Origin of the sequence: Faecalibacterium prausnitzii (assembly GCF_003287495.1) — a bacterium.
GTDB classification, from domain to species: domain Bacteria; phylum Bacillota; class Clostridia; order Oscillospirales; family Ruminococcaceae; genus Faecalibacterium; species Faecalibacterium prausnitzii_I.
In genome coordinates, this window is the sequence record NZ_PRLE01000005.1 from 1 (window position 1) to 55,425 (window position 55,425).

Consider the following 55,425-nt stretch of genomic DNA (forward strand, 5'->3'; position numbering starts at 1 on the left):
GCGCGTTGAAATCGTGCCAGCGGTTTCCAGTTGGGAGAACAGGTCGGTGTAGCTGGCGGTTGGCTTTTTGAAGTGGATGTTCCATGCAGTGCGCTGGGGGATAATGTCGGGGTTCCGATAGCTGTCCTTTTCGCGCTCATTGTGCTGCTGGGTGTTGCCAACGGCCTTGTCCGAAACGGCGAGATTCCGGACACTGGTGCGGTCAACGCCATCGTTTCTTGCCAAAGGGCATCCCTCCTTTCGGGGTTCAGAGGAAGGTGACGAGAACGGAGATGCACTTCCCCGGAAGTGTAATAACCCACTATGACACTTTCATCCCTATGGTCTGCAAAGTGTAGTGGGCTCTCCGAGGGGGAACGTCTCCTGCGGGAGAGTTACAATCAAGTTCGCACAATGCGAACTTGATTGCTCCGTACGCATCCGAAAAAATCGCGTACGGACTTCAAATAACCTGTACGGTCTGTACGACGTACGGAAATTTGAAATATAAACGATAACACGTCTTAATTCGCTTCAATTCGCCGTACAGGTGCGTACAAGTACAGACCGTACAGGTTGTACGAACTTCTTCCGTAAAAAAATGCACTTTTTACGGACAGGGGTGGACAAGCGGTTCGATGCCGACAAAACCCCGCACCCTGCGGCCGCCGGGCAGATAGATGTTGTTGGTGGCTTCAAGGTTATAGCGGCGGTCGTTCTGGCGCAGTTCTGCGCTGAAACGGATCGCCGATACGCTGTGGCAGGCGTTGTCCTCGCACCACTGCTTGTAAATGTCGTAGAACTCCTTGGAACTGATGGAGTAGTCCGCCTTGAAACGGAAGTAGCCCTCGGACTCCATGAAGTCGATGACATTGTTGCTGCTGCGCTTGATGGTGTCCACATTGGCGGCGGCTCGTTCGCTGACCGTGAAGCGGAAATCGTTCTGCACCAGCCGGTGCAGCCCTTCCAGACACCACAGCAGGATGCCTTCCAACTCGGCGCACCGTTGCCAAAGCAGAGGAACCGGGCGTAAATATCCCGCTGGTAGCTCTGGACACCCTTGCGCTCCAAGTCCAGCTTGGCTTCGGCGGTCACAATGGTCTTAATATAATTCGTCTTGGGCAGGGCGTTCATGTCCATGTCATCGTCGATCATCAGCAGGCGGCGTTCCAAATCGGCACGGGCAAAACGATTGTTCTCGACTTTCTGGACGCTGCCGTTGCTGGCGGCATCTCCCATGAGCCGCTTGAGCACCAGCCCGATGCGGGACTTGCCCTCGCCGCCCTTGCCAACGATGAGCATCATCTTCTGCCCCTTGGTGCTGGGGATGAGGCAGTAGCCCAGATATTCCTGCAAGGTGGGGATGTCAGCATCGTCCAGCAGCTCGTGCAGAAAGGTCAGCCAGCGGTCAGGGCTGGCGGCTTTGGGGTCGTACTTTACAGACAGACGGTTCTGACAGAACAGACGACTCTCCTGAAAAGAGCCGTCCGGCAGATGGTACACGCCGTTCTGGAGGTGGATGCAGTCCTGTTCGATGGGAAACGGGTCGGAAAAGGCCAGCAGCTTGATGGTCTCCAGAATGTTGGTGACCTTTTTGGACAGGCCGGAGGTGACATATTCCTCGATGTTCTCCAAGATGCGCTGCTTGATCTCGCTTTCGTCCTCTACCGGGGCGTCCAGCGTGTACAGCGTACCGTTGACGCATTTCAGCGGCCACTGTTCCAGAAAGGCACGGCCAAACTGGACTTCATCGATCTTCTTGCCGTTGTACCAGTCCGGCCATAAGGGGTTGCGGGAAATGTTTTTCTTCATGTGGTGGTTCTCCTTTAAAAAAGTAAAGTGGTGATTATCATAATGATAAGCGCCACTTTAGGTGAATGAATCGTCAGGCGCACTTTGCCAGAGCAAGGCGGTCGGTGCGCTCCTCCAGCATCAGCAGGTACGACCCGGACAGCAGCCGTGCGGCGGCAGCGGCCTTCTGCTGGGGCGTTCCAAATGCAACGCAGTCCGTCAGGTGCTCGATGGTCTCGGTCGTGTGGAGGGCTTCTTCAAACCGTGGGTCATGCGGTTCCTCCGGGGTGGCGGGCTTGTAGCGCTCCTGCCAGTCGTGCAGCAGGTCGAGATAGTCGGTCAGCACCCGCAGGCAGTAGGCGATGTCTGCCCACTGCTCATCTGTCAGGCCACGCTTGGGCGGCAGCAGGGCGATGGCATTGGCGGGCGGCTTATCCGGGTCAAGCCCGAAGTCGTGTATCAGCTTCTCGGCGGCTTGCCGGGGGTTCAGGTCGAACAGTTTGGCGGTGAGGTCGATGGCATCTCCGTTGGCCCCACAGCCAAAACAGTAATAATAGGTGTCGTTCAGCTTCATGCTGGGGTCGCTGTCAGAATGGAACGGACAGCACACCATGCCATGGCGGTCGGGCTCCATGCCGTACATCTCTCCCACCTGCCGAACGGTGATGGCGGACTTGATCTTTTGATATAAACTCAAAATTTCTCCTTTGGTCAAAGGTTTTGGCACGGATCGTTTTGATCCCTGCCACGTTCAAAGTCACCGGGGTCCCCCAAATGGGAACTTCGGTGAAGCCGGTCTCCCTTGCTGCCTCCCGACAGGAAATCTTTTTGGACTCTGTGTCGGCCCTATGCAGGGCGCTCGCTCCCCCGATGGGAGGTCTTGGCGGTCTGGGCAGTTCGGACGGTCATTCTGTTGTCAAGGTTCGGTTATATGATTCGGGAGGGCTTTTACGGGAAGCCCTTAATATGTTCGCTGCTGGGGAGTGATATGTTTTCCTTCTGTCTATAGGATAGCACCTCCATGGCTGCTGTGCCGTATATCCATAATGTCGGAAAACAGGTGCAGAAACTGCAAAATTCCACGCTTATGGACAGGAACCGCCGGAAGTGGTATACTGTGCAAAAAACATCGGAGGTGCGACCATGAACATCAAGCTGACACTGGGAGAACGGCTCAAAGACCTGCGTGTGGAGCGGAGTCTGAAGCTGGAAACGCTGGCAGAGCAGACGGGTCTGTCCAAATCGGCATTGTCGAAATACGAGAGTGACGATGTGACCGACCTCAGCATTTATGCGGTGACAACGCTGGCTGAGTTCTATGGCGTGACCACGGACTACCTGTTGGGCGTGACGGAAAACAAAAAACGCCCAGATGCAGTCCTTTCGGACTTGCATCTGAGCGATGGCGCAGTGGACGTATTAAGGAATGGGAATTTCAATCATCGGCTGCTGTGTGAACTTTTGGAACATCCCGATTTTTCCCGGTGGATGACCGACCTTGAGATCTGTGTGGACGGTCTGGTCAGTGACCGCATCCGGGATATGAATGCCATGGTGGAAGCCACCCGGCAGGAACTGGAAAAGCGATACCATGCCGATGCAGAGGACCTGACCATGCGGACGCTGAAGGCGGCGCAGATCAACGAGGACGAATATTTCGGGCAGATCCTCTATGATGAGCTGGCGGCGATCCTGAAGCAGATCAAAGCGGCACATGGGACCGATAAGACCACGTCGGACGGCGCAGCGGTCGAGCAAGCGAGGAAGCAGCTTGAAAATGCACAGAAGTTTGAAGGTTCTCCGTTGGAAAAGAAGATGAATGTCCTGATGGGACAGATCGGCATCGACTATTCCAAGCTGACGAAAGAAGAACAGATGACCTTGCTGCGAGTGTTCAATAAATCCTCTATGTTAAAGCACCGCACAAAGGCCGGGATGCGGGGCAAATACAGACGCTGATTATTTACCTTGCGGCTTATAGGGAAAAACGCTGCTGCGGCAGGAAGGAGAACGTACACCATTGGTTCCTCTGCAAGCCTGCGCTGGGTGGGCAGAAACCATTAGCTGCCATCCCCATCCGCGCATCCTTCTGCCGCAGAATAGGTGCTTGCCGGAGCTGCTCGCAGTCCCTTTTCCGCATCAGCCGGAACCAAGGTGTAACACACTAGACTTTGCAAACAAAGTCGTGTGTCACGAAACCCCGGCACGGTTTCTTTGGATTCTTCCGGCTATTGCGTTGCTTCCCGGTTTCAGACAATAGAAGATGCGGGCGTCAACTCGTACACATGATCGAACTGGGCTTTACGTTCGTCGCTCAGGTGATGGCTAATCAGGATCAGGGTCAGGTCAGGGTTGGACAGCAGGCTCTTCTCCACGATGTCGGCGTTCTTCTGGTCCAGGGCGCTGGTGCCCTCATCCACCAGCAGGATGCTGCGGTTATGGATCAGAGCACGGGCGATGGCCACGCGCTGCTTCTGGCCGCCCGAGAGGGCGTTGCCTTCCTCGCCCACCGGCGTATCCAGACCCTTGGGCATATTGGCAAGGTCGCCTGCCAGGGCGCTGTCACGCAGTGCCTTTTCCATCTGCTCGTCGGTAAAGTGCTCACCCAGGGTAATGTTCTCACGGATGGTGGTATTGAACAGGAACACATTCTGTTCGATGTAGCTCATTTTCTGCTGGAGCTGCTCGGGCGTGTAATCCCGCACGTCTCTCTCGTCATAAAGGACCTTGCCCTGGTAGCCGGGCAGCCAGCCCAGAAGAATCTTCAGCAGGGTGCTCTTGCCGCAGCCGGAGGGACCGGTGAGGGCGTATTTGCCGCCTTTCTTGAATTCCGCGTTCATGTGGACCAGGATCGGCTTCTTTTCATCGTAGCCGAAAGAGACATCCTTGACCGTAATGCCTTCCTGCAGGGTAGGCAGACCGAAATCAGGAAGCTGCGCCTCGCCGGCATGGATGGTAATCTTATCGAAATAGGGCTTGCTGGCCGAGAAGGACACTGCAAGTTTGGACACCTGGTTCAGTCCATTATACACGCCGGCGCAGATGGTACCGGTGCCCATAAAGGTGGCCAGAGGAATCATATCATTGAGGATCAGGACACCCAGCAGGATGACAACGGCCACTTGGCAGACGGCGCTGACATAGGCCAGACCACAGCCGATGCCGTCCTTGTTGATGGTCAGTTTGTACTTGGCCTGCTCCATGCTGTCGCTGGCTGCATCGACTCCGCTGGTAAACCGTTCATCCTTGCCAAAGAAGCGAAGCACATCGTAACCTGCCAGCAGATCCTTGATTTTACTGACGCTGTCAGCCTGGCTGGCGGCACAGGCTGTGCCAACGGTTCCCAACCGTTTGCTGAACAGACGAGGAACGAAGATCATAACCAATGCGATGACCAGAGAAATCACCAGAAGCAGCCAATGAATGGATGCCAGTGCAACGATGCCGAACACCACCTGTGCCGCAGAACCCATGATGGTGAAAAACGGAGTCCAGGCCATCTGCTCAATCTGGTTCACGTCGTTGGTAAACTGGGAGAGGTACTCGCCGCTCTCCTGCTTATGATACTCCTGATGGGTCTTGTGCAACAGGCCCGCTGCCATATCCCGGCGCAGAGCGTTGTTCATCCGGCGCACGGCCCGGCCCTGGAAGAAGGTCTCAGCAATCAGGCAAAGGACCACGGCCAGCCAGGTCAGCAGAAGAAGAATGATCCGAATGGTGAAAGCCCGCAGATCACCGTCCAGCAGTCCCTGGGTGATCTGAATCTGTACCAGACTGGTGCAGACCTGCAAACCATAGGCAACAACCATACAGATGGAGGCCGCTGTAACAGTGGGCCAGCACTTTTTGAGATAATACTTCATGATTTCCACCTCTTCTGTGATCGTTCCATCTGTCTCTATGAACAGTGGATTGTGTGCTTTGCTCTTTCTGATTCAAATTGTAGCACACAGGATGAGGAATAAACATATCGTTTTGCGTTAGTTAACTGATTACACACATTCTGATTTTCTATAGAGGCAAACTGTCTTTCCATCAATAATTTCAGACTTTTTGCACTGCATATTCATGCAGCGCAAAACATTCCGGCAGCTACGACACTCGGGCTTCAGATCAGAAAAGCTCCACCGGCAGTTAACCTCCGGGTCGATCACAATACCTTTTTCGGGATCAACCCAACCTAACTGGTTTTGCGGGTGGTCAAGCGCCACAGTGCATTTGCCAATTTTTCCATTGGCCCGGAATACCATGCTATGTGGATAGGAAGCGTAGCACACCTGTGCAAGGGCTCCGTTTCTGTGGTTATGACACGACATCCCGATCTTATCCAGATATGCAACATGTTTTGCTACCAACACATCTTTTGTATCCTGATGAAGGATGGATAGACTGTGGACGCCTTCACCACCCCAGTCACCAACAGCACGAACAAGTACGGCGAAGCGTTTGTCATGCCCAAACAGACGGTACAGATAATCATACCAACTGTAGTCCTCATCGTCGGCCAGAATATTGTGGCGCAGCGTGATATGAAAGGAATACTCTGCCGGCGGCAACTTGGAAAGAGAGGCCAGATTGTTAATGATGGTCTGCAGGGTTCCTTTGCCGGATACATGGGGCCGAGTCTTGTCGTGATTCCAACCATCAATTGTAATTTGATAGCTGGTGATCCCTGCCTGATAGAACTGCCGAAATAGCTTGTCATTCAGCAGATAACCATTGGTGGTCATATTGGCAGCATAGTGAAAGCCATACTGTTTCTGCAGATTTTGTACAATGTTGGACACTTCCAGCACAGTGTCTTTGCAAAGAGTAGGTTCACCTCCAAACCATGCAAGTATGACCTGTTTATAGCGCGGCGCTTGTGCAGTTATATACTCCTCAATTCGGTCCAGTGTGTCACGAGTCATACTGACCGCATGGTGATCTTCATAGCAATATGGGCAGCGGAAATTGCAGCCTTCCGTCGGCATCAATGTTACCATGAAGATATTATCCAGCAAAGATCTCACCTGGTGCAGCGCATGGTCCAGTTCTTCCTCGGTTACCAGAAGCTCTTGCTCATGCAGATGGCGTGTCAACGGCGTATTCAGTTCCGCACAGCCGCCGCAACGGGTGAGATTGATGAACTCCTTCTGCAGGCCATGATCGGTCAGCCGGACGGTATTGCGATACAATTCTGATGTAATATAAATAGCATCTTCTTCCGTGCGATAGGTCACATAGCTGGGTACTGTATACATATTAGCTCCTCTTTATCTATATAAAAATCCTGATTACAGGATAATTGTTCGAAATAAGGGGCCCGGAACAATCCGAACCCCTTATTAAAGTGGTAATTAACCCTGTTAGCAGAAGATATTAATGTCGATATTGCAATCAACCTGTTCTTCAATGGGCTTCTTCTCAGCGAGGACTTCCATGATTTGTTTCTCTTTTCTTTAAGATTTATCAGCTTGGAACCTCTGATTGTGCAAGTCCCTTGCTGTGACTGTATTGTAGCACAGATAGTTGTTAAGGAACATATCGCATCATGTTAATTAAAAATAACACAAAACGATATGTTTTAGAACGCGTAGTGTCATCGTACTAGGGAACCTCTGATTTAATCAAAGCTACCATCCCGCTGCCGGATATGGTATAATGTCCTTAGAATATTGATATTGGTTGACACACAGTGCCAGCTTTAAACTACAGGAGCGCGGCAGCTATAATGAGGAGGGACTCAGCAATGAAAAATGTCTTTCTGGGAGAATACATTAAACAGCGACGGCTGGATCTGGGTTTGACGCAGGAGCAGCTCTGCGATGGAATCTGTGAGCCTGTGACTCTTTCCCGGCTGGAAAATGGGAAACAGACCCCCAGCCGCAACCGGATCAATGCCCTTTTGCAGCGTCTGGGCCTGCCGGATGACCGCTATTTTGCTCTGCTGAGTAAAAATGAACTGGAGATGGAAGCTCTTAAGAAAGAAATTGTTGCCTGCAATGTGACCGAAAAGGTGCCGGAGGGCTTTGAGAAGCTCGCACAATTTGAAAAGCTGGCAGATCCGGATGATCAAATTTCGCAGCAACTTGCCCTGCGTTCAAGGGTACTTCTGGGACGCTTAGATGGACGCTACACGCCGCTGGAACAAATCGATCTGCTAATGCAGGCAATCCGGCTGACCGTGCCACGCTTTGACCTGGAGAGTATAGAAAGTTTCCTTTATACAAAAGATGAAATCACAATTATCAATCAGATTGGGCTTGCTTACTCTGATGCTGGCCAAAATAAAAAAGCAGCTGAAATCTACTATCAGCTGCTTAAGTATGTGCGTAAGCATTTTAAGGAAACCATAACATCTATTGGGGTGTTGCCTTTGGTCCTTTATAATTATGCTCGGGTACTGGATTTGTGCGGTCGCTATGAGGAAGGAACTGCACTCGCTAAAGAAGGACGAGAAGCCTGTATTCAATATGGACATTACCAAGAATTGCCCCGATGTCTGGAAATTGAAGCGGAATGCCGACATTTTATGGGCGATGACGAAATCAGCAAAGAATTGTACTATCAATCGTATTATCTCTGCAAAGTTATTGAATATCAGGTTGGATTGGAAATAGTTAAAAAAGAAGCTAAAGAATATCTGGATCTTACTTTAAGCTAAGTTGCCATCTCCTGGCATAGCATCACATGGCTGGATAGAAGGTCTGTCCGGATTCTCAGGCTGATCAGAACCGTCAGGCTGTTCCGTTTCGGTCACACCAGGCTGCGGCGTGGGCAAGTCTTCAGGCTCAGCGGCAAAGCAGGGGACAGCCAGTAGACTGGTGGCCAGAACAATAGAGGTAATCAGGGTAAAGATACGTTTCATCATTTGTTTTTCCTTTCGTTTTATGTTGTTTTCTTGTTGGCAAAAGGATACCACTACAAGGCCATACAGACCATATCGTGCTGTGTTGCTTTTTTCTAACACAAAACGACGGGTTATACTGAGAATGAGGTCAGATGCTTTCCAATCGGCTTGTGATGCAGCAAGTACTAAAAATAAGAGAATGGCCACCCAAACCAATGCCGTCAAGTCGTTGTCGGATGAAGTGGATTTTAGTTTGTCTGGGAGTAAGTGCACGGTTTCTGCACGGTTTTTGCACGGTTTCAAAACGTGCAAAGGGTGCAAATCGTTGCAAAATCGGACAAAGGGTGCAGAAATTACCGGGTAAAAAATCACATTGCTTTGATTAAAAATAACGATGACTCGAAACTTCCATAAATTGAGACGAACCGGCGGCTTGCTCTCTTAATCAGTGGGCCCAGGGTTCGAGTCCCTGGAGGTGCACCAGATATTGAACGTCAAATCGTAAGATTTGACGTTCTTTCTTGCTATGTAACCCCGAAAAATGGGAGATGCCCTGCGCATTGAGATCGACGCAGCCACGGGTCATGTTTTCATGATAGGCCCGGCGGTAGAAGTGCTTCAGGGTGAGATTGCCCTTGCGGACAGAGAAAGGAGTTTTAACAAGATGCAGATTCGGACTGCTGTCCCCACAGATTTACAGGAAATTGTAAAGATTGAAGCAGAATGCTTCCCGGCTGCGGAAGCCGCCACCAAAGTCAGCATTGCAGAGAGGCTGGCTGTTTACCCCAACCATTTCTGGGTCCAGTTGGATGGCGACCGGATGATCGGCTTTGTCAACGGCATGGTCACGGATGACCCCGACCTCCGGGACGAGATGTATGAGGATGCTTCTCTGCACAACGAAAACGGTGCATGGCAGATGATCTTCGGTGTGGATACCATCCCGGAATACCGCTGCCGCGGCTGTGCTGCTGCTCTGCTGAATCATGTGATCGGCGAAGCGAAAGCACAGGGGAGAAAGGGACTTGTACTCACCTGCAAAGACAAACTGGTGCATTATTACGCTAAGTTTGGTTTTGTGAGCGAGGGCGTTTCTGGTTCTACTCACGGAAATGTGGTCTGGTACCAGATGCGGCTGCGCTTCTGATGGATCTGGGCAGAATGATATGGTTCTCTTTGTGCGAACCATAATATGGCAGTTTGCGTTTTTAATGCACAAGCACAGAAAAATAAAGGGAAACAGCCGTTTCGGGTCCCTATGCGGGCCGGGGCGGCTGTTTTGTTTTTCCATGGCAAAGAAGCGCTGCCTGTGCTATACTTGCCTTAGTGACTTTGCCTGTGGGGCGTGCAGGCCGCCGCCCGGCAGCACGGAGGCACCATGACCGTGAAATGGGAGAACAGCTGGTTCACCGTCCGCATCCTGCTGCCTATCCCGAAAAAGAACACGACTTGAAATGAAGAAGGAAGAAAATTATGTTGTCCATCAACATGGATGATGTAATGCAGGTGATTTCGAATATCAAAAATTACCTGATTGCATTCGGCGTTGTCCTCGTGCTTGCGCTCATCGTGATGTTCGCAGTGCGGAAGATGCCCAAGGCGAAAAAGAAACTCATCCGGGCGCAATCCGGCGTTGCCATTCTGCTGGCGCTGGCTATCGTTGCAAATCTTATTTGCACCGGCCCTATGTCCACCATGCTGGATCTAGTTTCCGGCAGTGGCACGATCAGCGAGGAGACCTCTGCAGAGGCAACGCAGTTGGTCAACGAGATTACACAGGAGGGCGTCGTTCTGGCACAGAACGACGACAATATCCTGCCGGTGGCTTCCGGTTCGAAGCTGAACGTCTTCGGCTGGTCTTCTACGAATCCCTGCTACGGCGGTACAGGTTCGGGTGCTTTGAATGATGCTTACCCCGTCACGGACCTGCTCACTGGCCTGCATGATGCTGGCATTGAGACCAACGACGAACTGAGCAAGTTCTATACCGATTACTACGCTACGCGTCCGACCGTTGGTATGTCGAAGCAAGATTGGACTCTGCCGGAACCCAATGTCAATCTCTATACCAACGAGATGATGGAGAATGCGAAGAACTTCTCCGATACTGCAATGGTCGTTATCACCCGCGTTGGCGGTGAGGGGGCAGACCTTCCCACCGACATGGCCGCAGTTGCGGGCGGCAACTGGATTCGCCGCGTGGCAGAGTACCGCGGCAATGAAAAGGGCGCTGGTTACTACAACGGCACCTACGACGATACCCTCAATGAGGGCAATGATTGGGATGCAGGCGACCACTTCTTGCAGCTGTCCAACCGTGAGGAAGAACTCATCGACCTTGTTACCGCAAACTTTGATAATGTCATTGTTGTTTACAACGGTGCAAACGCTTTCGAGATGGGTTGGGTCAAGGATTACCCCCAGATCAAAGGCGTTCTGCTCTGCCCCGGCACCGGTCAGTCTGGCTTTGAGGGCTTTGGCCGCGTCGTTTCTGGTGAGGTCAGCCCCTCTGGACGTACCGCTGATACCTATGTTGAGGACTTGACTGCCTCCCCGTGGTGGAATAACTTCGGTGATTTCAAGTACACCAATACCGAGGAAATCAATTCCAACGCCAGCGGCTTTGACCCCGCCGGTGCATCTCCCTCTTTTGTCAACTACGTTGAGGGCATCTATGTTGGCTATAAGTTCTACGAGACTGCTGCTGACGAAGGCCTCATTGATTACGACAAGGAAGTTGTCTATCCCTTTGGCTATGGCTTGAGCTACACGACCTTTACGCAGGAGATGAGTGACATCACCTCCGATGGTCAGAATCTCAACTTCACCGTGACCGTCACCAACACTGGCTCTGTGTCTGGTAAAGATGTTGTGGAAATCTATGATAATCCTCCGTATACCAACGGCGGCATTGAAAAGGCTTCTGCAAACCTGCTGGACTTCAATAAGACCAGGGAACTGGCTCCTGGCGAGAGTGAGACCATCCGCTTCTCTATCCCGGTCGAAAACCTGGCTTCCTACGATTATCAGAAGAATGGCTGCTATGTGCTGGAGGCAGGCGATTACATCATCAGCGCCAAGGCCGATTCACACAATGTACTGGATTCTAAAACTTATACGGTTGCTTCCGATATTGTCTATGGCACCGACAACAAGCGCGAAAGTGATGCTGTTGCTGCTACCAACGAGTTTGATTTTGCAAAGGGTGACTTCACTTATCTGTCCCGCGCCAACGGCTTTGCCAACTATGACGAGGCGACCGCTGCTCCTGCAACTTATGAAATGAGTGATGAAGTCAAGGCTGGCTTTGATAACTGCTTCACCTACACGGAATCCGGCTATGAACTGGACGACGACCCCAACGCTGAGGACATCACGACTGGGGCAAAGAATGGCATCAAGCTGGCAGACCTGCGTGGTGTGGACTACAACGATTCCAAGTGGGATGACCTGCTGGACCAGATGACCCTTGACGACTTGCAGCAGACCATCGGCTTCGGCGGCTATCAGACCGCAGCCGTGGACAGCATCGGCAAAGTGCGCACCAATGCCTGCGACGGTCCCGCTTCCATCAACAACAACTTTACCGGTGTCGGCTCGGTCGGTTTCCCGGCAGCTACCCTCATCGGCATGACTTGGAGCAAAGACCTTGCTCACTCTTTCGGTGACAGCATCGGCAAGATGGCCAATGAGATGAACACCTCCGGCTGGTATGGTCCGGCTATGAACATCCACCGCACTGCCTTTGCAGGCCGTAACTTTGAGTATTACTCGGAGGATGGCGTTCTCTCTGGTACGATGGCTGAAAATGCAATCAAGGGAGCACAGGAGCACGGTGTGTATGCTTGTATGAAACACTTCGCTCTGAACGACCAAGAGGGCAACCGTAATTCCATGTTGGCTACTTGGTCCAACGAGCAGGCCATCCGTGAAATTTACCTCAAGCCCTTTGAGATGTCTGTGAAAGATGCAGACTGCCATGCAGTGATGTCCTCTTTCAACTACATCGGCAATCGCTGGGCTGGCGGCTGCAAAGAACTTCTGAACGATGTTCTGCGTGGGGAATGGGGCTTTGTGGGCTTCGTCGAGACGGATTACTTCGGTGTCTACGGTTACATGACTGCGGATCAGGCAGTCCGCAACGGCGGTGACCTGATTCTCTGCACCACCGGCAACGATTATAACAATGTTACCGTGCTGACCAACAGCAGCAAGCAGGCCATGCGTACTGCTGCGAAGAACATCCTTTACACTGTGGTCAATAGCCGCGCTTATGAGGCAGAGAACCTGAACCCCGGCATGGCATCCTGGAAAATCGTTATGATTGGTGCAGATGTCGTTGTTGCACTGCTGGTAGTTGGTCTGGAATACACTGCCATTAAAGGGTACAAGAAGCGCAAGGAAGAGGAAGCAGAGAACGGTTGACACGCACGCTGGGTCCTGAACCAACGCAGCGCCTGAACTGAAACAATAAGGCGAAGGCCCGCTGCAGCAAAACAGCGGGCCTTTGCCCGGCTCAGGAAACAATGAGGAAAACGCGATGAAACATACTGAGCTCATCAAAAAACTGAATCTGGAACAAAAATGCGCCCTGCTCTCGGGCGAGACGGTCTTCACCACCCGGGATTTCTCGGAGAAAGGCATCCCGGCCATCACCCTCTCGGACGGCCCAAACGGCGTGCGCAAGCAGGCGGGCGCGGCGGACCATCTGGGCCTGAACCCCAGTGTCCCGGCCACCTGTTTCCCCACCAGCGCCACGGTGGCCAACAGCTGGGACCCCGCCCTGGGCGAGGCCATCGGTGAGGCTCTGGGGGAAGAGGCCGCCGCGCAGGAGGTGGCTGTGCTGCTGGGCCCGGGCCTGAACATCAAGCGCAGCCCCCTCTGCGGCCGCAACTTTGAGTATTTTTCGGAGGACCCTTTCCTCTCTGGAAAAATGGCGGCAGGCTATGTACGGGGCATCCAGAAAAACGGCATTGCCGCCTGCCCCAAGCATTTTGCTGCCAACAGCCAGGAGCTGCGCCGGATGGCCAGTGACTCGATCCTGGACGAGCGCACCCTGCGGGAGTTGTATCTTACTGGCTTTGAAATCGTGGTCAAAGAGGCAAAACCCAGGACCATCATGTCCTCCTACAACCTCATCAACGGCACCTACGCCAACGAGAACGAGCACCTGCTCAAGGACATCCTCCGCAGGGACTGGGGCTTTGACGGGGCCGTCGTCACCGACTGGGGCGGCTCCAACGACCATGCTCTGGGCGTGAAGAACGGCTCCACGCTGGAAATGCCGTTCCCCGGCGGGGACGCCATCCGGGAGCTGAAAGCGGCCGTGGAACACGGCAAAATTTCGGAAGCGGATGTGGACGCCCGGCTGGACGAGCTGCTGGAGCTGGTGCTGACCACCCATGCGGCTGTCGAAAAGGCGCCCAGGACCTTTGACGCCGAGGCGCATCACGCGCTGGCCCGCCGCGCGGCAGCGGAGAGCGTGGTCCTGCTCCAAAACGAGGGCGGTCTGCTTCCTCTGAAAGCGGGCGAGCGGGTGGCTGTCGTGGGTGATTTCGCCCGGACGCCCCGGTATCAGGGCGCGGGCTCCAGCGCCGTCAACTCCATCAAGGTGGATTCCGTGCTGGAGCAGCTGGCCGAGAGCGGCCTGCAGAGCGTGGGCTTTGCCCCCGGCTTTGACCGTCAGGGCCGCCCGGACGACGCCCGCAAGGCCGAGGCCGTGGCGCTGGCCCGGAAAGCCGATACCGTGCTGCTCTTCCTGGGTCTGGACGAGATCAAGGAGAGCGAGGGCATCGACCGCTCGGACATGAAACTGGCCGTCAACCAGCTGGACCTGCTGGAAGCCATCAGCCAGGTCAACCCCAATGTGGTGGTGGTGCTCAGTGCGGGTGCCTCGCTGGAAACACCCTGGCTCAAGAACTGCCGGGCGCTGGTCTACGGGGCCCTGGGCGGGCAGGCCGGTGCCGGTGCCATGCTGGATGTCCTGACGGGCAAAGTCTGCCCCAGCGGCAAGCTGGCCGAGACTTGGGCCAACGCCTACCACGAGACCCCCGCCCGGGCGCACTTTGGCGGCGAGGGCCGCACCGTGGAATACCGCGAGAGCCTCTATGTGGGCTACCGCTACCACCAGACCGCGGGTATCCCGGCGGCGTTCCCGTTTGGCTATGGCCTGAGCTATACCAGCTTTGAATACCGCGATCTCAAGGCCGGCCCGGCGGGCGTCACCCTCACGGTGACCAACACGGGCAGCGTGGCAGGCGCGGAGATCGTGCAGCTCTATGTGGCAAAGCCGGACGCGAAAATTTTCCGCCCGGCGCAGGAGCTGAAAGGCTTTGCAAGAGTCTTCCTGAACCCCGGTGAGAGCCGGGAAGTGACCATTCCGCTGGACGACAAGGCGTTCCGTTACTGGAACGTTCGGACCAACCACTGGGAAGTGGAGGGCGGCTGCTACGAGCTGCGGGTGGGTGCCTCCTGCGAGGACATCCGCCTCCGTGCCGTCATCACGGTGGAGGGCACCGCGGCCCCGAACCCCTATGAGGGCAAAGATCTGCTCCATTACCAGACCGCCGAGGTGCGCAAGATCACCGATGCCGAGTTTGAGGCTTTGCTGGGCCGCCCCATTCCGGAGAGCAAAATCAAAATTGACCGCAATATGACCCTGGGCGAGCTGAGCCATGGCCGCAGTCCGCTGGGCTGGGCGGCCAGCGCCGTGCTGGGCCGCCTGCTCCGCAAGAGCATGGAAAACGGCAAGCCGGACCTGAACATCCTATTCCAGTATAATATGCCGCTGCGTGCTCTGGCCAAGATGACCAACGGTGCGGTGAGCATGGGGATGGTGGATGGCATCGTGATGGAAGCACAGGGATTCTGGATCATCGGCCTGCTGCGGGTGGCCTATGAGGCGATCAAGAACGTCATCCTCAACGCACAGCTGGAAAAGCGGCTGCATCAGGCTGAACGGACTAAGGAGAATCCTGCATGAATTTCTGGAACAACTTTGCGGCCCGGCACCCGGCCGCTGCCAAATGGGTGCGGGAGGGTGGACTCTTTGTGATCGTGTCCAACCTCATCACGGTCTTCAAGTATCTGCTGCTGCAGTTCCTGCCCAAAGCGTTCAGCAGCCTGCCCGTGGTGGATTTCGGCTGGCCGGGCATGGATGTTACCCTTTTCGGGGAGACATTCAAGTGGAATATCCTCGGCTACGACGCGGCTCACGGCGGTCTGCCCTACTTCTGCGCCTACATGGTGGCCATGATCCTTGGCGAGTGTATCAATTTCCCCATCCAGCGCAACCTCGTGTTCCGCAGCAAGGGCAACCTCGCCAAGCAGATCGGCTGGTACATCCTCGCGTTCTGCGTGATCACCTGCATCGTCAATTCCATCAACTGCGTGTGGGTGGCCGTGGCAGGCCTGCTGGTGCCGGATTTCATCTACAACATCGGCACCACCATCCTCAACGGCGGCATTTCCATGGTGATCTTCTTCTTCGTCAACAAGGTCATCTTCCCGGAGGGCGAGGCCAGACAGGTGTGACGCCTGTATTTTACGACATTTTCCCTTTTCCTATCATTTTTCTTCATCACAGTTCTCCCTCTGCAAGCAAACCGCCCGGGACAGGTTCTGTTTCGGGCGGTTTGTCGTCGTTTTGGGGGATTTTCCGCGTGGGGAGAACAGTTTTTTGGAAAATGAGAAGAAGTTGCTCCAAAACCCTTGCACTTTTATGCTTTACCGTGGTAAAATCTAGACAGTCTTCTTTTGGGAAAGAGAAGTCAAAGGGGGAAAGTATCTATGACGAACGTTTGCATTGTGGCTACCATCGTCGTGTACCTGGCGGCGATGCTGGCCGTTGGCTTTGCCTACAGCAAATCCAATGAAGACAGTACCGATTTCTACCTCGGCGGCCGCAAGATGGGCCCGCTGGTCACTGCCATGAGCGCGGAGGCCAGCGATATGTCCAGCTGGCTGCTGATGGGAATGCCGGGTCTGGCCTACCTGACGGGCATTGCCTCGCCGGGCTGGACGGCTATCGGCCTGGCCGTGGGCACCTGGCTCAACTGGCTCATCGTGGCCCGGCGGCTCCGCCGCTACTCGGCCAACCTCGACGCCATCACGGTGCCGCAGTTTTTGTCCCTGCGCTTCCACGACCAGCGCAACCTGCTCAACGCACTGGGCGCGGTCATCATCATCGTGTTTTTCGTGCCCTACACGGCCTCGGGCTTTGCGGCCTGCGGCAAGCTGTTCCACAGCCTGTTTGGGGTGGATTACATGGCGGCCATGCTGGTGTCGGCCCTCATCATCGTGGGCTACACCATCCTGGGCGGTTTCCGCGCCGTGACCACCACCGACCTCATCCAGTCCATCGTCATGTCGATGGCATTGGTGGCCGTGCTGGTGCATGGCATCAGCGTGGCAGGCGGCTGGGGGGCTGTGGTGGAGAACGCCCAGGGCATCTCCGGCTACCTGACCATGATGGCCAGCCACGATGCCGCCACGGGCGGTTCCACCAGCTACAGCCTGCTGGACATCGTATCCACCATGGCGTGGGGCCTCGGTTACTTTGGAATGCCCCACATCCTGCTCCGCTTTATGGCCATTGAGGACGAGAAGAAGCTGGTGCTCAGCCGCCGCATTGCCACCGTCTGGGTGGTCATCGCCATGACGGCTTCCATCATCATCGGCATGGTGGGCCTTGGCATGACCAAGGCAGGCGCTCTGGAGTTTCTGAGCGGTTCTTCCAGCGAGACCATCATCGTCCGCATTGCAAGCCTCATCAGTGCCCATGGGATGCTGGCAGCCGTTCTGGCGGGCCTCATTCTGGCAGGCATCCTGGCCGCGACCATGTCCACGGCGGACAGCCAGATGCTGGCAGCCGCCTCCAGCGTCTCTCAGAATATTTTGCAGGAGTTTGCGCACCTCAAGCTGACCGAGAAGCAGAGCCTGTTTGCGGCCCGCCTGACCATCGTCTGCGTCAGCGTGGTGGGCGTGGTGCTGGCCCGTGACCCCAACTCCAGCGTGTTCGGCATCGTCAGCTTTGCATGGGCCGGTTTCGGCGGCTCCTACGGCGCCGTGGTACTCTGCGCCCTGTTCTGGAAGCGCTGCAACTGGCAGGGCGCTCTGGCCGGAATGCTCTCCGGCGGCCTGATGGTCTTCGTCTGGAAGTACCTCATCAGCCCGCTGGGCGGCGTGTTCGGCATCTATGAGCTGCTGCCCGCATTCCTCACCTCCCTGGCCGTCTGCGTGGTGGTCAGCCTCGTGACGCCCGCACCCACGGCCGATATCGTGGCCGAGTTTGAGGCGGCGAGATAAAGAGCAGAAAAAGCAGAACGCCTGCCGGAAGCTTCCGACAGGCGTTCTTTTGTATCGTCACGCCACCCGCACCACACCGTGCTCCACGCGGTAAACTTTATCGAACTGGTGCATGAACGAACCGGCCACATCATGGGTGATGGCTACCACCATGCAGGGCATGGCGATGAGGTTTTCCATTACCTGCTGGCTGGTGTCAGGGTCCAGGCTGGCAGTGATCTCGTCCGCAATGATGAGGTCATAGCTGCGCAGGGCCAGCCGGGCGATGCCGATGCGCTGGCGCTGGCCGCCGGAGAGATTCTTGCCGTTTTCGCTGATGACGGTATCCAGCCCGTCGGGCAGGGAAGCCACCCAGTCCGTAAGGCCTGCCGCTGCAATGGCGTGGGCCAGCTGTTCGTCTGGGAAATCTTCGTGCAGGCAGATGTTGTTTCGGATGGTATCGTGGAAAAGATATGCCGTTTGGGCGATGTAGCCCACCCGGCGGTAGAGGGCGGTGCGGTCCAGTGTGCGCACCTGTCGGCCGTTGAAGAGGATGTCGCCGGAGTAATCCGGGTAATACTGGAACAGGAGCTTGGCCAGCGTGGATTTGCCGCAGCCGCTCTCGCCCACAAGGGCCACTTTCTGCGCGGCGTCCACGGTCAGGGAGGCATCTTTCAGCACGGGCTCCGCAGTGTTGGGGTAAGCAAAGCGGACGGTTTCGCACTGGATGGAATCAATGTGGCCGATGGGCTCCCCCTGCTCGGCCGCCTGCGGCTCCGCCATGGCGGCTTCCAGCCGCTGGCGGATGCCCTGAGAGGACTTGACCTTGGCCCAGCACTGGGCGATCTGGTGGCAGGGGGTGATGACGAAGTTTGCCATGCTGGCGGCAGTGGAAACGGTGCCCATGGTCAGCCGCCCGTCAAAAGCGAGGAAAAGGCCCACCAGCATCACGACGGGGAAGATGAGATTGCTGATGAGGGAGGTGTTGGTCACCATGGCGTTCAGGCTCTGCTGGTAGTCCAGCTCACTCTCCCGGGCCTTGCGGGCGGCTTTCTGGTGGAGCGCGGCATAGGCGTCCTCCCGCAAAAAGCTGCGGATGATCTCAAACCCGCCCAGAAGCTCTTTGAGCTGCTGGGTGTAATCGGCCATCTGGAGGGAAAACGCGTCCCGGGTGGCCTTGAGCCGCTCGTTCATCCGGCGGGGGAGCACCAGCGGCGGGATGGTCACCAATAAAATCGCCAGAAGCATCACCGGGCTGATGTAGAGGTACATGGCCAGCGCGCAGAGCATGATGCCGCCCCAGAACACGATGCTGAACAGGGACATATAGTAATCGTCGTAGAGGGTGCGCAGGTCGGTAGTCAGGAGGGAGAGGTAAGCCGCGTCGCCCTCGGCGTTGTACTGGGCCACGGTGCGGTGCAGTACCTGCTCCAGAATGCGCTGGCGCACCTGTTCCACGGCCCCGCAGGCGATTCTGGTAAAGGAGCGGCGGCTCAGCCGCTCAAAGAACCAGCTGCTGAACGTAATGGCAAACACCAGCCCCATGTAGCCCAGGGCCTCCTGTTTTGATTTGGAGTCAATGAGCCATTTGAGCTGGAAATTTTTCAGCGGGGCAAAGAATGAGACGCCCAGCGTGAATGCCGCAAACAAGATGAGCCGGGGCCACTGCTGCTTGAAATAATCGTTGACAGTCCGGTGTTTCATTTCCACATCCTCCTCTGGAAAAACGCGCGTAAAAAGCTGGTTCCAGTATAGCATACCCCCCCCCCACAGGATACAAGAAAATCGAGAAAAATACAACAAAAGCGGGGCCGTCACCCACCGGTGACAGCCCCGCCATTCATGCTATTCTGAACGATGGAGAGGAAAGGGGTTGTTTACAGCTGAGGGCCAGCGGAGACCAGAGCCTTGCCGTGCTCGTTGCCCTCATACTTTGCAAAGTTCTTGACGAAGCGGCCAGCCAGATCCTTGGCCTTCTCTTCCCACTGAGAAGCGTCTGCGTAAGTATCGCGCGGGTCGAGGATCGCGGGATCAACGCCGGGCAGAGCGGTGGGAACCTCAAAGTCGAAGTAGGGGATCTTCTTGGTGGGAGCCTCGTTGATGGCACCGCTCAGGATGGCGTCGATGATGCCGCGGGTATCCTTGATGGAGATGCGCTTGCCGGTGCCGTTCCAGCCGGTGTTGACCAGGTAAGCCTTGGCGCCGCTCTTCTGCATCTTCTTGACCAGCTCCTCAGCATACTTGGTGGGGTGCAGCTCCAGGAAAGCCTGGCCGAAGCAAGCGGAGAAAGTGGGGGTGGGCTCGGTGATGCCGCGCTCGGTGCCGGCCAGCTTTGCAGTGAAGCCGGACAGGAAGTAGTACTGGGTCTGCTCCGGGGTCAGGATGGAGACCGGGGGCAGCACGCCGAATGCGTCAGCAGACAGGAAGATGACATTCTTGGCAGCGGGTGCAGAGGAGATGGGACGGACGATGTTCTGGATGTGGTTGATGGGGTAGGACACACGGGTGTTCTCGGTGACGCTCTTGTCAGCGAAATCGATGTGGCCCTCGGCATCCAGGCTAACGTTCTCCAGCAGAGCGTTGCGCTTGATGGCGTTGTAGATATCGGGCTCGGAGTCCTTGTCCAGGTTGATGACCTTTGCGTAGCAGCCGCCCTCAAAGTTGAAGACGCCGTTGTCATCCCAGCCGTGCTCGTCGTCGCCGATCAGCAGGCGCTTGGGGTCGGTGGACAGGGTGGTCTTGCCGGTGCCGGACAGGCCGAAGAAGATGGCAGTGTTCTTGCCCTCCATATCGGTGTTGGCGGAGCAGTGCATGGAAGCCATGCCCTTCAGCGGCAGGAAGTAGTTCATCATGGAGAACATGCCCTTCTTCATCTCGCCGCCGTACCAGGTGTTGACGATGACCTGCTCCTTGCTGGTGATGTTGAACATGACAGCAGTCTCAGAGTTCAGGCCCAGCTCCTTGTAGTTCTCGACCTTTGCCTTGGAAGCGTTGTAGACCACGAAATCGGGCTCGAAGTTCTCCAGCTCCTCAGCAGTGGGCTTGATGAACATGTTGGTGACGAAGTGTGCCTGCCAGGCCACTTCCATGATGAAACGGACGGCCATGCGGGTGTCCTTGTTGGCACCGCAGAAAGCATCCACCACATACAGGCGCTTGTTGGAGAGCTCTTTCTTGGCGATCTCTTTCACAGCAGCCCATGCTTCCTGAGAAGCGGGGTGGTTATCGTTCTTATACTCGTCGCTGGTCCACCACACGGTGTTCTTGGAGTTCTCGTCCATGACGATGAACTTATCCTTGGGAGAACGGCCGGTGTAGATGCCGGTCATGACGTTGACGGCACCCAGCTCGCTGACCTGGCCCTTTTCGTAGCCTTCCAGGCCGGGCTTGGTCTCTTCCTCGAACAGCTGCTCGTAGGAGGGGTTGTACACGACCTCAGTCGTGCCGGTAATACCATACTTGCTCAGATCCAACTTTGCCATGATACTGATACCTCTTCTTTCGTTTCAAATCATCGAACCTCTAAACGCGCTGGCCGTCCCTCAGCCAAAAGGGGGCCGCGCAGCCGATGAAGAAATACGGATGCGTATTCTCCTGTCTATCATTATACATGAATCGCCCCCAAAATCAACCAGTACAGGGCAGGCTTTTCTGTGAAAATAACAAATTTCATTAAGAATCTTAGGGGATTGCGGTGAATTTGGAAAAAACAAAGCCCCTTTGACAAACGAAAAATAAGGATAACCCTTGAAAATCACAACTTTGATAAAATTTTGGCAAGCTGGGACACATGAACCGGGCAAACCGGACTATAAAAAGGAAAGATGAACCGGAGGTGGAAACGATTTCACCGCATTTTCGATATTTTTCTCTGGTAAAATTTCTTTGCTTATGGTATACTGTACAGACCACAGGGCAGTGTCTGCTGCCCGCGGACGATGAAAAGACGCACGCACGCGTGTCACCGCGTGTCACGATATGGAGAACATACCTTATATGAAAACCCTTTACATCTTCCTCACCCGCTCGGGCACGCTGCTGTCCAATCTGGTGTATCACCTCACCGGGGCACAGTACACCCATGTTTCCCTTGCGTTTGACGAGGACCTGAGCACCTTATACAGCTCCACCCGCAAAAACGGCTATACCATGTTCCCGGCGGGCCCCAGCAGGGAGTACCTCAACCGGGGCGTGTTTTTGCAGCGGGAGAATATCCCCTGCGCGCTCTATGCGCTGGAAGTCTCGGAGGAAGCCTATGCCCGGGCCAGACGCCGCGCGGAGCATATGATGAACCACGGCCACCTCTACCGGTTCAACTCGCTGGGGCTGCTGCTCTGCTGGCTGCACATCCGGTGGCAGCGCCGGCGGCACTATTTCTGCTCCCAGTTCGTCAGCGAGGTGCTGGAAAAGAGCGGGGCGGTGGACCTGCCCAAGGACAGCACCCTGATGCACCCCAGCGATTACACCACCCTGCCCGGGCTGGAGTGCCTGTATACCGGCCCGCTGCGGGGGCTGCCCCAGCGCCAGCAGATGGAGCTGGGCGAGGCGGAGAGCGTGGTGGGCGTGTACATCGGGCTGGCCCTCGGCATGGCAAAAAGCCAGGTGCGCCGGGTGCGGCGCTGGCTCTGAGACTGGATTTTTCTGGTGTTTTTGGCCGCACCTGCGCGGAAAACAGGTGCGTCCAAAAACAATTTTGAAAAATTTGCTGAATTTGTAAAATAAACGCAAGAGAAAACGCAAGAGAAATCTTAGCGGATTCTCTTGCGTTATTTTTTTGCGCATTTTTCAGGAAAGCGAGGGAACAGGAATGGCAAAACACATGACGCAGGATGACCGCAAGGTGCTGGAAGCTCGGTACAATGCCGGACAGAGTGTTGCCGGAATCGCCAGGGCGATGAGCTTCAACTATTCCACCATCTATAAGGAACTGAAGCGCGGCGACACTGGAAAGATGGATGCCAATGGTCGCGCAGGATATAGTGCAGAGCTTGGGCAGCAGCGGTTATACAACGCAAAGCAGCGGTTCAGGTATCGGGCGGATTGCCCGGCGGAGTAAGGCATGGGAGAAGTGTTTAAGCTGAACCATTGCTATAACATGGACTGCCTGCCGGCAATGGAACTGTTCCCGGATAATTATTTTGATTTGGCGGTTGTGGATCCACCGTATTTCTCTGGCCCGGAACGCAGAGGATTTTACGGATCAAAAGTCAGCAAAATAGGCGTACATCGTGACTACCCCGTCTCTCCTGCTTGGAGTAAACCAGAGCCGGAGTATTTCAAGGAGCTGTTTCGAGTGTGCCGCCACTATATTGTATGGGGCTGCAACTATTTTGACTACCAGTTTTCTACCGGACGGATCGTGTGGGACAAGTGCAATGGAAATTCTAGCTTTTCAGATTGCGAGATTGCGGCGACAAATTTGTTTTCCTCAGTGAGAATGTTCCGGTATATGTGGTCCGGCATGATGCAGGGAAAAAGCATCACAGAAGGCGACACCATGCAGGGAAACAAGAGCTTGAACGAAAAGCGAATCCACCCAACGCAGAAGCCGGTTGCTCTTTATGACTGGATTTTCAAAAACTATGCAGAGCCAGGACAGAAGATCCTTGACACCCACCTTGGAAGCGGAAGCAGCCGCATAGCAGCATATGAGGCAGGGCTCGGCTTTATCGGATTTGAAATTGATCCGTTCTATTTCCAGTTGGAAGAAGAACGGTTTTCTGAGCACACAAGTCAAACAAGCCTGTTTCACATGGAGGGAAAGAAAAAATGATTCTTGAAAAACTTCACAGAGCAATCAACAACTTCAACAAGACATTCAACTGGCGGCGCTTCCGCCGCGATGCGCTGCACCTGGGAGAAAGCCTGCTGGTGTTCGGCGTGCTGTATGGCATTTTTTCAACCCTGATCTGGGGTGTCTGCTGGCTGTTCAAAATCAATTACAATCCAGATCTCATTGCCGTTGCATGGGCAGTGCCGGTGTTGCTGGACACTTTGGTCAAAAAGGCTTATGACTGGAACAATGAAGTCCGGGACTGGGATTGAGAGGTGGGAACGACCTATGGATGAAGCAACAAGAATCTCGCTGAAAGACCAGTTCAACAGCCTTTTGGTACGGGCTATTGAGGGTAGGCGCGGCGGTATGGCACTGATGCGGGTGCTGGAAGAACTGGACTTTTACAATTCCCCGGCCAGCGCGAAGCATCACCTGAATGTCCCCGGCGGTCTGGTGCTGCATTCTCTCAATGTGGCAAGAGCTGCCCTGGAATTGTGCGACAAGATGCCGCAGTTTGCAAAATGCAATAAGGGCGCAGTCTTGACCGCCGCGTTACTCCATGACGTTTGCAAGGCTGGGCAGTACATCAAAAAGCCGGATGGCAGTTACCGTTATGAAGATAGTCACTTGATGGGACACGGTGAAGCATCCGTCAGCATTATCAAAGACTGGATTTTCTTGACCGACACGGAAGCCCTGGCAATCAGGTGGCACATGGGAGCATATAGCGGAGAGCAGGACTGGGGAACGCTCAGCAAAGTATACGACCGCTGCCCGGAAGCCCTGTGCCTGCACATGGCTGACATGATCGCAACGCACATCATGGAGGTAGAAGAGTGAGCAGAGGCACCGCCTACTATGATCTTCCGAATGGTGAGCGAATAGAACTGCCGACAACCATGCCGGATGTTGAGGAAGTGCCGGGACCCCTATGTGATGGAAAATTTGAATTGCCAGAAGCCGTAAAAGAAATGTTCAAGTGGATGGATGAAACATTCGGAACATGGGAAAGCGACTTCAGCAGTTTCAAAATCTGGATGAAATTGCGGAAAAACTTCAATCCACCGGTGCGCTGGGAAGCGGTGCAGGACAAGCGTCGAAACCCAAAGCCTTTGGGCCGAAACATCTATTTATATAAAGCAAGGAAGATCAAGAGCTTGGCAAGAAGTACACATACCAGAGTATCCCTGCACAAGGGAAAACAAAAGGGTACTGAAGAACAGTGCAAGCACACATTCAAGATAACCACAGCCCGGTGCGCGCCTTGCAGTGGTTACAACGTGGAGTGCGAGCACTACGAGAAAAACAATACCGCTGATACGAAGCATGGTTCTTCTCAACCGTGAAATAAGCAGCCCTGCACCGCAGAAGCGGGGCTGCTTTTATATGGCGCATGGCGCTTTTTCTAGGCATTGAGCGCTGCAAGCAGGGCCGGACCCTGTATGCGCCGAGTTGAGTTTTCCATGGAAGACGGTACGGTCAGGAAATCAGCCGTCCGGCATAGCGGAATGGTGCTGTACAGCAGCGTCCTCCTTTCCGTTCAAGCCCGGTGAAAGACCGGGCTGCCATTTCCGCGAAAGACGCACCCGCATGGAGCTGACGGGAATGGGTGCGCCGCAGCATGAGCGCAGAAATGCCCTGTTTGATCCGCCCAGGACAAAAGCGGTAGGCCACTGCAATGGCCGCCCTGCCCGGTACTCTCTTGCCGGGCAGGATTGATATGCGGACGCATAATGGATGAACCTGCTTCTGACCTAATCCCCCATGAGCAGGAGTACCAGTTCGATGCTGGTCGTCCGTGCAAGAAAAAGTGAGGAAAGCGAAATGAAACTTGAATGTCTGACACCGGAATTTCCGCAAGGTGCAAGAGTTTACAGCGTGGATGGTGTGGCACCCTCACTGCTGAACAGTGCATCGGCTATGAGATCGCAGGCGATTCTGGTCAGCGGGGGGGGCAGAATGAAAATCTGTGAAAGCGGGCCGGTAATTTGCAGAGCATCCGGTCAGGCATCGGCGGACACACTGAACGAAACTTGCCCATGCCTAACGTGCGACCATGAAGCGCCTATCGTGGCCGGGGCGTACTGTATGGCTGGAAATTTCGTTGACCGGAATACCAATCAGAACGGATGCGGAGTAAGAGAAAACGCTTCGTTCACACTGAACACGGTGGACCGGCACGCCGTTGCCTACGATGCAAGACATCACTGTCTTGGTGGAGAGGTCAGCGGAACACTTCAGGCAAAGGGAGAAGGAGGATGGAGTTTGAACTACATAAATCCGGTGCTCCAACCGCTGCCTGAAAATACGGTCGGCATCGACCTCTACAACGGAGCCGTTACTGGAAACACTGCGGCTACTCTCACGAAGAAAAATGATGGCACATCAAGCGGCCCGGAAGTTGCCCAAAGAAAAACGCCGGACTGGATCGTGCGCAGACTGATTCCGATGGAGTGTGGCAGACTGCAAGGCTTCCCGGACGGATGGGCAGAAATTGAACCACTGACCGACTTGCGGGAACTGCCGTTCTGGCGTGAGGTCTACACAAAGGACTGCGAGATCAAGGGGAAAAAGCCGAACCGGAAGATGATGCAGGCAGACAGCGAAGAAGGCAGGCGTGCCCTGATGCGCTGGCATGATGGCCTGCACAGCAGGGCGGCAGAGTACGCAATGTGGGGCAACGGAATGGCGCTACCAAACGCATTGTTCTTTGTAAAGAACGCGTTCCGCGAACTGGGAAAGCCGCCCGGAGAAATAAAGCTGGGAAGCCTGTTCGATGGAAGCGGAACAATGCCGCTGTGCGCCGCAATGTGCGGCGGGCATCCGGTCTGGGCAAGCGAGGTAGAGCCGTACCCCATTGCTGTTACAAAGACGCATCTGCCGAACATGAAGCATCTTGGAAGCGTTACGGACATCAAGGGCTTTCTGATTGAACCGGTTGACATCATAACGTTCGGAAGCCCATGTCAGGACTTGAGCATTGCAGGAAAACGTGCCGGACTTAACGGTGCCAAATCTGGATTGTTCTGGGAGGCAATACGCATTATCTGGGAAATGCTGCTGGCGACCGGCGGAAAATATCCACGGTTCGTCATCTGGGAAAATGTGCCCGGTGCCCTGTCATCGAACAAAGGAAAGGATTTTGAAGTTGTCCTCAACGAATTACTACACCTCAGAGAGTTTGCCGGAGGTAGAGCAGATCAGTCTATTCTCCAACATGGCAAGTGGGGGGGGCTTCGCAAACTACGGAGCTGTTGCCTATCGAATTGTCAATGCTCAATGGTGGGGAATCCCCCAGCGCCGGCGCAGAGTATATGCTGTCTGCGATACTCGTAGAGAATCCGCCGGAGTGGTCGTTTTTGAGCGAAAAGGCACTGAATGGAATTTTGAACCGTGCATCCCGCAGGGGGAAGAAGTTACAGGACTTACTACTGACTGCTATTCATGGCATGATCGAATGGTGGCAACAAAACCCTGCGGGGGGGGGAGGCAGCGGGAAGCCTACACAATGAAGATCCGCAGCGGATGTGACGGCGGAGGAAAGGGACCGCTTGTCCAAGAAGAACTTTCGGCAACATTGGCAACGCACCAAGATCAGACGCTATTTGAGTTAAGAAATACGGTGCTGAATGACCAGGGCGGCGGTTTCATGGAAGTTACGTATGGGATGACCGGAACACTCCGAGCACAAGAGCATGGGCACGCACCAATCACATTCGACAAAACAGAAGGGAACGAAAAGACGTGAAGGTAGAAACGATAAGCAAGGCAATCATTGCGGCGCTTCTTGCGGCGGAACTTGCAAGCTGCACGAAAGCCGCTCTGATGCAGAACCGGATCACGGATCTGGAAACACAGAGGGATATCTACAAGTCCATGTACGAGGACTGGAAAGGCGCGGCAGGCGAAGTTGCCGGGTATGCAGATACCTTGCGGGATTCTCTGAAAGCACGGGACCGACTGGATGGAAAATTGCTGGTTGAGGATGCTGGCGATTTTCTCTGCACGGCCTACTGTACCGAAAAGCGGGAGCATATCTGCGGCACAGGAACCGGGATCACAGCCAGCGGTGCACCGGTAGAAGCTGACGTGACGGTAGCGGCTGACCCGGATGTGTTCCCGTTTGGAACCATCCTCTATATCGAGGACATAGGAGTGCGGATCGTTCAGGACAAGGGGGCAGGAATCCAGGGAAAGCACCTGGATGTGGCGGTTTCCGGCAGTCATGAAGATGCCCTGAATTGGAATGGCTACGGGACGCATAGAGTTTGGATTATCAAAGAAGGAGAATAAAAATATGGACGGATTTGTGAAAACACTGGGTGTTCTGATGGTTTTGGCAGCTGTGGCACTGTGGGCGGCACTGATTTTCTTTGTGCCTGCCGCACTGATTAAGTTCCTTTGGCTTTATCTGGTGGCATGATGGACAATGAAACGCTGACACGGATTCTGTCCGCACGATTTATAACGTGTAATGAGCAGGCCCGAAAAGGCAGTAAGGGATGCACGAAAGAGTGCAAACTCTATGAGCTGCAAGAACCGGGTATGACCTGCCGGGACAGCGTCCTTCTCCACGCAGAGAAAGCAAAGAAAATTTTGAAAATAAGGTCGCACAACTCCTGACACAGGCCGCCCGCTGCGGCGGCCTTTTTTGTGAGCATGGGAACAGGCCCGGCCCGGTTCAACTCCGGGATTGCCCAAAACTGAAAGGAGAACACACCGATGCAGAGGTACTACATTTTGCTGAAAGCGACCGGTGCTGGTGGGTGGCCGGGTTGGCTGCCGTACCGGCTGGATGCGGACAGCGCCGAACAGGCTGTTGAAAAAGCCAAGGAGCAGGCCGAGAATCATTACCCGGAGTACGAAAAGTTTGAAGTTCAGGCTATCGAAATTGAAAGGAGAAGCAAATGAAGCTGGCAGCAATCGCAAAGCTCATTAAGGCAGATGGGTACTGTAAACTCTACAAAGTGTTCTATGACGATTGCAGAACCTATGATTTGTACATTGGAACCAAAACGGCAATCTTCCCGCTGACCGGATTTCCGAAGGCACAAAATGAAAGTGAGTTGGCAACCCTCCTGGGCATCAGCAAAAAGGAATGGGCAGACATCGAGTTTGATAATGACTGCCCGGATGATCTCCATTACATCGAAGGGATGGATTTGGACGACACGGCAGACGGAGAAATGGACTGCGTGACCGGAAGAATCGGTATCCGGTACTGCGGGTGTGAACTGGTTCCAATGATCGAGCCTGTTTCGGGAACGGTCGGTTTTGTGGATGCGAAGCAGATCATGCCAGTAGCAGATGAAATCCGCAAGAGCGGATATTTCAAATACTGCGCCAGGAAGATGGCGAGCGGCGGACGCTACTATGTTATCAAGGACGGAATGGTGGTGCGCGGCGCGGTGCTTCCTGTAAAGCTGGAACCTCTGGCAAAGTCTGGACTGCGTGAGCTTGCCGACATGGTGAAAAAGACTAGGGATGTTGCCGATGTGGAGGACTTGAGCGAACAGGAGGACAAAAACGATGCGTAAGACTTTGGAACTGCTGGCTTTGTCCACCTGCACTGCCGCGCTGTGCGTAACACTGACTGGGTGTGAAGCAGTCAAGGGCACAGCACGCGGTGAAAAACCGGTCAAGACGGTATATGTTTACCTGCCGGACGGCACTTTACTGGACAAAGGACGGGCGGACAAGGTAAGTTCGTTTGCACACAATGATCGTATCGTGAAAGTCACGATTGACGGGAAAACATACGAGACCAGCTGGGCCAATGTGGTTTTAGTGGAGGAATAACGATGAGCAAGATTTTGAAAAGTGTAACCTTGGGTGATGTGAAAAATGGTGGCATCTTCAGAGCGCTGGGCAAGGAGTTTGTGAAGCTGGATGCGGACGAACACGGCTGCCTTGTACTGGCAAAGGACATTTGGACGAGAATGCCGTTCCGCGACGGCGACGACCCGGAATGCCCCAACGATCTGCGCCGGAGCGAGATTATGCCATATCTGGGCAACTGCCTGGCAGAGTTTACAAAGAACGGCACTCCGCTGAGTACATTCATTCCGCTCAGAATCGACCTTCAGGACACGACCGGCCAGAACGAATACGGAATCTTTGAAGTGAGGATTGGCCTGTTGACCCTGCGCGGGTACGGAAAATATTGGCGGATGATCCCGAAGGTAGATGCGCCGTGGTGGTTGGCAACGCCTTACGGTACGCCGAATTGCTCTCCGTACACCAACAATAGCAACTACGTCTGGTACGTCAGCACCGATGGCTCCAACTACAGCATCTGGTACAGCTACTCCTGTGGTGTTCGCCCCGTTTTGTGCTTTTCCTCTGCACTCTTGGTCTCTGTCGAGGACGAAAGAGAGGCCGGGTTTTCGCTTTCCGATGTTCCGCTGGATGACCTGCTGGCCGAAATCAAGAGCCGGACGGAGGGCTAATCATGGATGCGGTAAAAAATGACGTGAAGCGGCTGGTCAAAATCGAGTTGGCCGCTGCCAATAAGAAGTTTCGGATGTTTGCTGGGCCACATGAGGGCGCGGGAATCATCCAAGAAGAAGTCGTGGAAGCTGCGCAGGAGATGAACGGTCTGCGCCGGGAACTTAACGCTATGTGGATAGGTGTTTACTCCAACAATCCGCAGATCTCCACGAAAGGCGTATACGACCGGGCTGTTGCCCTGGCCGTGGAAGCTATCCAGACGGCGGCGATGGCCCGGAAGTTTGAGCGCAGCCAACGCCGTCACTGGCCGGGAGCGAAGGAGCCGCACTATGGCGAAGGAAAATGACGCACCTACCGAAATCGAGACCATCACGCTGACCATGAGCCGCCCAGTGGCGGAGGCTGTGCAGACTGCCTGCGAGTGGTATCTGCGGCTGCACATGGGACAGTTTTGGGATCTGGCAGAAGACTTGTGCTTTGCAAAATTCTACTCGGACGCGGAAAACAATGCGTTTCAGAGCGAGGAACAGCGTAAAAACGCTTTTAATGTTGCGATAGGCCGCAGAAATACCATGCTGCTAGAAATGGAACGGCTGTACAGCAGATGCGTTCTCCCGGCCCCGACCTCAGACGTAATGAAGGTGCCGTACCGGGCAGAACAGGTATGGCTTGCCATTCGCCACGCCCTGGCATGGCATGACAAGCCGGAGGGCGATCCATGGAATGTGTGCTTTGATAAGCCGCTGAACCGCAGCGACCAGCCGCAGCCGGTAGTAAAACTCAATGAAAAGCAGGAGGCAAAGAAATGAGAAAGATTTTATGGTGGGAGCATCTGCGGCGGCAAGCGTTTTGCTGATGACGGGATGCAACAAGCAGGTAATTGATTTGACCTACGAATATTCGCAGGCACAGATTAAAATGCCGGATGGAACCGTAATTGAGGGCAAGGTGGATAGCTGGAACGATTATGAAGGCGACCAGTTACAGGTCAAAATTAACGGAACAACATATCTGGCCCATTCGTCAAACGTGGTCCTCTGGCACTGAGCAAGGGCAAAGTTCGGGATCGAGAGGAAGAAGTTGCACCCGAATCTTGAAGATTTTGAGGTTATGAAGTTGGAGAAAGTGCAATGAGACAGAACGGAGCAATGTTTATCTGCAACCGTTGCCGGAAGCAGGTATTTGCAGAACGGTTTGATGATGGCCGGTTTGACCAGAAGGCACTGGATGGGTGGGCGCTTGAAACGAGGGACTTCTTTGGAGTTGGTGACTTGTGCCCGGAGTGCTTCAAGGCGTACCGCGAAACGATGGAACGTTTTTATACGGGAGGCAAACGTGGAGCCTGAAAACACCTGCTGCACCTGCTATTACCATGACGCTAAAAGCTGGTTCTGCTATAACGGCCTGTCACCGAAAGGAACGGAGAACACAGACCCAGAGGACACCTGCGAGTTTTACGAAAAGAGAAGCGAGTGCGAAAGCTAACTGCCTGAAAATGGTGGTGGACGGAGGTGTACAGAGCGATGGAGAAAAAAGTCATCATTGAACTAACCGTCGAAGTAGAAAACCCGGATAACAGAAGCGTAGAAGAAGATATTATAGGTGCTTTGAGTGAAAGCCTGCATCACTTTGACGTTGTAAATTACACAGAGGATCCGCCGGTGCGGCCATACTGGGGAAAATACTGCGGAATCCTGAAAGAAGATTACTACGGCTGCCCTATTTGCGGCTACATAACGAACTGGCAACCGGAGACCTGTCCGGTGTGTCACACTCGGCTGGAAATGTGGGATGGAAAAGGTAAAGGAGCTTAAAAAATGGACAGAAGTGAACTTGAAAAGCTGGCAGAGCGCTACCAGCAGAAGGCGGACCGTGCCTTTGAGAACTATCAGGATACCGGCCTCCGGCGCTACGATACAGAGCGTAACAACATGGAGGACCTTGCCGATGCGCTGCGGATGGCAGCAAATGCGGCAGACGAACACGCTGAGCACACAAATATGCGGGGATCGCTTGCTGAGTTTGTAAACGCTGCGCAGAACATCAAATGCACGACAGACCAGGACGACCGTGTGAAGCTGGTGGACAAGCTGGTGGAAGATCTGCTGGCCTATGGCCGGATGCACAACTGGATCGCAATGAAAGGCTGAACGAAACTAATCAAGCTCCTAATCAAGAATTAAGCAAGCCCGTCGTAAAATTGCCGCCCTGACGAGGCGGCAAGGGGCTTGTATGTGTAACTTAATCTAGCGACCACAAATTTCCACGCCGGGGAAAGCGGGGGTCAAGGGGGAGAAAACGAGGGCGGGTCTGTAGGGCTTGACGGAATAGGAAACTTAGAAAGACCTGCCCGGCGTTGTATCCCCCTTGTCCTGCGAAGCCGTGTGTGTTTGGTCCACAGAAAAGAAAATCCCAGTAGAACTTTGCGGAAGGAGGAAGTGAACGGTGCGGGCATGGTACATTCGGGAGCAGAAACACATTCTCGGAACATCCGATTATGCAGAAGTGGATCTCTTTGAAACAACGGACAAGGAACACACCGCGAGCACCCGCCGCAAAAGAGAGCTGGCGACCTCCATTGCGCAGCAGAAGTATAACGACATGATAGCAAGGCGGTATTTCTGCCAGCTGGCCTATACGAATTTCGGGGAAAGCGACTGGGCAGCCACGTTTACATACGACCACGACCACCAGCCAGCGCCCGGAGATTTTGACCAGGTAGACCGGGACTGGACGAATTTTACCCGCCGCTTGAAGCGCTTCTGCAAAAAGACGGGGCGGGAAGCATCCAAATGGATGCAGGTTGCAGAGTACAGCGTGGTGGACGAGGACGGGAAAGTTACCGGCAGACACCACCATCATGTGATCCTGCAAGGCAATCTGACATGGCAGGAGATCAAGGACTTGTGGCGGGACAGCACCGGGCGGCCGATGGGACTTGTGAAAGTTGAGCCTATCGACCTGACCTGTTCCAGCTTTGAACGCCTGACAACCTACATGACGAAAGCCCGCGCCCGTATCCGGCGCTGGCGACAGAGCCAAGGGCTGCAAAAGCCGAAAACCCCGCGTCCGAACGACACCAGATGGAGCCGCAAGCGCTTTGACGAAGCGTTTGCTTTGCCGGATGATCGTGAATACTGGGAGAAAAAATACCCCGGTTATACCCTGCGCGAGTGCGAACAGCACATCACGGGAAACAACACCAAGCACCTGATCGTGAAACTGAAAAAGAAGCCGGACACACGGCGGAAGAACAGGAGGAACCAGCCATGAGCGCCAGACTGGAACTGGACGACCTGCCGCCGCGCTACCGTGCGCAGGCGGAAAAGCAGCTTGCACAGAGAAGGTGCGGGGGCAAAGCTGCACCTGCATCGTTGGAAGCCGCTGTGAATGCCGCCAGATCGACCGGACACGAGTTTGACAGCCGGGGCGAGTATGACTACTACATGGGAACTGTTCTGCCCAAAGTCCAGAGTGGCGAGGTCGTGAAGGTAGAGCTGCACCGCAGGTTTACTATGCTGCCGGAAAAAGAATACGGCAATGTGAAGCTCCCGGCGGCGCACTATACCCCGGATTTTGTGCTGACCTATGCTGATGGCACGGTTGAGGTGGTGGAAGTGAAAAGCAAATTCACCCGGCGGCAGCAGCGTGATTACATCCACCGCCGCCGTATGTTTATCGATCTTGTGGCAGAACCGCAGCACTGGCGGTTTATTGAGCATATCACGCCAGATACGGCGGAAGAAATCAGAAAGTGGAAGCGCCTGGCCGAACAGGCGGGAAAGGATTCATCATGGGAAAAAGCAGGGCAAGGATGCCAGCATTCTACCGGCAGAGCATCCAGAATGCAGTGAATCAGCAAATCAACATCGGCAAGTCGAAGCACCGCACGACGCTGAACCGTGAGGCAATCGGGCAGGTCGTTTCGTACTGCGCAGTTGCCGCGGCACATGATCTCTGGGACTGGGGCGAGAAAGAATCTACGCTCCTGACCTTGAAGATGAACAATGCTGCATCCAGGTATATCATGGATCACGACAAGTACGGTGCACCGGAAGCCCTCAAGCGGCTGGAAGCACGCACTGCCCACCTGATGCCGGAAGAATTTTGGCTTCCGGTGGGTGGCCTGGTAGGCTCTGAAAAAAAGCTGCGTGTTCTGGCCGAACGCCGGGACGCTGCAAAGATGATCGTTCGTTTCTTTGTGGAATCGCTGGAAGAAATGGAGTACACCCCTGAACAGATCGAGGTCGTGAAGGAAGAAATCAAGAAAAATTACCAGCAGTTCCTCGGCTGGGTGGACGATGGCGGAGAAGAATTTGCCTATGATCGTCTGCGCCGGGTCATTGAGGACATTTATGGTGTGGGTGCCATGGTGGAGCGCGTCAAGGGTGAAGAACCCGTTTTCGGAGAACCCCTTTTCAAGAAAGATTTTTGATTTTTTTGGGAGGACTGAGCAGTGAAAGTACACGAGGCGGAGGCAATCTTGAAATATTATGCGGACATCCCGCAGCGGATAGAGATCATCCGCCGTCAGTGCACCGCACTGAGCGATGAAGTGGACCCTATGCGGGGCATGGGCACCGATGGAATGCCCCGTGGCGGAACGCCTGGGGACAGCACGGCGGCGATGGCCTGCCGGATGGATGAACTGGGCATTGGAGACCAACTGCGTCAGCTGGAACGGCAGCGGGCTGTGTTGCTGGAAGATCAGAACATTATCCGAGGACAAATGAACCGGCTGGACAGTGGCCACAATCTGATTTTAACGGAGTTCTACATCAGCCACAAAAAATGGCACGAAGTACAGCAGAAAATTCCATACAGTGTGCAGCACTTGAAGTACCTGCGAAACGTCGCTCTTGCACAGCTGGGAAGGAACCTGGAACGGCTCCCGGAGTGCGCCGCTTTATTATCGCGTGCGTTAAACACGCGCGAGGGACAGCGCCGAGCGGATGCCTGGGCGGAGGGCGACATTCTCTTATAGGCAAAGCGGCCTGCGGGACTTTATGTGTAGGCACTTCCGCAAAATCGTGTCCGATGGTCGTAGAAAAACAAACACGACTACCCCGAAAATCTGAAAACAGGCATAGAAATAACCCGGCGGGCAGTTGGCCTACCGGGTTTTGTGCAAAGGAGAGCAAAATGAAAATCAAAATTGAGATTGACAGCGGCATGATAAGCCCGCGAGAATATGCCGTTAGAACCATCGCAAAAGAAATCGTGAAAACTGGAATCAAAGAAAAGCAGATCTGGTACAACGAAGCGGCAATCCAAACCGAATTGGAAAATGCAGAGGTAGGAAGGCTCGTCAGGTGTTGGTTAAAAAATGTTTGGCCGCTTCCACAGCTACGTTCTTTGCAATCTCGATTATCACATCTGCGCTGAAAGAGCCGGCCTTTTTGGCAACGCTTTTGACCTTTTCCCAGTTCGTATCAGACCGAATGTTTTCAAGAAATCTATGCCCATCAGGCGTAATGCGGGAAATGGGAATGCGATAAGTGTCTTTCGAGAAAAGCGTTTCAACAAACCCGGATTTGACGCAATACTCAACGGCGTAAAAGAGATCGTCGTTGTCGTAGGTCTTTTCAAGTTCAAGCTGGTAGGCTGGCGGTGTTTCCGGGTCATCCAGCAGGAAGTCGTTCACATTGTTTTTCTGGTAAGAAATGAAATAGCAATAGTGGTTATAGTCTGTGTACTCTTCTGCGCAAAGCATAACGGCGCGGACGCAATCCATGTTTAACTTCATACAAACCATCCCTTCAACACTTTAAGCCCATCAGGTCATCGACCTGGCGGGCTTTTTGGATTTCGTGATTTACTTTTCGTGTGGCGGCTGGTCATCCGGCGGAGCGTTGCGCTTGAAGATGATCTGCGGTTCGTTCGGATCCCGGCCTTCCTCTTTGGCGTTCTGGGCGATTTCGTCAATCAGGCCGACCGGAAAGCCGTTCTCGTCGAGCGGCCCATCGTAACCGGTGAAGTCAACGACGTTCACGCAGGGCGGTTCGGGGATGGTTTTGTAGTATCTGCCGTCCTCATAGTTCTGATCCGTGACCCGGTTCCAGTAACCAATGTCTCCGTGCTGCTCCTGGGCGGCTTCCATCGCTTCCCGTGCCTGTTCTTCGGTCAATCCGTCGAACAAGAGCCGGGAGCCATCAGCAAAGGCGGCGACCAGCCGCCAAGGAGCGAAAAACTCTGCATCTTTCGTAGAAATGCCTCCTTCTGGGCAGTTAAGCCCCTAAATTGTAGGTTTTGTATCAAAAAGGCGGGTTAAATATGCTGAAATATCATCTTTAGCAGAAAAAGATGAAGTTTCGTTGTCAGGATTTCGATTTCGTGGGGGTGTACCCATTCAGGCAGCGATTGAAACCGCGTTTCGTGAGCGCGGCGGTGATCCGGTCATCCGGGAAGTAGAAAACAAGTTCGTTTTCGTTCAACAGACCAGACCCGGCGGGGTACTGAACACCGGAATACCAATCCGTTTCCATGTCATACTTGCGGTGAAGATACTTGTAAACGTCCCTCTGGGCCTTGTCGAACACCTCAACAAAGGAGAAGGAAGCGCACGGCGGCAGTTCCGTTGCCAGCATGGGCACATTCCGCACCAGCCATTCCACGATCGCAGCCTTTGCGGCGTTTCGCTTGGGCTTGTCGTCCCGGTGGACTGCATTCAAAATCTGCACAACCAGCGGTTTGGGCAGATCGTTCAATACCTCTGCCAGCGGGTAAGGGTTTTCGTGCAGCAGGGGCGACGTGCGCAGCTCCGGCACGAGATCCAGATCGTGACAGGTTACAGGCTTCTGGCGGTCGTCGATGCGCTCACTGGTGTAATACAGCATATCTTTGATTGCGTTCTGTGCCGCGTCGGAAAGCTGCTCCACCAGAGCAACACTGTCTGCAAAGCTGATTTGCGCCTCGTTTCGTTCGCCGGTGCTGCGGCCGGTCTTATAAGCTGCATCAATGATACCAAGCTCCATAGCCAGCCGGAAAATGTGCTTGCAGGGCTTTTTGCGCTTCACAAAATCGTTGCAGGTACAGCTTGCAAGGCTGGTCTGGTACGGCTCTTTGCCGGATCCATAGAAAACCCCGGTTTCGTGTTCCTTGTCCACGGAAAGCGGGCTGGTCTTGCTCTGCTGGGCGCTGGCAAGGCGCTTTTCTTCGTCAGCGTCTGCGGGATGCTCTGTCCAGGGGCCGAAGGCGGGAATCATAGTCATAATGGGAAACCTCCTTTTCGTGTTTCGTTACTGTCATGATAGAGCAAAACGCAAATAAAAGCAATAAATTAGAACAAGATTTCGTGACGGGATGCAAGAATAACCCCGGCGGGCTGCCGGGGCTGGCTGTCAGAACGGCAGGCCGGTATAGTTGCGCATGGGAATGGCATCGGCGGCGGGCACCAGCATATTGAGCAGTTGCCGGTATAAAGCCGGGTTTGCTGCACGCTGGGCACGGAAGTCCTCTAGGAATTGCGCCTGTGCTGCCAGATCGGCCAAGTTTTCGTCATCCACGTTGTAGCATTGGCATTGATCCGGCCCAGCGGAGTATATCCAACATCGAACCATGAAAATACCTCCTTTCTGTTTCGTGATGTTCCCGACGTAAATGCCGGGAAGATGGGGCGGGGTTGCTTTGCCCGGTGCAGCCCTGCCAAAATATCCGGTTTCGTGTTAAGCGTTCAGCTGTAAAAACGTGCTCTGCGTGGGGATCAGGTGCCGGGTGAGGGTGTCGGTGTAGCTGGCCTCCCCCTCGTAGCTGTCAACCACCCGGCGGTCTGCGGCGGCCATATCGTGATAGCTCTTTTTGCCGTAGGTTGGCGGCAGCCAGCCTTTGCGCTGTCCGGCGTAGAGGTTGAAGGACTTCAAAACGTCCGTGTTCGTAAACTCGATGTGGCAGGTGCCTTTCTTGTAAAACGTGGCGGTGAAATAGTGCAGCTGGATCTTCTGGGTCTGGCCGCTCTTTTCGGCGGCATCCAGAACGGCGCGGAGTTCGTCCCCATTGTAGGGCTTGCCGTTCGTGTCCAGGAAGTGCAGCACCCGCTCGATCTGGGCAACATGGCCTGTTGCGTTGTACCGGGGGCAGAAACGCCCATCGTATGTATCAAAGGCGTTGCAGCGGAAAATCACCTTGCGGTTGATCTTGTACGCGGAGTTCGTGCACCAGCCGTTGTAATAATGCACGTTCTTGCTGTACTCGTCGTTATAATGCAGGTTCGTCCAGTCGTCGAACAGCTTTATAATTTCGTGGTCGATGCTGGAAAGAAGATTTCGTGAAATTTCTTCCCGGACGGTCAGAATGTTGTACGCGCTGAAGTCGTAGCCTTCAAGCTCTTTGATTCGCTTCTGGTAATCCTGCTGCATTTCGTAGGTCATCGCATCGAACAGCTGCGGCATTTCAAACAGCTGTTTCCAGTACATCCCGCGCAGTTCCCGGATAGCGTCGTTATAAGATTTCGTGAAAGCCATCACAGGGTTTTCTTTCTTACCAGCGCCGGCAGAGGAAAACAACGACTTGATTCCGTTGTACTCTTCATAGATCCGGCGCACACCCTCTGCGGCGGCGTTGTACCGCTCAATGGCTGCCGTGATGGGGTCGGAAGATACCAGGGCGGCAAACTCCGGGTTTTCTTTCAAGCGCTCTGCGGTTTCGTTTTTCAGATCCAGGCGGATCCGGCTCACCGGCTCCCGGTCGGGAATGTCCACCGACACAAGCGCCACCTCCACGCGGGCGGCGCGGCGGGCGTTCTTGAACGCATCCGGGATATATTTCACCGTGGCGTGCAGCTCTTCCAGCTTTGCGGCCAGCTCTTTCCGTTCGTTGGTGCAGGGGTTGCGCAGGGTTTCGGCGTTGAGCAGACAGCGCACCTTGCCGCCGTCCTGCATGATGTCCAGCGCTTTGAGCAGGTGCCGCGCACCCTCTGAAAAAGGCGGGTTCATGACGATTGCGGCGTATTTCGTGGTGGGGCGGAAGGTCAGAAAGTTATCATGCACCACCCGAAAACCGTCTTTCTTCAGCACGGCGCGGAAGTCGCTGGAAAGCTCGATGCAGTCAAGCTCTGCGCTTCGTGCCTTTTCCTTGTCGTAGCGGTCAACCTCGCCGGTTTTATAGTCGTGGTGGACGTTGAACGCCAGAGCGTGGACCTGACGCGCAAGCGCTCCATCACCGGCGGACGGTTCAAGGATGGGTTTCGGGTAGGTGGTGAACCCGGATTTTACTTCCCGCAGGGAAAAGACCATATCAAAGGCCAGACTGTCCGGCGTTGGGTAGAAGTCCAGGGCATCGTTGGGGGTGGTCATGGTGTAAACCTCTTTTCGTGTTTCGTGATATGCCCGGCGGAATGCTGGGCGGTGGGGCGGGGCCGCTTTGTCCGGTGCGGCCCTGCCAGGGCATCCGGTTTCGTGTCAGGCGTTGAGCTGGTAGCCGCGGCGGGCGCAAATGAGGCGGAGCCGGGCGGCGGCGATCTGCTGGCGGACCTCTTCGGGCCTGCCGGTGCACTGGGCTTTCCGGCGCAGGTCTTGCAGTGTCCACTGCTGGCGGATGATCTCGCGGGCCTGCTCAAAGATGTTGTCAAACTTCTTCATGATTTCGTTCTCCTTTCGTATCATGCAAACAGGCGGTTGCATACCTGCTGTATTTCGTCGTTCGCCTTCATCGGGGCAATGAGCACGGAAACGGCGGCCTTCTTCGGGTCTACGGTGTCCGTTGCCAGGATGGGCGCAAACGGGCTGTTGCTGCTGTGGTAAACAAATTCGTGATGATCCACAAAAGCGTCATACTCCGAATTTATCATGATGGGCCGGGATCCGTTGCGGAACATTCGGAACGTGCCCCAGACTTTGCCCTTTGCTTCGACTTCCTGCAAGATTGAAGTGCGTTTGACTTCTTCTTTGCAGGCGCTGAACTTCTGGAGCATCTGCGCGGCGGTCAGCTGGTGCGGATCGTTGACCACAAACCCGGCATCACTGGAAACGATGGTCACGCCGTCGGCGGGTGCGTCCTGCATGGTCACGGGCTGGATAACATCCCGGTAAAGGACGACGGGCAGCTTGAACGCTGCATAGCCGGTGATGATGTACACGCTGCCGCTCTGGCAGGTGATCCGAACGGCGTTGCGGCTTTTTGCCTGCCCTTTCAGATAGGCGGTGATCTTCTTCACGTTCAGCCCGGCGGGGGTGCTGGTTGCTCTTTTCATATTGCAAAAACTCCTTTTCGTTTTCGTTCTGTTTTTCGTGCCCGGTGCGCTGCCGGGGTAGTGGGGCGGGGTTGCTTTGCCCGGTGCAGCCCTGCCAAAATATCCGGTTTCGTGGTGGTGGGTCATGCCAGCAGCCCGGCGGCGATGCTTTCAAAGTCCAGCTGTTTCACGGGCGCTTCATCCGGCGCGGCTACGGCGGCGGGGGTCTGCTTTGCGTCCTCTACGGCCTTCCGGGTCTTGCGCCAGGCATCCAGCGCGGCGGCCTGACCCTTGCGGTCGGTTTCGGGGACAGCCAGGAAAGCGGCCTTTGCTTCCCGCTCTGCCTTGCGGAGCACATCCGGGGCGGGCTTTTTCGTGGTGGCGGGCTTGCTGGCCTTTTTCGTGGGCAGCGGATCGACGTGTACCAGCTCCGGCAATTCGTGGTGCTCTTCGGTGATGATGGGGGCCGGGGTGCCGACGGTCTGCTCTGCTGCTGCCTTTGCGGCCTTGCGTTCTGCGGCCAGCTTTTTGTTATACTCCATAATGGCGGCGACAGATCCGAAGCGGCCGGCGGGGGCCTGCTTTGCGTCGTGTACCTGCAAGCAGCTGAACAGGTGCGATTTCGTGGGGTAGAAATGCGGCGCGGGGGCTGCTTCCTTGCCTTCGGCTTCAGCGGCTTCCCGCTGGGCCTTGCTGGGGCGGGTGGTGTACTTCCACAGGTAGCATTCAATCAAATGCGTTTCGCCCTTCTTGACGCTCTTGCCTTCTTTCTTCCAGTGATCGAAGGTGTGCAGCTCTGCCGCTGCAAGGATGATTTCAACGTCTGCGATGGTGGCGGGCTGTTCGTCGCCGTTCTCGTCGGTGGTGACTGCGTTTGCAGCCATTGCGGCGATCTGCTCCGGGGTGTGGTGCGCGGTGGCGATGGCGTGCAGGGTGGCGGGGTCCAGCTTCGCAGCTTCGTTCATGATGATCTGATTGTTGGTCATGCCTTTCATGGTTCGTTCTCCTTTGTTCGTGGGTTGATGTTCGGTTGATCTCCCGGCGGCTGCCGGGGTAGTGGGGCGGGGCCGCTTTGTCCGGTGCGGCTCTGCCAGGGCATCCGCTTGACTTTACCGCCTTTCGGTGGTAAACTAATTTACAAGATGCGTTGTGGAAAATTCATCTTGCAAGCCTGTCACCTGCTTTAGTGGGTGGCGGGCTTTTTTGCTGCCTGCTTCTTTTTCCACTCTGCCAGGTAGGCGGCCCAGATCGCTTTTTTCAAAGCGGCGGGGAGCTTGAAAAATTCGATGCTCATGCGGCTTTTCTCCTTTCGCTGGTATTCAGCTTGCAACCCTGTACCGTGTCGCTTGCTGTGGCCTTACTCTAGCACGGTACAGGGTTTCTTGTCAAGCCCTGTACCGTGCTTTCTGCGTTTTGCACAAAACCCTATACCGTGTCTTTGTGCAAATTGACACTGTACAGGGTTCGGCGAAAATGCTATATTTTATATATAAAAATAAACAGGGGTAATATCATGGCTGTATCAGCAAGAAAAAGACTGAATAACGACAAATACAACGCAAAATGCACACAAATCAACCTGAAACCGTTGACCCCGGAAGCAAATGCAATAAAGGCCGCTGCCGCTGCCAGTGGGCAGAGCCTGCAGGGTTATATATTGCAAGCTGTCCGCGCCAGGATGGAGCAGGAAGGGCAGCCGTTAGAGATCGACCCGGCGGAATCCGGGGAAGAAGGGGGACTATAGGGGGTTACTGGGGGAGAGTTCTAGCCTGCTAGGTTAAAGCCCTACACCTGCCTCTCAATCCCGTTAGGTGGAGAATCTGACCCCTCCGGCAAACGGCAAAATTGACCCGGATGGAGCACCGCCAGCGTAGGCCGTGCCGCGCTGAAACGCCGCCAGCCGGAACCGTTGCGCCCGGATCAGGTGCAGCCCGGCCGACCCGGGTAAAGCGGGCAGAATACCCGGGTATAGCGCCCACCTCCTGCACCGGGACGCACCCCGCCGGAACCATTGCCGCCAGTGCAGACCAAAGGCCAGAGCAGCAGCGCACGCCGCGCCGTCTGCCCTGGTCTTTTTCTTTTGCCCATCTTCCCGCCGCTGGCCCTGCTGCCTGCCCTTTGCACCGGATCGCCTGCCGGATCGGTGCGGATCAGTGACGGCCCGGCCCGGTCGATGACCCCGCCGGCACCCCGCCGCCGCAGCAGATCACCCCGCCCACCCGCACCGCCAGCCAGAAGCAGACCGACACCAACAGCACCGCCAGCGCCGCACCGATGACCCCGCAGCCCACAAGCTGCACAGCCTGCACACCCTGCCAGACCTCACAGCAGCCAGCAGCCCACCGCCAGCACCTACCGACACCGCACCCTGCCAGCCCTGCCGCCCACCTGCCGCAGCAGATCACCCCGCAAACAGCCCAAAACCACCCACCGCAGCCCGCCGCCGGAGGGGTCAGATTCTTTACCTGACCGGCATATGGCCTTTGCAGTATAGCCAATAGCTAGGCTATAGCCGCCTTATCTAACCCCCTGCCCCCTTCCTTCTCCGCCTCGACGGCCTGCCGCTGCCCTGGGCACCGCCAACCGGCGGCCCGGCACCGGCCCGGCCTGCCGTCGCCCCGTCCGGCCCCGCCGCCGGAAAGGTACTGCCCCCCGCCGGCGGGCGCGGTGCGGGTTCCGAAGCCCCAAAATTTTTCTAGGTTCCAAATTTTTTGAAGGGCTTCCGCGCTTTTGACCCACGAAAAGGGGGTACGGGTCAAAAAATTGTAAGTCCGGGGCGAACATGGCGGTAATGTCACCGGGATGGTGGACGCTTACAATTTGTAAGCAACTCACGTTTTGCCGGTGCCAACAAATCATTCCGGCGTGATCTTGTTGAGGTCAACAAAATCGGGATAGACCATCTTGCCGGGGCTGGCAAAATGGTGGCTATGTCATAAAGTGTTTACATTTGAAAGCCCCAACCGGCAAAAGATAAGACGTTATAAGACGGTTTTGGTGCTATACTTAGTACAGTGGAATTATGGAGAGAGGCCCCACGGCGGCGAACCGAGAGGCCTTTTTCATACACTGTTGCTTACAAGTTGTAAGCGACCCGAAGAAATGCCGCAGGACCGGCGGCGAAACTGAATGCTCTGCCTGGATGATTTGCCAGACGGGGCATTTTTTATTGGAGGAAAACCAAATGGCAAGGCGAAGCGATGAGCGCGATGCCGCCCGCGCTGAGTACATTGCCCGGATGGAGAAAGACGGAGAAGTGAATCTTCGGCAGCTGGCGGACGATCTCCATCTTAAATATGATACGGTCCGCCGCTGGAAGGCAAAGGACGGGTGGGGCCCGCCCGCACCCCGGAAGCCCGGCGGACAGCCGGGAAACAAAAACGCCGTGGGCAACCCCGGCGGCGGGGCACCTGTCGGGAATGAGAATGCAATGAAGGATGGAGCCTATGCGACCATCTTCTTTGACAAGCTCACCCCGGAAGAAAAACAGATCGTAGAGAATGCGCCCCGGAACAGCACCGAGCTGACTTCCCACGAAATCGGAGTGCTGCTGCTCCGGGAAAAGTACATTCTGGACAAGATCAAAGAGTATCAGGCTTTACCGCCAGACCAGATGATTACATCCAGCGTCATGGATATGCGAGTACCCGGCGGACGTGGCAAGCGGAAGCGGGACGGCGCAAACCAGCAGATCGGTATGTATCAGAAGGAGACCCCGGCACAGCGTATCTTGCAGCTGCAGGAAGCCTTGAACAAGATTCATGGCCGCATCCTGTCTGCGGCGGCCCAGATGCAGAAAAACGAAATGGACAAGCTGCACCTGGAAACCGAACAGCAGCGGATTGAATTGCTGCGCATCCGGGCGACCGGCGAGATCGGAGAACCGGGGGACGGTGACAAAGATGCTGTACACGAGTAAGGCCGTTGGCGAATGGCTGGGCATCACTGACCGTCAGGTGCGGAACCTGCGGGATCAGGGCGTGCTGTCCGAAGTCCGGCCCGGCGTCTTTGACATGAAAGTCTGCGTCCGGCAATACCTGAACTTCAAGACCGGCAACAAAGACGACCAAGCCCGCCTTGTTGCTGCCCGTGCCGAGCGGGAGGAAACCCGCGGCAAGATCGAGAAAATGCGGATGGAGGAAGCCCAAGGCGACCTGCACCGCACCGAGGATGTGGAACGCGCCCTGAAAACCATCTTTGCAAATTTCAAGAACCGGCTGGAAACCATCCCGACAAAGTATGCAAATACTATGGCCCAGCTGACCGACCCGGCGGAAGCCCACGACATTCTGCAAAAAGCAGTGCAGGAAGCACTTGTGGAATTGAGTGACCCCGAAATTGCGCTGGCAGCACCAGCGGGGGAGGAACCCGAAGATGAGCAGGAAGAATAAATGCCGGGGCTGTGTCTGGGGCACCCGGCTGAATGAGATCCAGCAGTTCTGCCCGTTCGGCAGCTGTGTCATGAAAGGCGGCGGCAACAATGGCAATGATCCACCTGGAACCGCAGACTGCACAGATGTTCAGCCGGGCACTGGGTGCGCTGAAGCCGCCCCCGAACCTGACCCTTAGTCAGTGGGCAGATAACTACCGCCGCTTGTCGGCGGAAGCATCCGCAGCACAAGGCCGTTGGAATACGGACAACGCACCTTTCCAGCGGGAGATCATGGATGCCATCGGGGATGTCCATATCCGCAAGGTGGTAGCCATGATGTGCGCCCAGTCCGGCAAGACCGACGGCCTGATCCTGAATACCATCGGGTACTACATGAGTTACTACCCGGCCCCTATCATGATTGTGCAGCCTACGGTGAACCTGGGCGAGAGCTTCAGCAAAGACCGTCTGGCTACCATGATCCGGGACACTCCGGTGCTTCGGGGCCTTGTGGATAACAAGAGCCGCTACTCCGGCAACACGATCACGAAAAAGAACTTCGCCGGTGGTCAACTGACCATCGTTGGCGCAAACGCCCCGACCGATCTGCGCGGCCGCCCCATCAAGGTGCTGCTGGCGGACGAGGTGGACGCTTACAAAGCCAGCGCCGGCAAAGAAGGCGACCCGGTCATGCTGGCCGAGCAGCGTCAAACGACCTACTGGGATTACAAGACGGTGCTGGTATCGACCCCCACCGACAAAAACAACAGCCGCATTTTGGACGAGTTCAACGCATCCACCCAAGAGGAATGGACGGTGCCTTGCCCGAACTGCGGCTTTTATCAGCCCTTTGTTTGGGACAACATGGTATTCGATAAAGACAAGTGGCCGGAAGGCGGCGTGCAATACCGCTGCGCCGAGTGCGGCTGCCTTGACAACGAATACCGCTGGAAGAAGAACAGCCTGAAAGGCAAGTGGCACGCAGAGCACCCGGAACGGGCGGTGCGGGGCTTCCACATGAACAAGATCGGCTCCACCCTCTGCGGGTGGGACAAGATCGTGGAGGACTTTATTGCCGCTGACCTGGATGCACAGCGCGGCGATTACGAGAAGATGCAGGTCTTTGTGAACACCGACCTGGGCTTGCCGTGGGAGGAACCGGGCGAAGCGGTGGAGGCAAACAACCTGCTGGACCGCCGCGAGTTCTACGAGGCCGAAGTCCCGGACGGCGTAGTGTACCTGACGGCTGGTGTCGATACCCAGGATAACCGCTTCGAGGCCGAAGTCGTGGGCTGGGGCATCGGCAAGGAAAGCTGGGGCATCCGGTATCAGCGCATCTACGGCGACCTGAAACGTGGGCAGGTCTGGGCAGATCTGGACGATTTCCTATCAAAGACTTGGAAAAAGAAGGACGGCACGGAACTGTCCCTGCGGTGTGTCTGCATGGACAGCGGCGGCCACTTCCCGGATCAGGTCATACGGTTCTGCAAAGAGCGCGAGGAACGGCACATCTGGCCCATCAAAGGCCGTGGCGGTATGGACGTACCATACCTGCGCAACCCCACAAAGAACAACCGCGTAGGCGGCGAGCTGTTTACGCTGGGCGTTGATACCGGCAAGAACCATGTCCTTGCCCGGTTGAAGGTGCTTATCAAAGGCCCGAACTACTGCCACTTCCCGGCGGCAGAGGATGCCGGGTATGACGAAAACTATTTCAAGATGCTTACTGCGGAGCACAAGGTCACACGCTGGAAGTCTGGCCGCAAGGTGGAGCGGTGGGAGCTGAAAGACCCGGCACAGAAACGTAACGAAGCGTTTGACGTTCGGAACTACGCAACGGCGGCGCTGGAAATCAGCAATCCCCCCGGTTTGGAGATCCCCGGAGAGGAAGCACCACGCCAGACCGCACCGCGCCAGTACCGCAGAAGAAGATCAGGAGGTATCTAAACAATGCCGATCATCTCAAAAGAAGCCGCGCAGCGGCATCTTGATATGTGGATGGAAGCAGAAGCTGCTGTTTCGACAGGGCAAAGCTACCAGATCGAACAGATGATGCTGACCCGTGCCAGTTTGAAACAGATCCGGGAGAGCATTATCTTCTGGGAAAAGAAAGTAGCCGAAGCGGAAGCAGAAGAAAAAGGCCGGGGCAGAAACCGAATCTACCACTTCTCGCCGCATGATGTGTAAGGACGGTGGACTACATGGCAAATATTCTGGATAAAGCCATTGCGGCAATCAGCCCTGAAAAAGGGTATCGCCGCGCTGTGGCACGCGCCGCACTGTCCGTCATGAACAACGGCACCGGCTACGGAAACTACGGAGCAAGCCGCATTTCACGCGCTATGCGAAGCTGGCACGTTGGCGGCGGCAGCGCAAAAGAGGATATCGAAGATAATCTTGATATTCTGCGCAAACGGAGCCGGGATGCTTATATGGGCATCCCTCTGGCAACGGGTGCCATCAAGACCCTGCGCACCAACGTGGTGGGCAGCGGCCTTGTGCCGACCCCGCAGGTGGATGCGGACTATCTGCACTTGAACGAGGAACAGGCAGACAGATTGCAGGCGCAGATCTCCCGCGAATTTGAACTTTGGGCGGACAGCACCCTTTGCGATGCTGCTGGCATGGATAACTTCTGGCGGTTGCAGACGCTGGCGTTCACCAGTTTCCTGATGAACGGCGATGTGTTTGCGGTGGTGCAGTTCGACGAACATCCGCACTGGCCGTATGCTCTGCGGCTGCGCCTGATCGAGGCTGATCTGATTTGCAGCCCTGACCGCACGGACATAATGGCACCCTGCACGATAGACAAGCATGACGTGTTCCAGATCGTGCAGGGCGTGGAAACGAACCGGGACGGCGCGGTGGTGGCGTACTGGATAGCAAGTCGGCATCCGCTGGCTTACGACAGCACGGTGCCGCTGACATGGACGCGGGTAGAAGCCCGCGACCCCGAAACGGGAGAGCCGAACATTCTGTGCGTCACACAGAGGGAGCGTGCCGGGCAGCGGCGCGGCGTGCCCTTGCTGGCTCCGGTGCTGCCCACGCTGAAACAGATGGGCAGATACACAGAAGCAGAGCTGGCGGCGGCTATCGTGGCATCGTCCATCACGCTGTTTATCAAGCATGAAAACCCGACCGGTCAGGCACCGTTCGGCGAGGAACCGGCGGATAAGGCGGAGGACCCGAACACCCCGCCCGATGAACTGGGCATCGACCTTGCACCGAGCGCGGTGTTCGACCTTGCACCGGGAGAGAGCACGGATACGTTCGACCCGAAGCATCCGACCACGACCTTTGACGGCTTCATGTCGGCCATGTCCAATCAGGTAGCGACCGGCGTAGAGATCCCAAGTGAGGTGCTTTACAAGAAATTCAGTTCCAACTATTCCGCAAGCCGCGGCGCACTGAACGAGTTTTGGCGAACCTGCGGTGTGCTGCGGGATAGCTTTGCAGCGGACTTCTGCCAGCCGGCCTACGAAAAATGGTTTGCCGAGGCAGTAGCCCGTGGGCGCATCAATGCGCCCGGCTTCTTTGACGACCAGGCTGTGGCGAAAGCCTACATGGGCTGCACATGGAACGGTCCTGCACGCACCAATCTGGATGCCAAGAAAGAAATCGAGGCGGCGATTCTGCGTGTTCAGCAGGGCATCAGCACAAATGAGCAGGAAACTGCACAGATGACCGGTGGAAACTGGCGGGCAAACATGAGGCAGCGCAAGAGCGAAATGGAAAAAATGAAGGAGGTAGGGCTAAATGAGCAAACCAAATTCCCGGACGAACCAGAAGATGACAAATGATAAGTTTTGGCAGTTCCGCAATCTGGCCGGTGATGACCAGAAGGCGGAACTTCTGCTTTACGGCGATATTTCCGAGCGCAGCTGGTGGGAAGATGCCGCGACCCCGAAACGGTTTGCGGATGACCTTGCCGCCCTGGGCGATGTGAAAGAAATCACCGTGTACATCAACTCCGGTGGCGGTGATGTGTTTGCAGCACAGGCCATTGGCAATATGCTGGAACGCAACGCGGCCACCGTGACCGCCCACATCGACGGCCTGTGTGCCAGTGCAGCAACCATTGTTGCCTGCCATGCAGACAAGGTGGTGGCGGCGGCAGACAGCAGCTACATGGTGCATCCGGTCAGTATGGGTGTCTGCGATTACCTGACCGCAGAGGATCTCAACAACTGCCTGAAAGCACTGGAAACCATCCGCAGCAGCATCGTCACCCTGTACGCCAAGAAGTCCGGCAAGACCGAGGACGAATGCGCCAAGTGGATGGATGAAACGAACTGGTGGACGGCAACGGAAGCCAAGGAGAAGGGCTTTGTGGACGAGGTGGACGACGAAGCGGACGATTCTGTTGTGGAGAACCGCAACGGCATCCTGTTCGTCAACAGCATCAGTATGAACACCCCGTTCAACAAAGCACCGAACTTTGTCAGAAGCCGGGTGGTGGATAAGACCACGGCCCAGCCTGAAAATACACCCCAGGCGGATCAGCCGGGGAACAAAACCCATGGGGAGGTAACAGACATGGACATTAAGGACATCAAGACCGTGGACGATCTCCGCAAGGCGTGCCCGGATATGGTAGCCAAGATCGAGACCGAGGCTATCAATGCCGAGCGCACCCGCATTCAGGAGATCGAAAACGCCACTCTGCCCGGCGCGGAGGATGAAGCGAATGAGGCGAAGTTTGTGAAGCCCATTGATTCCGCATCCTTTGCGAAGGCCGTCATTGCCAGCATGAAGGCAAAGCAGCAGAAGCAGAGCAAGGATTATCTGGACAAGGCAAAGGCCAACGCCCAGACTTCCGGCGCGAACAACATCACCAATCCGCCGCCCGCTGACCCGGATCCGAAGGACGCGGAAGCAAACGTTTTCCTGGCCGCAATCCGCAAGGCAAACGGTGTGAAGTAAGGAGGAAAGAACCATGAGCATGGATCTTGCAAGAAAAGATTTCAGCACCGCGCCGAAGTATTTCATTGCTGGCGTGGACATTGGTATCGCAAAGGCAACCAAGACCGCAAGCGAAGCTGTGGAGGCACACGCCCCCGTGCTGATTGCAGACGGCAAGGTGAAGCCTATTGCGGCACCGGCAAGCGCAGGCACGGCAGTCCTGACCGGCCTGTACGGCATTACTGCTGACAGCGCAGACGCAAACAAGGAAGTGCCGGTCTATCTGACCGGCGAGTTCTTTGCTGACGGCCTGGTGCTGCCCAATAACGTGAGCGTGGACGACGTTGAAGTTCCTCTGCGCAATCTGGGCATTTTCCTGAAGTGATAGGAGGAAACAAAAATGGCAAACGAAATCAACATTTATGAGCCGCGGTATCTGGCCGAGGCTGTGCGCACCGCACCCCCGATCTGCACTTTCCTGCGCGATCGTTTCTTCTCCAAGGTTAAGACGTTCCCCACTAAGAACGTTGACATTGATATCGTCAAGGGCAACCGCAAGATGGCAGCTTTCGTCCATCCCATGGTCGGTGGCGAGATCGTGCAGAACGAGGGCTACGAGACCAAGTCCTATGCACCGCCGCTTATCAACCCGGCAACTGTCACCACCGCAGATATGTTCCTGCAGCGCCTGCCCGGTGAGGATATCTACTCCGGCCGCACCCCTGCTGACCGTGCAGCAGAAAAGCTGACCGAGGAATACAACAAGCTGAACGACATGACCACTCGCCGCGAAGAGTGGATGGCAGCCCAGGTACTTACCACCGGTCAGCTGAAGGTGAAGGGCAAGGGCGTGGATGAAGTCATCGACTTTGGCTTCACCAACAAGATCAATCTGGAGGGCACGAAGCAGTGGGGTAAGTCTGCTGCCGATACCATGGGCAACCTGCGCGAATGGAAGCGGCAGGTGAGCCGCAACGGCTTTGCAAATGCAAACATGGTGATTATGGGCAAGCTGGCCGCAAACCACTTTATGAGCGACAGCAATGTTCTGGATCTGATGGACAAGCGCCGGTTCGACATTGGTGCTATGGCACCCAAGGAGCTGGAAGGCGGTCTGAACTACTACGGCCACCTGAATCTGCCCGGCGTGGACATCTACGGCTATGACGAAGTGTATCTGGATGAGGAAACCGGAGAGACAAAGCCTCTGATCCCGGATAATATGGTGCTGATGATCCCCAGCAACGCAAACTTCATGCGCGCATACGGTCTGTGCACCTATCTGGACGATGACAAGGTGTGGCACACTGCAGAGACCACCCGCCTGCTGCGTTCTTATGTGGAACACCGTCCTGACCGCCGCTTCCTGGAACTGCAGACCCACCCGCTGCTGATCCCCGACAAGGTGGATAGCTGGCTGGTTGCTACCGTCTGCTGATACGGGAAGGAGCGCGGATATGCTGGATGTTGACCAGAACTACGGCACACCGGAAACTCCGAAACCGTTCCCTACGTTCAAAGAATGCGTTGCGCAAGATGTGCAGAACGTGATCTTCAACTCAAACGAGTTTGCGGAAGAACGGTACATAGATGATAAGCTGATGCTCTGTATCACGCAGCACCCCGGCGTACTTGAACGTCCGGCGCACTGGGAGGGCGGAGCAAAGCAATCCTTTGACCAGGGTATGTACAAGGCCGACCTGCTGCTTTTTGTGAAGCAGAAGGACTACGGCCCTATGCCGAAGAGTGGCAAGCAGATCACCTTGGACAAGAAACGGATCTACAACATCAAATCATGCTCCCTGAAAGCGGGTATGTATCGCATGGAACTGGAAAGGGTGAGGTAAGTTGGCATACTTCCATACCAACTATGACGCTTCCAACCTGATGGTCTCCGTTGATGACGCGGAAGTGACCCGCGCTCTTGGCGTACTGGGAAACAAAACCCCGGCGGCGTTGAAGGTGGCCGTAAACACAACGGCCCGGCAGACGCGCAAGCTGATGCTGACCGAAGTGAAGAAACGTTACGACCTGAACGCGGCAGGCAGACGCATGATCGAAGATCTGCGCCAGCGCCAGAAGGCCACCAACCGGCGGCCTACCGCTATCCTTGCTATTATGAAGAACGACCCCGGTGCATTCCGGGCAGACCTGGGCTATTTCAGAACCAGCCCCACAAAGCCCTTCATGGGTCCGTCTGTTCGCAATGCGCCGCCCGTTTTTCGGGCGCGCGTCCTGAAAGACAGTCCAATGATCGCTCTGGGCGGAACAAGCGATAAGAGCAAGGGCTTCTTGGTACAGTTCAAGTCGAAGCATATCGGCATGGTACAGCGTCAGCTCGGAATACCTGCGGATAAGGACTACACGGAGAGCGGAAAGAAACGTTGGAAACCGAACGAGAAGCTGGCAACACTGTCCAGCCCTTCCGGCTCTGCGATGCACCATACCGTGTGGGAGATGCAGGAGCAGACGGTGGAGCAGATGCTGCAGCAGAACACGGAACGGCGCGTCCGGCAACTGATCGCCAATGCAAAACGAAAGGGTGTGATCTGATATGGCTGAAAAAATCACCGGCTATACCAGCGAAATGTGCCAGCAGGCCATGATTGACGAGTTGAAGGAACTGTTCCGGGATATGAAGTTCACGGGGCAGGAAGGCGAAAAACCGCTGAAGATCTTCAAGCAGTTTATCCCGTCCCCGACCGATGATGACGACGATGTGGATACCAATAGATCCAACTTCCCGTGCATCATCGTATCAAGAACGAGTGGCGAGGTGGTGAACGAAAAGGATCCGCAATTGGTCCTTTTGCAGCTTATCATCTGCTGTTATGACCCGAAAACAGACCGGCAGGGATATGAGGACACCGGAAACATCATCGAAGCCATCATGCAGCACTTCAAGCGGAAGCCTGTGTTTGGCGAGGCTTTCAAAGTGGGATATCCACGCAAATGGGATCTTTCGGATGATGACATGGACTTCTACTACTGGGGCATTGTCAACCTGATCTGCGAAACGCCCAACACCCTGAAAAACGAAGAAGTGGAGGCTTTGATATGAGCATCGAAAAGACCGAAAAGAAAACCGAGGCTGTGAAAGAAGCACAGCCTGTGACGGAAACCACCGGCGCTGCGGCGTACTGCGGGCCGACCGTCAAGGGCATTGCCCCGCAGTACACCGTATTCGTGGATGGCCTGCCCGAAAAGCTGAAAGAAAAAGTGGAGCAGGTGCCGTTCCTGAAGGCGCTGATCGTTCCGCTGGACAAGCTCGCAGAAATGCGCGTGAAGATCGAACAGGACGGCACCAGAGAGAACATTCTCTACAAGAAGGCCACCGACCTGATGAAGTAAGGAGGATATGACAAATGGCTATTTCTCATGGCTTTAACAAGACCGAAGCAGCGACCAGCGTCACCGCTCCGGTAACGGTCAACTCCGGCCTGCAGATCGTTGTGGGTACGGCCCCCGTTAATATGCTGGATGACCCGGAAGCAGCGGTGAATACGCCGATGCTGGTGAATACCTTCAAAGAAGCTGCCGCCGCAGTGGGCTATTCCGACGATTTTGCAAAGTATACCCTGTGTGAGGCGGTGAGCGCCAGTTTTCAGGTGATGGGCATTTCCCCTATCGTCGTGGTCAACGTCCTGGATCCTGCGAATGCAAAGCACATCACTGAACTGTCCAACAAGACCGTTCAGGTGAATGACGGCATTGCAGAGATCGACGAGACCGGCATCCTGCTGAAAAAGCTGGTCGTGAAGAAGGAGCAGACCGTGCTCACGGCGGACGAGGACTATTCGGCCAGCTTCAATGATGATGGCACTGTGAGCATCGCCCTGGTCAACGGCGGCAAAGGCGACGGCGCAACGGCTCTGACCATTTCCGGTTCCATTCTTGACCCGACCAAAATCACCGCTGCCGACATCGTGGGCGGCGTGAATGCGGCCACCGGTGCAGAGACCGGACTGGAAGTGGTAAGACAGGTGTTCCCCAAGCTGGGCATGGTTCCCGGCATTCTGCTGGCACCCCGCTTCTCTAAGGATCCCATGGTGTGCGCAGCGCTCCAGGCAAAGTGCCGCAAGATCAATGGCGTTTTCGATGCGGTGTGCTTTGTTGACATCGACAGTTCCGCTTCCGGTGCACGCAAGTACACCGACGTGGCAAACCAGAAGGTCAAGCAGGGCGCAACTTCTCGTGAAGCATATGGCCTGTGGCTGTACGGCAAGATCGGCAGCGCCATCTACAGCGGTAGCTCTCTGGCCGCTGCTGCGGCAGTCTACAACGACAGCCTGTACAACGACACGCCCAATGCCAGCCCGTCCAATGTCAGCGTACCCATTTCCTCCGCCTGCCTGGAAGATGGCACCGAAGTCCTGATGGATCAGGAGCAGGGCAATGTTCTGAATGAGCAGGGCGTGGCGACCTTCATCCGCTCCGGCGACTTTGTTGTGTGGGGCAATGAGACCTGCTGCTATCCGAAAAACACCGACCCGAAGGACGCTTTCCTTTGTGTCCGCCGCTTCTTCAACCACTCCTGGACCAGCTTTGTTCTGGACAACATGAGCAAGCTGGATAAGCCCATGAACAAGAAGCGCCTTCAGTCCATCATCGACAGCGAGAACATGAAGGGCAGTGTCTATGTCTCTACCGAGGTGTGCGCCAGCTACAGCATGAAGGCAGACCCCGACCGCAACACGACCGCTGAACTGGTTGCAGGCCACTACTCCTTCTATCAGTTCTGCACGCCGTTCCCGCCTTTTAAGCAGATCAACAACACCATGGAGTATGAGGCCGGCGCACTGACCTCGGCTCTGTCTCTGTAAGCAGGAGGAATGACCTATGGCTCTGAATATTTCCAGTGACCTGGTTCCCCAGGTCATCAATGACTACAATGCGTACACGGAAGATGACCTGCTCATTGGTCTGGCGGATGAAATCACCCTGCCCAAGATCAAGAACAAGACCACCTCCGTGTCCGGCATGGGCATTGCGGGCGAAGTCGATTCTCCCGTGCCCGGTCAGTTTGAATCCATGGAGGCAACGCTGAACTGGAACACCATGTACAGCTACGCCACCAAGATGATGAACCCCAACAAGAACATCCAGATCACCCTGCGTGCTGCTATGCAGAACGACAACAAGAACGGCGGCTACACCTACAAGGGCCTGCGCGTCGTCCTGGGTGGTCGTCCCAAGGAGCTGGATCCCGGCAAGCTGAAGCGTGCCGACACCATGGGCAGCACCACCACGCTGGAAGTCACCCGTTACCTGATGGAGGTTGACGGCACTACCGTTATCGACATCGACAAGTTTGCGGGCCGCTACTATGTTGATGGCGAGGATATGCGTGCCGAGATCAACGCCCTTATCTAAACCCGATACATGAAGAAGTCAGCCGTCCCGGCGTGGGGCGGCTGATTGTCTTTTGGAAAGGAAACAGCAATGGACAATATCGTGAAGTTTGATAAACCTTATAAGTTCGAGGGCAAGGAGTACGACAGCCTGGATCTGTCCGGTATGGAGAAGATGACCGTGCAGGACTTGATCGACATTCAGAAAAGCATCGGCAACGAGACGGCGGCCATGTACGCGATGGAAATGACCACTTCCTTTGCACAGGAAATGGCTGTTAAGGCTACTGGAAAGCCGGTGGAGTTCTTCAAGCTCATGCCCCGCGGCAAGATCAAGAAAGTGCAGGCAGCGGTTATCAAGGGCATGGATAACAGCGAGAACGCCGATGAAGTGAAAAAGCAGCTGGAATCTCACACCCTGAAGTTTGCAGCGCCCTACACCTACGAGGGCAGCGAAAAGGCGGAACTGAAGGGCAAGACCTTTGACGGCATCGACCTGTCCGGCGTGGGCGAACTGAACAC

Annotated in this window: 62 protein-coding genes and 2 pseudogenes (1 of these 64 only partly in view); 47 read left to right on the forward strand and 17 right to left on the reverse strand. The window is 55.3% G+C overall.

Annotated elements, in window-relative coordinates; genetic code table 11:
* The 3 genes and pseudogenes from C4N22_RS09255 to C4N22_RS09265 form a co-directional block, all read right to left on the reverse strand.
* Positions 1–225 (reverse strand): annotated as a pseudogene (locus tag C4N22_RS09255) (plasmid recombination protein); the annotation flags it as partial.
* A 364-nt stretch (positions 226–589) separates the two neighbouring features.
* Positions 590–1,791 (reverse strand): annotated as a pseudogene (locus C4N22_RS09260) (DNA primase family protein).
* A 73-nt stretch (positions 1,792–1,864) separates the two neighbouring features.
* A complete protein-coding gene (locus C4N22_RS09265) occupies positions 1,865–2,467 on the reverse strand; it encodes a CHC2 zinc finger domain-containing protein (protein WP_242981003.1) in 603 nt (200 codons plus the stop codon).
* A gap of 446 nt (positions 2,468–2,913) precedes the next feature.
* Here C4N22_RS09265 and C4N22_RS09270 point away from each other — a divergent pair, with 446 nt between their 5' ends.
* Positions 2,914–3,729, forward strand: a complete 816-nt coding sequence (locus tag C4N22_RS09270; RefSeq protein WP_097839210.1) for a helix-turn-helix domain-containing protein — start codon at positions 2,914–2,916, stop codon at positions 3,727–3,729.
* 290 nt (positions 3,730–4,019) lie between these two features.
* Here the strand turns inward: C4N22_RS09270 and C4N22_RS09275 are convergent, their stop codons facing one another.
* Positions 4,020–5,633, reverse strand: coding sequence for an ABC transporter ATP-binding protein (locus tag C4N22_RS09275; protein ID WP_015565741.1), 1,614 nt, complete (start codon positions 5,631–5,633; stop codon positions 4,020–4,022).
* Between the two features lie 129 nt (positions 5,634–5,762).
* Positions 5,763–7,013: a radical SAM protein gene (locus C4N22_RS09280; protein ID WP_112148755.1), complete on the reverse strand. Its 1,251-nt coding sequence runs from the start codon at positions 7,011–7,013 to the stop codon at positions 5,763–5,765.
* A 488-nt stretch (positions 7,014–7,501) separates the two neighbouring features.
* Here C4N22_RS09280 and C4N22_RS09285 point away from each other — a divergent pair, with 488 nt between their 5' ends.
* Positions 7,502–8,416, forward strand: coding sequence for a helix-turn-helix domain-containing protein (locus tag C4N22_RS09285; protein ID WP_181567203.1), 915 nt, complete (start codon positions 7,502–7,504; stop codon positions 8,414–8,416).
* On the opposite strand, the gene C4N22_RS12755 is transcribed toward C4N22_RS09285, so the two are convergent.
* Positions 8,408–8,914 (reverse strand): hypothetical protein, encoded by a 507-nt coding sequence (locus tag C4N22_RS12755; protein WP_146746522.1) that lies wholly within the window; start codon positions 8,912–8,914, stop codon positions 8,408–8,410. The two genes, C4N22_RS09285 and C4N22_RS12755, sit on opposite strands and share 9 nt — an antisense overlap.
* Before the next feature lie 352 nt (positions 8,915–9,266).
* Here C4N22_RS12755 and C4N22_RS09295 point away from each other — a divergent pair, with 352 nt between their 5' ends.
* The 5 genes from C4N22_RS09295 to C4N22_RS09315 all read left to right on the forward strand — a co-directional run bounded on the left by C4N22_RS09295 (position 9,267) and on the right by C4N22_RS09315 (position 17,908).
* A complete protein-coding gene (locus C4N22_RS09295; protein WP_112148758.1) occupies positions 9,267–9,749 on the forward strand; it encodes a GNAT family N-acetyltransferase in 483 nt (160 codons plus the stop codon).
* A 326-nt stretch (positions 9,750–10,075) separates the two neighbouring features.
* The gene (locus C4N22_RS09300; RefSeq protein WP_112148759.1) at positions 10,076–13,027 is read left to right on the forward strand and encodes a glycoside hydrolase family 3 N-terminal domain-containing protein; all 2,952 of its coding nucleotides are present in this window, start codon (positions 10,076–10,078) and stop codon (positions 13,025–13,027) included.
* Between the two features lie 115 nt (positions 13,028–13,142).
* Positions 13,143–15,584, forward strand: coding sequence for a glycoside hydrolase family 3 C-terminal domain-containing protein (locus tag C4N22_RS09305; RefSeq protein ID WP_112148760.1), 2,442 nt, complete (start codon positions 13,143–13,145; stop codon positions 15,582–15,584).
* A complete protein-coding gene (locus C4N22_RS09310) occupies positions 15,581–16,135 on the forward strand; it encodes a GtrA family protein (RefSeq protein ID WP_112115642.1) in 555 nt (184 codons plus the stop codon). Before C4N22_RS09305 ends, C4N22_RS09310 begins: the two co-directional genes overlap by 4 nt.
* Positions 16,136–16,390: 255 nt before the next feature.
* On the forward strand, positions 16,391–17,908 hold the full coding sequence (locus C4N22_RS09315) for a sodium/proline symporter (RefSeq protein WP_112148761.1): 1,518 nt from the start codon (positions 16,391–16,393) through the stop codon (positions 17,906–17,908).
* Positions 17,909–17,965: 57 nt separating this feature from the next.
* On the opposite strand, the gene C4N22_RS09320 is transcribed toward C4N22_RS09315, so the two are convergent.
* Positions 17,966–19,591, reverse strand: coding sequence for an ABC transporter ATP-binding protein (locus C4N22_RS09320; protein ID WP_112148762.1), 1,626 nt, complete (start codon positions 19,589–19,591; stop codon positions 17,966–17,968).
* Between the two features lie 173 nt (positions 19,592–19,764).
* Complete coding sequence (gene pckA / locus C4N22_RS09325) at positions 19,765–21,369, reverse strand: phosphoenolpyruvate carboxykinase (ATP) (protein ID WP_112148763.1); 1,605 nt, start codon at positions 21,367–21,369, stop codon at positions 19,765–19,767.
* A gap of 514 nt (positions 21,370–21,883) precedes the next feature.
* Here pckA and C4N22_RS09330 point away from each other — a divergent pair.
* The 24 genes from C4N22_RS09330 to C4N22_RS09440 all read left to right on the forward strand — a co-directional run bounded on the left by C4N22_RS09330 (position 21,884) and on the right by C4N22_RS09440 (position 35,097).
* Positions 21,884–22,516, forward strand: a complete 633-nt coding sequence (locus C4N22_RS09330) for a hypothetical protein (protein ID WP_112148764.1) — start codon at positions 21,884–21,886, stop codon at positions 22,514–22,516.
* Between the two features lie 178 nt (positions 22,517–22,694).
* Positions 22,695–22,943, forward strand: a complete 249-nt coding sequence (locus C4N22_RS09335; protein WP_112148765.1) for a helix-turn-helix domain-containing protein — start codon at positions 22,695–22,697, stop codon at positions 22,941–22,943.
* Between the two features lie 3 nt (positions 22,944–22,946).
* Positions 22,947–23,660, forward strand: coding sequence for a DNA methyltransferase (locus C4N22_RS09340; protein WP_112148766.1), 714 nt, complete (start codon positions 22,947–22,949; stop codon positions 23,658–23,660).
* Complete coding sequence (locus C4N22_RS09345; protein ID WP_112148767.1) at positions 23,657–23,932, forward strand: hypothetical protein; 276 nt, start codon at positions 23,657–23,659, stop codon at positions 23,930–23,932. The genes C4N22_RS09340 and C4N22_RS09345 overlap by 4 nt, the downstream gene beginning before the upstream one ends.
* Before the next feature lie 16 nt (positions 23,933–23,948).
* Complete coding sequence (locus C4N22_RS09350; protein WP_112148768.1) at positions 23,949–24,503, forward strand: HD domain-containing protein; 555 nt, start codon at positions 23,949–23,951, stop codon at positions 24,501–24,503.
* Positions 24,500–25,009: a hypothetical protein gene (locus C4N22_RS09355; protein ID WP_112148769.1), complete on the forward strand. Its 510-nt coding sequence runs from the start codon at positions 24,500–24,502 to the stop codon at positions 25,007–25,009. The genes C4N22_RS09350 and C4N22_RS09355 overlap by 4 nt, the downstream gene beginning before the upstream one ends.
* Before the next feature lie 439 nt (positions 25,010–25,448).
* Positions 25,449–26,999: a DNA cytosine methyltransferase gene (locus tag C4N22_RS13090; protein WP_242981004.1), complete on the forward strand. Its 1,551-nt coding sequence runs from the start codon at positions 25,449–25,451 to the stop codon at positions 26,997–26,999.
* A gap of 172 nt (positions 27,000–27,171) precedes the next feature.
* Positions 27,172–27,411, forward strand: a complete 240-nt coding sequence (locus tag C4N22_RS09365) for a hypothetical protein (protein WP_112148770.1) — start codon at positions 27,172–27,174, stop codon at positions 27,409–27,411.
* Positions 27,408–27,956, forward strand: a complete 549-nt coding sequence (locus C4N22_RS09370; RefSeq protein ID WP_242981005.1) for a 3D domain-containing protein — start codon at positions 27,408–27,410, stop codon at positions 27,954–27,956. Before C4N22_RS09365 ends, C4N22_RS09370 begins: the two co-directional genes overlap by 4 nt.
* A 4-nt stretch (positions 27,957–27,960) precedes the next feature.
* Positions 27,961–28,086: a hypothetical protein gene (locus C4N22_RS13155; protein WP_256466566.1), complete on the forward strand. Its 126-nt coding sequence runs from the start codon at positions 27,961–27,963 to the stop codon at positions 28,084–28,086.
* Positions 28,087–28,403: 317 nt separating this feature from the next.
* Positions 28,404–28,574: a hypothetical protein gene (locus C4N22_RS12920; protein WP_181567204.1), complete on the forward strand. Its 171-nt coding sequence runs from the start codon at positions 28,404–28,406 to the stop codon at positions 28,572–28,574.
* The gene (locus C4N22_RS09380; RefSeq protein ID WP_112148772.1) at positions 28,571–29,200 is read left to right on the forward strand and encodes a hypothetical protein; all 630 of its coding nucleotides are present in this window, start codon (positions 28,571–28,573) and stop codon (positions 29,198–29,200) included. The genes C4N22_RS12920 and C4N22_RS09380 overlap by 4 nt, the downstream gene beginning before the upstream one ends.
* Complete coding sequence (locus C4N22_RS09385; RefSeq protein WP_112148773.1) at positions 29,193–29,462, forward strand: hypothetical protein; 270 nt, start codon at positions 29,193–29,195, stop codon at positions 29,460–29,462. The genes C4N22_RS09380 and C4N22_RS09385 overlap by 8 nt, the downstream gene beginning before the upstream one ends.
* Before the next feature lie 2 nt (positions 29,463–29,464).
* A complete protein-coding gene (locus C4N22_RS09390; RefSeq protein ID WP_112148774.1) occupies positions 29,465–30,112 on the forward strand; it encodes a DUF6273 domain-containing protein in 648 nt (215 codons plus the stop codon).
* Between the two features lie 2 nt (positions 30,113–30,114).
* Positions 30,115–30,459: a hypothetical protein gene (locus C4N22_RS09395; RefSeq protein ID WP_112148775.1), complete on the forward strand. Its 345-nt coding sequence runs from the start codon at positions 30,115–30,117 to the stop codon at positions 30,457–30,459.
* Positions 30,443–30,922: a hypothetical protein gene (locus C4N22_RS09400; protein ID WP_112148776.1), complete on the forward strand. Its 480-nt coding sequence runs from the start codon at positions 30,443–30,445 to the stop codon at positions 30,920–30,922. Before C4N22_RS09395 ends, C4N22_RS09400 begins: the two co-directional genes overlap by 17 nt.
* A gap of 10 nt (positions 30,923–30,932) precedes the next feature.
* Positions 30,933–31,160: a hypothetical protein gene (locus C4N22_RS09405; RefSeq protein WP_112148777.1), complete on the forward strand. Its 228-nt coding sequence runs from the start codon at positions 30,933–30,935 to the stop codon at positions 31,158–31,160.
* A gap of 83 nt (positions 31,161–31,243) precedes the next feature.
* Positions 31,244–31,459, forward strand: a complete 216-nt coding sequence (locus C4N22_RS09410; RefSeq protein WP_112148778.1) for a hypothetical protein — start codon at positions 31,244–31,246, stop codon at positions 31,457–31,459.
* 177 nt (positions 31,460–31,636) lie between these two features.
* Positions 31,637–31,927 (forward strand): hypothetical protein, encoded by a 291-nt coding sequence (locus C4N22_RS09415; RefSeq protein ID WP_112148779.1) that lies wholly within the window; start codon positions 31,637–31,639, stop codon positions 31,925–31,927.
* 3 nt (positions 31,928–31,930) lie between these two features.
* Entirely contained in the window at positions 31,931–32,263 is a 333-nt protein-coding gene (locus C4N22_RS09420; RefSeq protein ID WP_112148780.1) for a hypothetical protein, read from the forward strand.
* Between the two features lie 295 nt (positions 32,264–32,558).
* The gene (locus tag C4N22_RS09425; protein WP_112148781.1) at positions 32,559–33,386 is read left to right on the forward strand and encodes a rolling circle replication-associated protein; all 828 of its coding nucleotides are present in this window, start codon (positions 32,559–32,561) and stop codon (positions 33,384–33,386) included.
* Complete coding sequence (locus C4N22_RS09430) at positions 33,383–33,967, forward strand: DUF1064 domain-containing protein (RefSeq protein WP_112148782.1); 585 nt, start codon at positions 33,383–33,385, stop codon at positions 33,965–33,967. Before C4N22_RS09425 ends, C4N22_RS09430 begins: the two co-directional genes overlap by 4 nt.
* Entirely contained in the window at positions 33,928–34,548 is a 621-nt protein-coding gene (locus tag C4N22_RS09435) for a hypothetical protein (RefSeq protein ID WP_112148783.1), read from the forward strand. Before C4N22_RS09430 ends, C4N22_RS09435 begins: the two co-directional genes overlap by 40 nt.
* Before the next feature lie 21 nt (positions 34,549–34,569).
* Complete coding sequence (locus tag C4N22_RS09440) at positions 34,570–35,097, forward strand: hypothetical protein (protein ID WP_112148784.1); 528 nt, start codon at positions 34,570–34,572, stop codon at positions 35,095–35,097.
* Positions 35,098–35,421: 324 nt separating this feature from the next.
* On the opposite strand, the gene C4N22_RS09445 is transcribed toward C4N22_RS09440, so the two are convergent.
* The 8 genes from C4N22_RS09445 to C4N22_RS09480 all read right to left on the reverse strand — a co-directional run bounded on the left by C4N22_RS09445 (position 35,422) and on the right by C4N22_RS09480 (position 41,273).
* The gene (locus C4N22_RS09445) at positions 35,422–35,859 is read right to left on the reverse strand and encodes a DUF2513 domain-containing protein (protein WP_165852608.1); all 438 of its coding nucleotides are present in this window, start codon (positions 35,857–35,859) and stop codon (positions 35,422–35,424) included.
* Between the two features lie 69 nt (positions 35,860–35,928).
* Positions 35,929–36,252 carry a hypothetical protein gene (locus C4N22_RS09450; RefSeq protein ID WP_242981006.1) on the reverse strand — a complete coding sequence of 108 codons (324 nt, stop codon included), beginning with the start codon at positions 36,250–36,252 and terminating at the stop codon, positions 35,929–35,931.
* Positions 36,253–36,430: 178 nt separating this feature from the next.
* Entirely contained in the window at positions 36,431–37,324 is an 894-nt protein-coding gene (locus C4N22_RS09455) for an SWIM zinc finger family protein (RefSeq protein WP_112148787.1), read from the reverse strand.
* A 129-nt stretch (positions 37,325–37,453) separates the two neighbouring features.
* Positions 37,454–37,672 carry a hypothetical protein gene (locus C4N22_RS09460; protein ID WP_112148788.1) on the reverse strand — a complete coding sequence of 73 codons (219 nt, stop codon included), beginning with the start codon at positions 37,670–37,672 and terminating at the stop codon, positions 37,454–37,456.
* Positions 37,673–37,777: 105 nt separating this feature from the next.
* Positions 37,778–39,403: a DUF4942 domain-containing protein gene (locus C4N22_RS09465; RefSeq protein ID WP_112148789.1), complete on the reverse strand. Its 1,626-nt coding sequence runs from the start codon at positions 39,401–39,403 to the stop codon at positions 37,778–37,780.
* A gap of 105 nt (positions 39,404–39,508) precedes the next feature.
* A complete protein-coding gene (locus tag C4N22_RS09470; RefSeq protein WP_112148790.1) occupies positions 39,509–39,688 on the reverse strand; it encodes a hypothetical protein in 180 nt (59 codons plus the stop codon).
* 20 nt (positions 39,689–39,708) lie between these two features.
* Positions 39,709–40,299, reverse strand: coding sequence for a hypothetical protein (locus tag C4N22_RS09475; protein ID WP_112148791.1), 591 nt, complete (start codon positions 40,297–40,299; stop codon positions 39,709–39,711).
* Positions 40,300–40,421: 122 nt separating this feature from the next.
* On the reverse strand, positions 40,422–41,273 hold the full coding sequence (locus C4N22_RS09480) for a hypothetical protein (protein WP_242981007.1): 852 nt from the start codon (positions 41,271–41,273) through the stop codon (positions 40,422–40,424).
* A 518-nt stretch (positions 41,274–41,791) separates the two neighbouring features.
* Here C4N22_RS09480 and C4N22_RS09485 point away from each other — a divergent pair.
* Positions 41,792–42,022 (forward strand): hypothetical protein, encoded by a 231-nt coding sequence (locus C4N22_RS09485; protein ID WP_112148792.1) that lies wholly within the window; start codon positions 41,792–41,794, stop codon positions 42,020–42,022.
* A gap of 406 nt (positions 42,023–42,428) precedes the next feature.
* On the opposite strand, the gene C4N22_RS12760 is transcribed toward C4N22_RS09485, so the two are convergent.
* Positions 42,429–42,683, reverse strand: coding sequence for a hypothetical protein (locus C4N22_RS12760; protein WP_146746523.1), 255 nt, complete (start codon positions 42,681–42,683; stop codon positions 42,429–42,431).
* A gap of 779 nt (positions 42,684–43,462) precedes the next feature.
* On the opposite strand from C4N22_RS12760, the gene terS reads away from it, so the two are divergent.
* From terS to C4N22_RS09560, 15 genes are all read left to right on the forward strand, one after another.
* Positions 43,463–44,197: a phage terminase small subunit gene (terS, locus tag C4N22_RS09490; protein ID WP_181567205.1), complete on the forward strand. Its 735-nt coding sequence runs from the start codon at positions 43,463–43,465 to the stop codon at positions 44,195–44,197.
* Positions 44,181–44,669, forward strand: a complete 489-nt coding sequence (locus C4N22_RS09495; protein ID WP_112148794.1) for a hypothetical protein — start codon at positions 44,181–44,183, stop codon at positions 44,667–44,669. The genes terS and C4N22_RS09495 overlap by 17 nt, the downstream gene beginning before the upstream one ends.
* A gap of 89 nt (positions 44,670–44,758) precedes the next feature.
* On the forward strand, positions 44,759–46,597 hold the full coding sequence (locus tag C4N22_RS09500) for a phage terminase large subunit family protein (RefSeq protein ID WP_112148795.1): 1,839 nt from the start codon (positions 44,759–44,761) through the stop codon (positions 46,595–46,597).
* A gap of 3 nt (positions 46,598–46,600) precedes the next feature.
* Positions 46,601–46,837 (forward strand): DUF6148 family protein, encoded by a 237-nt coding sequence (locus C4N22_RS09505; protein WP_112148796.1) that lies wholly within the window; start codon positions 46,601–46,603, stop codon positions 46,835–46,837.
* A 14-nt stretch (positions 46,838–46,851) separates the two neighbouring features.
* Positions 46,852–48,450 (forward strand): phage portal protein, encoded by a 1,599-nt coding sequence (locus tag C4N22_RS09510; RefSeq protein ID WP_112148797.1) that lies wholly within the window; start codon positions 46,852–46,854, stop codon positions 48,448–48,450.
* Positions 48,407–49,573, forward strand: coding sequence for a head maturation protease, ClpP-related (locus tag C4N22_RS09515; protein ID WP_112148798.1), 1,167 nt, complete (start codon positions 48,407–48,409; stop codon positions 49,571–49,573). The genes C4N22_RS09510 and C4N22_RS09515 overlap by 44 nt, the downstream gene beginning before the upstream one ends.
* A gap of 13 nt (positions 49,574–49,586) precedes the next feature.
* Positions 49,587–49,937, forward strand: a complete 351-nt coding sequence (locus C4N22_RS09520) for a hypothetical protein (RefSeq protein ID WP_112148799.1) — start codon at positions 49,587–49,589, stop codon at positions 49,935–49,937.
* Between the two features lie 15 nt (positions 49,938–49,952).
* Positions 49,953–50,990 (forward strand): major capsid protein, encoded by a 1,038-nt coding sequence (locus C4N22_RS09525; protein WP_112148800.1) that lies wholly within the window; start codon positions 49,953–49,955, stop codon positions 50,988–50,990.
* Positions 50,991–51,009: 19 nt separating this feature from the next.
* Entirely contained in the window at positions 51,010–51,399 is a 390-nt protein-coding gene (locus C4N22_RS09530; RefSeq protein ID WP_112148801.1) for a hypothetical protein, read from the forward strand.
* 1 nt (position 51,400) lies between these two features.
* Positions 51,401–52,105, forward strand: coding sequence for a hypothetical protein (locus C4N22_RS09535; protein WP_112148802.1), 705 nt, complete (start codon positions 51,401–51,403; stop codon positions 52,103–52,105).
* A gap of 1 nt (position 52,106) precedes the next feature.
* The gene (locus C4N22_RS09540; RefSeq protein WP_112148803.1) at positions 52,107–52,613 is read left to right on the forward strand and encodes a hypothetical protein; all 507 of its coding nucleotides are present in this window, start codon (positions 52,107–52,109) and stop codon (positions 52,611–52,613) included.
* Positions 52,610–52,903, forward strand: coding sequence for a hypothetical protein (locus tag C4N22_RS09545; protein WP_112148804.1), 294 nt, complete (start codon positions 52,610–52,612; stop codon positions 52,901–52,903). The genes C4N22_RS09540 and C4N22_RS09545 overlap by 4 nt, the downstream gene beginning before the upstream one ends.
* Positions 52,904–52,917: 14 nt before the next feature.
* Positions 52,918–54,375: a phage tail sheath subtilisin-like domain-containing protein gene (locus C4N22_RS09550; RefSeq protein ID WP_112148805.1), complete on the forward strand. Its 1,458-nt coding sequence runs from the start codon at positions 52,918–52,920 to the stop codon at positions 54,373–54,375.
* 16 nt (positions 54,376–54,391) lie between these two features.
* Positions 54,392–54,925, forward strand: coding sequence for a phage major tail tube protein (locus C4N22_RS09555; RefSeq protein ID WP_112148806.1), 534 nt, complete (start codon positions 54,392–54,394; stop codon positions 54,923–54,925).
* 69 nt (positions 54,926–54,994) lie between these two features.
* Positions 54,995–55,425: the 5' portion of a phage tail assembly protein gene (locus C4N22_RS09560; RefSeq protein WP_112148807.1), read on the forward strand. 193 nt of this gene lie beyond the right edge of the window; 431 of the gene's 624 nt are visible here — the first part of the coding sequence; its start codon is at positions 54,995–54,997; its stop codon lies off the right edge, out of view.

What these genes read in the sequence shown, in the direction of transcription:
- C4N22_RS09275 (WP_015565741.1), bottom strand. Translation starts at nt 5,633, where the DNA reads ATGAAGTATTATCTCAAAAAGTGCTGGCCCACTGTTACAGCGGCCTCC.
- C4N22_RS09295 (WP_112148758.1), top strand. Translation starts at nt 9,267, where the DNA reads ATGCAGATTCGGACTGCTGTCCCCACAGATTTACAGGAAATTGTAAAG.
- C4N22_RS09420 (WP_112148780.1), top strand. Translation starts at nt 31,931, where the DNA reads ATGGACAGAAGTGAACTTGAAAAGCTGGCAGAGCGCTACCAGCAGAAG.
- C4N22_RS09510 (WP_112148797.1), top strand. Translation starts at nt 46,852, where the DNA reads ATGGCAAATATTCTGGATAAAGCCATTGCGGCAATCAGCCCTGAAAAA.
- C4N22_RS09480 (WP_242981007.1), bottom strand. Translation starts at nt 41,273, where the DNA reads ATGAAAGGCATGACCAACAATCAGATCATCATGAACGAAGCTGCGAAG.
- C4N22_RS09280 (WP_112148755.1), bottom strand. Translation starts at nt 7,013, where the DNA reads ATGTATACAGTACCCAGCTATGTGACCTATCGCACGGAAGAAGATGCT.
- pckA (WP_112148763.1), bottom strand. Translation starts at nt 21,369, where the DNA reads ATGGCAAAGTTGGATCTGAGCAAGTATGGTATTACCGGCACGACTGAG.
- C4N22_RS09400 (WP_112148776.1), top strand. Translation starts at nt 30,443, where the DNA reads ATGGCGAAGGAAAATGACGCACCTACCGAAATCGAGACCATCACGCTG.
- C4N22_RS09470 (WP_112148790.1), bottom strand. Translation starts at nt 39,688, where the DNA reads ATGAAGAAGTTTGACAACATCTTTGAGCAGGCCCGCGAGATCATCCGC.
- C4N22_RS09475 (WP_112148791.1), bottom strand. Translation starts at nt 40,299, where the DNA reads ATGAAAAGAGCAACCAGCACCCCCGCCGGGCTGAACGTGAAGAAGATC.
- C4N22_RS09430 (WP_112148782.1), top strand. Translation starts at nt 33,383, where the DNA reads ATGAGCGCCAGACTGGAACTGGACGACCTGCCGCCGCGCTACCGTGCG.
- C4N22_RS09495 (WP_112148794.1), top strand. Translation starts at nt 44,181, where the DNA reads ATGCTGTACACGAGTAAGGCCGTTGGCGAATGGCTGGGCATCACTGAC.
- C4N22_RS09435 (WP_112148783.1), top strand. Translation starts at nt 33,928, where the DNA reads ATGCCAGCATTCTACCGGCAGAGCATCCAGAATGCAGTGAATCAGCAA.
- C4N22_RS09315 (WP_112148761.1), top strand. Translation starts at nt 16,391, where the DNA reads ATGACGAACGTTTGCATTGTGGCTACCATCGTCGTGTACCTGGCGGCG.
- C4N22_RS09505 (WP_112148796.1), top strand. Translation starts at nt 46,601, where the DNA reads ATGCCGATCATCTCAAAAGAAGCCGCGCAGCGGCATCTTGATATGTGG.
- terS (WP_181567205.1), top strand. Translation starts at nt 43,463, where the DNA reads ATGGCAAGGCGAAGCGATGAGCGCGATGCCGCCCGCGCTGAGTACATT.
- C4N22_RS13090 (WP_242981004.1), top strand. Translation starts at nt 25,449, where the DNA reads ATGCTGGTCGTCCGTGCAAGAAAAAGTGAGGAAAGCGAAATGAAACTT.
- C4N22_RS09310 (WP_112115642.1), top strand. Translation starts at nt 15,581, where the DNA reads ATGAATTTCTGGAACAACTTTGCGGCCCGGCACCCGGCCGCTGCCAAA.
- C4N22_RS09380 (WP_112148772.1), top strand. Translation starts at nt 28,571, where the DNA reads ATGAAGCTGGCAGCAATCGCAAAGCTCATTAAGGCAGATGGGTACTGT.
- C4N22_RS09285 (WP_181567203.1), top strand. Translation starts at nt 7,502, where the DNA reads ATGAAAAATGTCTTTCTGGGAGAATACATTAAACAGCGACGGCTGGAT.
- C4N22_RS09455 (WP_112148787.1), bottom strand. Translation starts at nt 37,324, where the DNA reads ATGACTATGATTCCCGCCTTCGGCCCCTGGACAGAGCATCCCGCAGAC.
- C4N22_RS09385 (WP_112148773.1), top strand. Translation starts at nt 29,193, where the DNA reads ATGCGTAAGACTTTGGAACTGCTGGCTTTGTCCACCTGCACTGCCGCG.
- C4N22_RS09540 (WP_112148803.1), top strand. Translation starts at nt 52,107, where the DNA reads ATGGCTGAAAAAATCACCGGCTATACCAGCGAAATGTGCCAGCAGGCC.
- C4N22_RS09465 (WP_112148789.1), bottom strand. Translation starts at nt 39,403, where the DNA reads ATGACCACCCCCAACGATGCCCTGGACTTCTACCCAACGCCGGACAGT.
- C4N22_RS09305 (WP_112148760.1), top strand. Translation starts at nt 13,143, where the DNA reads ATGAAACATACTGAGCTCATCAAAAAACTGAATCTGGAACAAAAATGC.
- C4N22_RS09365 (WP_112148770.1), top strand. Translation starts at nt 27,172, where the DNA reads ATGAAGATCCGCAGCGGATGTGACGGCGGAGGAAAGGGACCGCTTGTC.
- C4N22_RS09350 (WP_112148768.1), top strand. Translation starts at nt 23,949, where the DNA reads ATGGATGAAGCAACAAGAATCTCGCTGAAAGACCAGTTCAACAGCCTT.
- C4N22_RS09300 (WP_112148759.1), top strand. Translation starts at nt 10,076, where the DNA reads ATGTTGTCCATCAACATGGATGATGTAATGCAGGTGATTTCGAATATC.
- C4N22_RS09515 (WP_112148798.1), top strand. Translation starts at nt 48,407, where the DNA reads ATGAGCAAACCAAATTCCCGGACGAACCAGAAGATGACAAATGATAAG.
- C4N22_RS09320 (WP_112148762.1), bottom strand. Translation starts at nt 19,591, where the DNA reads ATGAAACACCGGACTGTCAACGATTATTTCAAGCAGCAGTGGCCCCGG.
- C4N22_RS09415 (WP_112148779.1), top strand. Translation starts at nt 31,637, where the DNA reads ATGGAGAAAAAAGTCATCATTGAACTAACCGTCGAAGTAGAAAACCCG.
- C4N22_RS09340 (WP_112148766.1), top strand. Translation starts at nt 22,947, where the DNA reads ATGGGAGAAGTGTTTAAGCTGAACCATTGCTATAACATGGACTGCCTG.
- C4N22_RS09330 (WP_112148764.1), top strand. Translation starts at nt 21,884, where the DNA reads ATGAAAACCCTTTACATCTTCCTCACCCGCTCGGGCACGCTGCTGTCC.
- C4N22_RS13155 (WP_256466566.1), top strand. Translation starts at nt 27,961, where the DNA reads ATGGACGGATTTGTGAAAACACTGGGTGTTCTGATGGTTTTGGCAGCT.
- C4N22_RS09270 (WP_097839210.1), top strand. Translation starts at nt 2,914, where the DNA reads ATGAACATCAAGCTGACACTGGGAGAACGGCTCAAAGACCTGCGTGTG.
- C4N22_RS09460 (WP_112148788.1), bottom strand. Translation starts at nt 37,672, where the DNA reads ATGGTTCGATGTTGGATATACTCCGCTGGGCCGGATCAATGCCAATGC.
- C4N22_RS09550 (WP_112148805.1), top strand. Translation starts at nt 52,918, where the DNA reads ATGGCTATTTCTCATGGCTTTAACAAGACCGAAGCAGCGACCAGCGTC.
- C4N22_RS09525 (WP_112148800.1), top strand. Translation starts at nt 49,953, where the DNA reads ATGGCAAACGAAATCAACATTTATGAGCCGCGGTATCTGGCCGAGGCT.
- C4N22_RS09445 (WP_165852608.1), bottom strand. Translation starts at nt 35,859, where the DNA reads ATGAAGTTAAACATGGATTGCGTCCGCGCCGTTATGCTTTGCGCAGAA.
- C4N22_RS09345 (WP_112148767.1), top strand. Translation starts at nt 23,657, where the DNA reads ATGATTCTTGAAAAACTTCACAGAGCAATCAACAACTTCAACAAGACA.
- C4N22_RS09555 (WP_112148806.1), top strand. Translation starts at nt 54,392, where the DNA reads ATGGCTCTGAATATTTCCAGTGACCTGGTTCCCCAGGTCATCAATGAC.
- C4N22_RS09485 (WP_112148792.1), top strand. Translation starts at nt 41,792, where the DNA reads ATGGCTGTATCAGCAAGAAAAAGACTGAATAACGACAAATACAACGCA.
- C4N22_RS09500 (WP_112148795.1), top strand. Translation starts at nt 44,759, where the DNA reads ATGGCAATGATCCACCTGGAACCGCAGACTGCACAGATGTTCAGCCGG.
- C4N22_RS09335 (WP_112148765.1), top strand. Translation starts at nt 22,695, where the DNA reads ATGGCAAAACACATGACGCAGGATGACCGCAAGGTGCTGGAAGCTCGG.
- C4N22_RS09390 (WP_112148774.1), top strand. Translation starts at nt 29,465, where the DNA reads ATGAGCAAGATTTTGAAAAGTGTAACCTTGGGTGATGTGAAAAATGGT.
- C4N22_RS09530 (WP_112148801.1), top strand. Translation starts at nt 51,010, where the DNA reads ATGCTGGATGTTGACCAGAACTACGGCACACCGGAAACTCCGAAACCG.
- C4N22_RS09405 (WP_112148777.1), top strand. Translation starts at nt 30,933, where the DNA reads ATGGTGGGAGCATCTGCGGCGGCAAGCGTTTTGCTGATGACGGGATGC.
- C4N22_RS09520 (WP_112148799.1), top strand. Translation starts at nt 49,587, where the DNA reads ATGAGCATGGATCTTGCAAGAAAAGATTTCAGCACCGCGCCGAAGTAT.
- C4N22_RS09545 (WP_112148804.1), top strand. Translation starts at nt 52,610, where the DNA reads ATGAGCATCGAAAAGACCGAAAAGAAAACCGAGGCTGTGAAAGAAGCA.
- C4N22_RS09410 (WP_112148778.1), top strand. Translation starts at nt 31,244, where the DNA reads ATGAGACAGAACGGAGCAATGTTTATCTGCAACCGTTGCCGGAAGCAG.
- C4N22_RS09395 (WP_112148775.1), top strand. Translation starts at nt 30,115, where the DNA reads ATGGATGCGGTAAAAAATGACGTGAAGCGGCTGGTCAAAATCGAGTTG.